This window comes from Sabulicella glaciei, assembly GCF_026183895.1.
Taxonomy (GTDB): domain Bacteria; phylum Pseudomonadota; class Alphaproteobacteria; order Acetobacterales; family Acetobacteraceae; genus Roseococcus; species Roseococcus glaciei.
The window spans coordinates 111,385-167,762 of record NZ_JAPFQI010000007.1 but is presented as its reverse complement, the minus strand read 5'-3'; the positions used below and the strand labels follow the sequence as shown (position 1 = coordinate 167,762).

Genomic DNA, 56,378 nt, shown 5'->3' with positions numbered 1-56,378 from the left:
ACGCTGGACGACGCGGTGGGCGAGGCCTTCGACAAGTCGGCCAAGCTGATGGGCCTGCCCTGGCCCGGCGGCCCGCACCTCGAACGCCTCGCCGCCGAGGGCGATGCCCGCGCCGTTTCCCTGCCGCGCCCCATGCTGGGGCGGGAAGGGTGCGACTTTTCCTTTTCCGGCCTGAAGACCGCGGTGGCGCAGGCCGTTTCCCGCGGGCACCGCCACGCCGACATCGCCGCCGCCTTCCAGGCCAGCGTGGCCGCGGTGCTGGCCGACCGCGCGCGGCGCGCCCATTCCATGCTGCCCGGCGCGACGGCGCTGGTGGTGGCGGGGGGCGTCGCCGCCAACCGGGCGGTGCGCGCGGCGCTGGAGGCGGCGACGCCCCTGAGGTTGCTGGCGCCGCCCGTGCGGCTCTGCACGGACAATGCGGTCATGGTGGCCTGGGCGGGGCTGGAGCGGTTTCGCGCCGGGCAGCGCGATGCCGTGGCGCTGGCGCCGCGCCCACGCTGGCCCATGGCGGAATTGCAACCTCCCGCCGGTTGATCGCGCGGCGGGGCGGCACCACCATGCCGCGCCATGCCCGACGCCACGCCTTCCGCCAAACGCGACTACCAGACCTGCGCCCTGATCGGCACGGGGCACTTCCTGTCCCATTTCTACATGCTCTGCCTGCCGCCGCTCTTTCTGGTGTGGCGGGCCGAGTTCGGGGTGTCCTTCGCCATGCTGGGCCTCGCCGTCGCGCTGATGAGCGGGACGACGGCGCTGCTGCAGACGCCGGTCGGATTCCTGGTGGACCGGCACGGGGCGCGGCCCTTCCTGGTCGGCGGGACGCTGCTGATGGCGCTGTCCATCTCCGCCATGGCTTTCGTGCAGGACTTCCGGATGATCCTCGTGCTCGCGGTGCTGTCGGGCGTGGGCAACAGCGTCATCCACCCGGCGGACTACGCCATCCTCGCCGGCTCCATCCGCAAGGAGTTCATGGGGCGCGCCTTCGCCCTGCACACATTCACCGGCAATCTCGGCTTCGCGCTCGGCCCACCGGTCATCGCGGGGCTGCTGCTGGTGATGGGCTGGCGCGACGCGCTGCTGCTGGTCGGCCTGCTGGGCGTGCCGGTGGTGGGCGCGATCCTGTGGCAGAGCCGCATCCTGCAGGAGCAGCCCAAGAAGCGTGGCGATGTGGCCAAGGGCGGGGCGCGGCTGCTCACCTCCAAGCCCATCCTAGCCTTCTTCGCCTTCTTCCTGCTTTCCGCCATGGCGGGATCCGGCGTGTCCGCCTTCCTCATCACCGTGCTGGGCAAGCTGTGGTCCACCCCGGTCGCCGTCGCCTCGCTGGCGCTCACCGGCTACATGGCCGGCGCGACGGCGGGGGTCCTGGTGGGCGGCTGGGTCGCCGACAAGCGCGGCGGCAACCTGCTGGGCATGGTGGTGGCGCTGACCCTGGTTTCCATGGCGCTGCTGCTGTCCCTGGGCCTCGTGCCCTGGCCCGAGTTCCTGTTGCCGTTCGTGGCGCTGGTGGCGGGCGCCTGCCTCGGCGCCTCGCGCACGCCGCGCGACGTGATGCTGAAGGACGCCTGCCCGCCCGGCGAGGTCGGCAAGGTGTTCGGCTTCGTCTCCGCCGGCCTGCCGCTCGGCTCCGCCATCACCCCCGTTCCGCTGGGCTTCCTGCTGGACATGGGGCACGAGGCGCTGGTGCTGCCGGTGGTGGCGCTGCTGCTGGGCCTGTCCTTGCTTTGCGCGGGCGGCGCGCGGGCGCTGTCCCTGCCGGCGCGGGCGCGGATGCAGCCCGCCGAGTAGGCTTCGTGCTGTTCGATGCCACGCTGCGCTGGCTCGACCTGGCGGGCATCGCGGTCTTCGCCGCTTCCGGCGCGCTGGTCGCCTCGCGCAAGCAGATGGACGTGGTGGGCTTCGTGGTGATCGCCTGCATCACCGGCATTGGCGGCGGGACGCTGCGCGACCTGCTGCTTGGCCGCACGCCGGTCTTCTGGCTGCGGGCGCCGGAACTCCTCGGCGTCGCGGCCGCCGTCGCGGTGCTGGTGTTCGTGGCGGCGCACCGGGTGGAGAACCGCTTCCGCGCGCTGCTCTGGGCCGATGCCGTGGGGCTGTCGCTCTATGCCGTGCTGGGGGCGGAGATCGCGCTGATGGCCGGCGCCGATCCCTGGGCCGCCGTGCTGCTGGGCGTCATGACGGCCAGCTTCGGCGGCATCCTGCGCGACGTGATCTGCAACGAGGTGCCGCTGCTGCTGCGGCGGGAAATCTATCTCACCGCCGCGGCGCTGGGCGCCGCCACCTTTGTCGCGCTGCGGCTGGAAGGCGTATGGCGGGAGCCCGCCTTCGTGGCGGGCGCCTTGGCCTGCTTCCTCCTCCGCGCCGCATCGCTGCTGCGCGGCTGGTCCCTGCCGGGCTACAAGCCGCGCCCGGGCAGGGACCACACGTCGTAGGCGTTCAGCCTTCCGCCGCGTCCAGTTCGATCACCGCGTCGGCGGCATAGGCGCCCTCCGGCAGGACCAGCACCGGGTTCACGTCCACGGACAGGAGGCGCGGCCCCGCGCCCGCGGCGAAGAGCGACAGGGCGGAGAGCGCCTGCGCGAGCGCCGGCACGTCGGCCTTGGGCCGCCCCCGCGCGCCGTCGAGCAACGGGAAGCCCTTCAGCGAGCGGATCAGCCGCTCGGCCTCGGCCGTGTCGAAGGGGCAGCGGCGGAAGGCCACGTCCTTCAGCACCTCGATGAACACGCCGCCAAGCCCGACCATGGCGACCGGCCCGAAGACCGGGTCGCGCAGGATGCCCATGGCCATCTCCACTGCGCCCTTGATCTGCTTGGCCACCAGCGCGCCCTCGATGCGCGCCCCCGGCGCGTGCTGCTTCGCGCGCGCCATCAGCGTGGCGAAGCCTTCCCGCACCGCGTCCTCGTCCGCCACGTCCAGCAACACGCCGCCGATTTCCGACTTGTGCAGAATGTCGGGGGACAGGATCTTCATCACCACGGGGAAGCCGAAGCGCCGCGCCGCCGCCACCGCGGCCTCGGCATCGGCGCAGGCTTCCTCCGGCACGGCGGGCACGCCCGCAGCGTCGAGGATCTGCTTCGCCTTGGCCTCGCTGGGCGCCGTGGCGGGCAGGGCGACCGGGGCGGGCTGCGGCGCGGCCTCGGCCCCGCGCGCGAAGGCCTCGCCGAAGCGGCCCATGGCGTGCAGCGCGACCACGGCGCGGGTCGGGTCCTCGAAGACCAGGAACCCGTCCTTCTCCCATTCCGTCGCCGTTTCCGGCGGGGCGATGATGGACACCGCCCAGAGCCGGTCCGGATGCGCCTCCACCACCGGCTTCATCTGCGCCCGCACCTTGGGCCCCACGGTGGGCGAGCCGCCGACCTGGGTGAAGAAGGCAAGCAGCGAGGAATACCCGCCCTCCGCCGCCGTGGCCCGCGCGAACTCGCCGACCAGCTCGATCTGGTTGAAGGCCTGGGCGGTGCAGTCCACCGGGTTGCGCGGCGCGCAGAAGGGCACGAAGCCGAGCAGCTTCCGCTGCGTCTCCTCCGGCATGGGCGGCATGGGGAAGTCGAGGGACTCCGCGACGTCGGAGATCAGCACACCGGCCCCGCCGGAGACGGTGACGACGCCCAGCGTGTTGCGCGCGGGATAGACGCGGCGCGTCGCGGCATAGGCGATGTCCAGCAGCTCCTCCGTGTTGCGGGCGCGGACCACGCCGTACTCCGCAAGCACCGCATCCGTCACCGCGTCGTCGCCGGCGATGGAGGCGGTGTGCGACTGCGCGGCGAGGCCACCCAGCGCGGAGCGGCCGACCTTCATCATCACGATGGGCTTGCGGTTGCGCCGCGCGAGGTCCAGCGCGGCGAGGAACTTCTCGCTCTCGCGGATCCCTTCCGCATAGGCGCAGATCACGTCCACTTCCGGCGCCTCGGCCATCCAGCCCAGTACGTCGCCCAGCGCCACCTCGGCCTCGTTGCCCGTGGTGACGCAGATCGGCGTGCCGATGTTGCGGTTGCGCGCCAGCGAGTACAGGTGCGTGCCATAGGCGCCGGATTGCGAGGCGATGCCGATGCGCCCCGGCACCGGCCAGCCCTGCTCGAAGGAGGAGGAGAAGATCGGGTAGAAGCCGATCGCGTCGTTGAACAGGCCGAGGCAGTTGGGGCCGAGCAGCCGCATGCCGTGGCGCCGCGCCGCCGCCACCAGCTTGTCCTGCATCAGCGCGCCCTCGTCGCCCGTCTCGGCGAAGCCGGCGGTGAACATGATGGCGGCCTTGCAGCCCTTCTCGCCCAGGGCTTCCACCGCATCGAGCGCAGCGCCGCCCGGCACCGCGATCAGCCCGACATCCGGCGCGGCCGGCAGCGCCTCCACCCCGCTGAAGCACTTGATGCCCTGCACGGTGTCGCGCTTCGGGTTGACCGGCCAAAGCTCGCCATGGAAGCCGCGCGTCTTCATGTAGGCGATGGGGCGGCCGCCGATGCGCGTCGCATCGTCGCTCGCGCCGACGACGGCGAGGGAGCGGGGGCGGATCAGGGGGTCGAGCGTGGAGAAATCCATGGGGTCAGGCCGTTTCCGTGTCGTTGTCGTTGAGGAGGCGCAGATACAGGTCCCGCGCCGCTTCCAGCGCGTCGAGCGCCACGTGCTCGCGCGGCGTGTGCGCCAGGGCGATGGAGCCCGGCCCCAGGATCACGCAGGGCGCGACATCCTGCAGGATGGAGGCGTCGGTGCCGAAGGGCACGGTGGAGGCCTCGCGGCCGGCGAGGCGCACGGCCTGCCGGATCAGCGGGTGGTCGGCCGGCAGCTCGGGCGGCAGGCCCTCGCGCGCCACCTCCAGCTCCACCCCGGCGCGCTGCGCCGCCGCTTCCATGCGGGCAAGCAGGGGCGAGGCGTCCAGCCGGCGGGAGTAGCGGAACTTCACCCGCGCCGTGGCCAGCGGCACGGAGACGTTCACCGCCGTGCCGTGATTGTCCAGGACGAGGTTGAAGTCGGAGAAGGGCGGGTCGTAGGCCGCGTCATGCCAGGCCGGGTCCTCGCGCAGCATAGCGTGGATCTCGCGCAGCTCCGCCAGAAAGGGGATCAGCGCCCAGTTGGCGTTCACCCCGCGTCCGGTCGAGGAATGCGCCTGCACCCCGCGCGACGTGGCGGTGAAGGCGATGTGCGAGCGGTGGCCGCGCACCGGCGCCAGCTCCGTTGGCTCCGCCACCACGATGCCGCGCAGCTTCGCGGCGCGCGCCAGCTCGGAGCGTTCGGCGATGACGCGCGCGCCGCCCTTGGTCGTTTCCTCGTCGGTCGTGATGAGCAGCGTGGCGCGGGGCGCTTCCTGGGCGGCCAGGATACAGGCCGCGACCGGCCCCTTCATGTCGCAGGAGCCGAGCCCGTGCAGCACGCCGTCCCGCACCGCGCCGGACCACGGGTCGTCGGCCCAGCCCGTTTCGGGCACCGTGTCCATGTGGCCCGACAGGGCGATGCCGCCCGGCCCGCCGCGATGCGCCACCAGCGCGCGCTTCGCGACACCCTGCGCGTCGGTGTAGTCGAGGCGCTCCACCTCGAACCCCCCCAGCTCTGCCTCGATGCGCTCGGCGACGGACAGGTTGGAGACGGAGGATCGGCTGTCGAGCCGCACGAGTTCCGCGGCAAGGCCGGCGAGGCTGTTTCGCATGGGGGCGGAGGCTTGCCCGAAGCGGGCGGAAGGGCAACCCTGCCCGGCGCATGGCTTCCTATCTCGACCCCCGCAGCGGCCGCACCTGGCCGCTGGATACGCCCCGCTGGTGCGGCGACGCGCGCGAGCCGCTCCTGCTGACTCCGCTTCCCGGCATCGGGCGCGATGACATCGCGCCGGTCCGCTCCATCTGGCGCTACGCCGCCGCGCTGCCCTTCCTGCCCGCCGCACCCATCACCATGGGGGAGGGCTGCACGCCACTGGTCGAGATGCGGCTGGGCGAGGGGACCGCGCTGGCGAAGTGCGAGTGGTTCATGCCCACCGGCTCCTTCAAGGATCGCGGCGCCTCCGTGATGCTGTCCCTGCTGCGCGAGCAGGGGGTGCGCGCGGTGCTGGAGGACTCCTCCGGCAATGGCGGCGCGGCGGTCAGCGCCTATGCGGCGGCGGGCGGGATGCAGGCGGAGATCTACGTGCCCGCCTCCACCTCCCCCGCCAAGACGGTGCAGAGCCGTGCGGCCGGCGCCGGCATCACCCTGGTACCCGGCAGCCGCCAGGCCTGTGCCGAGGCGGCGGAAGCGGCGGCGGAGCGCATCTTCTACGCCAGCCACAACTGGCACCCCTTCTTTCTGGAGGGGACCAAGAGCCTCGCCTACGAGCTCTGGGAGGATCTGGGCTTCCGCGCGCCGGACAACGTGGTCGTGCCCTGCGGCGCCGGCTCCAACGTGCTCGGGCTGTGGCTCGGCTTCGGGGAGTTGCTGCGCGCCGGGCAGGTGGCGAAGCTGCCGCGCATCTGGGCGGCGCAGCCGGCGAATTGCGGCCCCATCGCCCGCGCCGCGCTCGGCCTGCCCGAGCAGGAGGCGCAACCCACCATCGCCGAGGGTACGGCCATCGCCAAGCCGCTGCGTCTGCCCGAATGCCTGCGCGCCCTGCGCGAGTCCGAAGGCGGCGCCGTGCTTTCCGAGGAAAGGGAGATCGCCGAGGCCGCGCTGGCCCTGGCGCGGCGTGGCCTCTACGTCGAGCCCACCTGCGCCCAGGCCGCCGCCGCCTTCACGAAGCTGCTGGCGGAAGGGCGCATCGCCGCGCGCGAAACCACGGTGGTGCTGCTGACCGGCACCGGGCTGAAGGCGACGCCGCGCTTCGCCGAGATGCTGGGGGTGGAGATATGAGCGGCCCGCGTATCGCCCTGCTGGGCTTTTCCATCGAGTGCAACCGCTTCGCGCCCCCGGCCGGGCCGGAGGATTTTTCCACGCGCTGCTGGCTGCGTGGCGATGCCCTCCTGTCCGACGCGCGCTCCGACGCGCCGCAGGCCCTGGGCGAGATGCCGGGCTTCGTCGCCCGCATGGACGAGACGGGGCCGTGGCAGCCGCGCCCGCTCATGCTCGCCATGGCCGAGCCGAATGGCCCGGTGGACCACGCGCTGTTCCTGTCCATGATGGAGGAATGGCGCGAGCGGCTGCGCACCCTGCGCGGGCAGGTGGAGGGCGCCTATGCCGTGCTGCACGGCGCGGGCCTCACCACCGTGCTGGACGACCCCGAAGGCGCCCTGCAGGCCCTGGTGCGGAGCGAGCTGGGCGAGGTGCCGTTCATCTGCTCCTACGACCTTCATGCCAACGTGTCGGACAGCAATGTGGCGCTGAACGACGCTTTCGTGGGCTACCGCACCAACCCGCATCTCGACATGCGCGAACGCGGCGCGGAATCCGCCGATCTGCTGCGCCGGCTGCTGGCCGGCGAGCGCTTCCTGCGCGCGCATCGCCGCCTGCCCATCGTCGCGCCGACCGTGTCGCTGCTCACCGCGCAAGGCCCCTATGCCGAGGTGATCAATCTCGGCCAGGAACGCGCCGCGGCGGACCCGCGCATCGTCAACGTCTCGGTGATGGCGGGCTTCGCCTATGGCGACACGCCCTTCAACGGGCTGTGCGCCGTGGTGACGGCGACGCACCAGGGCGCGGCGGACGCGCTGGCCGACGAACTCGCCGCGGCTTCGTGGGAGCGGCGCCACCGCTTCGTCGCGGCGCTGACCTCGCTGGAGGAAGCGACGCGGCGCGCCCTGGCGAGCGACGTGCCCCTCGCCTTCGCCGACGTGGCCGACAACCCGGGCGGCGGCGGGCGCGGCAACACCATGTGGATCCTCGAAGCCTTCCACCGCGCGGGAGTCGAGGGCGCGGTGTTCGGCGTGATCCACGACCCCGCGCTGGCGATCGAGGCGCACCGCCTCGGCACCGGCGCGCGGTTCGAGGCGCGGTTCAACCGCGATTCCGGCCAGGATCCCTTCGCGCGCCCCTTTGCGGCCGAGGCGGAGGTGGTGGCGCTGTCCGATGGGCGCGTCGCCGGGCGGCGCGGCATCTTCAAGGGCACGACCATGCAGCTGGGCCGCACGGCGCGGCTGCGCCTGGGCGGCATCGAGGTGGTGGTGATCGAAGGCCGCACCCAATGCGCGGACCCCGCCTTCCTGGAGCATCTGGGCATCGACATCGGCGCCGCGCGCTGCGTGGTGGTGAAGTCGCGCGGACATTTCCGCGGCGGCTTCGACGAGTTCTTCGACCACGAACGCATCGTGGAGGTGGACGCGCCCGGCCTCACCTCGCCGATCCTGTCCCGCTTCCCCTGGCAGAAGCTGCCGCGCCCCGTGCTGCCCCTGGATTCCGAGACCACGCGATGACCCTCGACGACCTCCTGACCCCGGCCCTGGTGCTGGACCTCGGCGTGCTGAAGCGCAACCTGGCCATGATGCGGCGCGCTTTGGAGCGGCACCCGGGCGTCGCGCTGCGCCCGCACATGAAGACCGCCAAGAGCATCGAGGTGGCGAAGCTGGCCGCGCCGGATGGCGGGCCGATCACCGTGTCCACCCTGGCCGAGGCGCGGTATTTCGCGGAAGCCGGCTGGCGCGACCAGATCTATGCCGTGGGCATCACGCCGGGGAAGCTGGACGCGGTGGCGGCGATGAACGCCAATGGTGCGCAGGTGAAGATCATCACCGACGACGTGGAGGCGGCGCGCGCCGTCGCCGCCCATCCCGGTGCGCTGGAGGCGCTGGTGGAGGTGGATGTGGGCGAGGGGCGAGGCGGCGTCCCGCCCGGGCAGGCGGTGGAGGTCGCGGCGGCGCTCGGCTCGCGCCTCGCCGGCGTCTTCACCCATGCCGGGCATTCCTATGGCGGCCGCTCCCCCGAAGAGATGGCCCGCATCGCGGAGGAGGAGCGGCTGGGCGTCACGCGCGCCGCCGCGGCCTTGCGCGAGGCGGGGCACGCGCTGCGCATCGTCTCGCTCGGCTCCTCGCCCACCGCGCTGCACGCAAAGAGCCTGGAGGGCATCACCGAGGTGCGCGCCGGGGTCTACATGTTCGGCGACCTGTTCCAGGAGCAGCTGGGCACGCATCCGGAGGGCGAGATCGCCGTGACGGTGCTGGCCAGCGTCATCGGCCGCAAGCCGGCGCGGGAGGCGCTGCTGCTGGACAGCGGCGCCCTGGCGATGAGCAAGGACCGCTCCACCGAGAAGGCGCCGCGCGACGACGGGTTCGGCCTGGTGCTGGATCTGGACGGGCAGCGCGCCTTCGGCCACGCGGTCCTCGCCCGCGTCCACCAGGAACACGGCGAGGCGCATCCCATGCCCGACATGCCCGTGGGGACCAGGCTGCGCGTCGCCCCCAACCATACATGCCTGACAGCGGCCGCCTTTGACCGCTATCATGTGGTGGACGGATCGCGCGAGGTGATCGCCACATGGGACCGGGTGAACCACTGGTGAGCCTCTCGGCGCTGCGCGAGGCGGAGACTTCGCGCATCACCGCCGCCTGCCTGCGCTGCGGGGCCTGCTTCGCCGCCTGCCCCATGGTGCCATTCGCGCCGGGCGCCGAGGGCGCCGCCGGTGGCGCGGTGGTGGAAGGCGTGCTGGACCTGCTGAACGGTGGGCCGGGCGACGAGGCCTCGCGCGGCTGGGTCGCCGCCTGCACCCGCTCCGGCTCCTGCAACGCCGCCTGCCCGGAGGCGGTGAACCCGATGCTGATGCTGCGCCTCGCCAAGTGGCGCGCCAACGAGACGGGCGCCCTGCCCAAGCGCGACGCGCGCGACGCGATGGCCCGCGTCAAGGCCTTCGCGCGGCTGACCATGACGGAGGAGGAGCAGGCGCGATGGCTGTGAACCTGTTCTGGTACGGCTGCAACATGACCCGCCACGCGGAGATCATCCGCCTGTCGGAGCGGCTGCTTGAATGCGTCGGCACCCCGGCGCAGCCCGTGGGCGGCCCGGGCGCCTGCTGCGGCAGCCCGAAGGAAAGCGAGCCGCGCATCAACGAGGCGATGGCCGCGCGCACCATGGACGGCTTCGCCGCGCGCGAGGCGGAGCGGGTGGTGACCTGGTGTCCCTCCTGCCACATGAACCTCGAGGATTTCATGGCCCCGGTGAAGGGCCAGGGCTTCCGCCACGCCCATCTCTGCGAGGCGCTGCACGAGGGGCGCGACGCGCTGGCGAGGCTGATGACACAGCGCGTCCCGGCGCGGGCGATGCTGGACGCACATGTGGGCTTCAATGACCGCGTGGACGTCAACACGCTGATTCCGGATCTGCTGCGCCTCGTGCCGGGGGTGGAGATGCTGGACCACCCGTATCGCGGCGCATCCTACATGTGCTTCGGCCTGGCCAACGTGGCGGGAGCGCTGCCCGCCCACAAGGCGCGGCTGCTGGCGGCGGCGCGGGAGGCGGGCGCGGACACGATCGTCACGATTTTCCATTCTTGCCACCGCGAGATAGTGGCGCTGGAGCGCGACCACGGCATCCGCGTCGTGAACTGGGTCCATCTGCTGGCCGAGGGCGCGGGCTGGCCCTATCGCGACGACTACAAGGAATGGCGCAATGCCGAGGACCCGGCGGAGGCCATCGGCGAAGCGCGCATGGTGGCGGCGGGGGAGGAGGCGGTGAAGCGCCTCGCCCTGCCGGAACTCACCCGGCCGCGTTAGCCGTCGCGGACCAGCGCCACGCCTTCGGCGATGCGCGAGTGCAGCGCCATGATGTCGGAACACAGGCCCAGCGTGTCGTAGCCGCGCGCCGCCAGCGCCTTGGCTTCCCGCGCCGAGGTGGCGAGGCGGCCGAAGGCCTTGCCGTGCCGCTTCGCCGCCTCGCGCACCCGCGCCTCGGCCGCCAGGAAATCCGGGTGGTCGAACTGGCCGGGAATGCCGAGGGAGCAGGACAGGTCGTTGTGGCCGATCCAGAGGCAATCCACGCCTTCCACGGCCGCGATGGCATCCGCGTCCTCCGTGCCCGCGCACGTCTCGACCTGGATGATGATGGCCTTGCGCGCATCGGCTTCCGCCATCTTCGCAACGGCGGGGCCGGGGCGGTAGCCGTCATGCGCGCTGCCCATCGCCGCCCCGCGCGTGCCGCCCGAGGGCGGGTAGGTCGCCCAGGCGACGAAGTCCCGCGCCTCCGCGGCCGTGGAGACGAGGGGCGCCATCAGCCCGTCCGCCCCCATGTCGAGGGCGCGCGACACCTCGTTCGGGTGGCGATGCGCGACGCGGACGACGACGGGCAGGTCGGCCGCCCGTCCGCCCACGCAGACCGCCTTCACCGTCTCGAAGCCGAAGCCCGAATGCTCCATGTCGAGTACCAGGAAATCCGCCCCGGCCTCCCGCACGATCAGCGGCAAGCCGGGCGTCGCGAACTCCATGGCGAAGAGGCCGAGCTGCAGGCCGGGCGCGCGCAGGCGCCCGCGCCAGGTGGCGTGGGGCATTCCCCGCCCCCTTAGTTGATGCCGTCCAGCAGCGCGATGATCCGCTCGGGTACAGCGGCCTGGGCGTCGTGGGGCACGTCCATCTCGGTGAAGCGCCAGCCCTGTGCCTGCTTGGCCCGCGCCCGTTGGCGGCTCGGCTCGATCGAGGCGAGGGGCGGGTTGGTGTAGGACACATAGGTGACCGGCCGCCCGGCGCCCGGCGGCGCCTTCAGCCGCAGCGGCGTGTCGTAGGTGCCGAAGGGATGCGGCGCGAGCTGGCGGCCGAACCAGGCGCGCACCTCGTCGGGCAGCGGGAAGGCGGAAAGCGGCGGCACGGGCAGGGCGACGCCGCCGCCCTGCTCGGCGACGGTGCGGCGGCGCGCCTCCTCGATCCCCGGAGGCAGCACGGCGAAGGCGGTGTCGCCATTCTCCGGCAGCAGCGCGTCCAGGTAGACCAGGTGGCGGATGCGGTCGGGCATGCGGTCCGCCACCCCGGTGACGGCGAAGCCGCCAAAGGAATGGCCGACCAGGATCACGTCGCGCAGCTCCTCCGCCTGGAGGACGGCGGCGATGTCCTCCACGAAGGTATCGATGGTGATGGAGCGCGCCATGAGGTGCTTGCGCTCGCCCAGCCCGGTCTGGGTGGGGGTGAAGACGCGGTGGCCCTTGGCGCGCAGCCCTTCGGCCGTGTGCTTCCAGATCCAGCCGCCGCCCCAGGCGCCATGGACCAGCACATAGGTCTTGGGCGAGGCGGCGGGCTGCTGCGCGAGGGCAGGGGTGGCCGCGAGGGCGAGCGCCCCGGCGGCCAGCATCGTGCGACGTTCCATGACGTTTCCGTTCCTCCGATTGGCCCGGATTGGGCCATGGCCGGTGCGGAATGGCAACGCCCGCGTGGCCTCAGAAGACCGGCACCACCGCGCCCTGGAAGGTGGCGTTGACGAACTCCTTCACCTCCGGCGTGTGATAGGCGGCGACGAGGCGGCGCACCCATTCCGCCTCGCGATCCGCCTGCCGCACCGCAATCAGGTTGGCGTAGGGATTGTCCGCCCCTTCGATGGCGACGGCGTCGCGCACCGGGTTCAGCCCGGCCTGGAGGGCGAAGTTGCTGTTGATGGCCGCGGCCTCCACCTCGTCCAGCGCACGGGGCAGCTGCGCCGCCTCCAGCTCGACGATGCGGATGCGCTTCGGGTTCTCGGTGATGTCGGCCACGGTGGCGCGGAAATCGGCGCCGTCGCGCAGACGGAAGGCACCGTTGGAGGCGAGCAGCACCAGGGCGCGGCCGCCATTGGTCGGGTCGTTGGGGATGGCGACGCGGCCGCCCTGCGCGATGTCGGCCAGGCGGCGGTGGCGGCGCGAATACACGCCCATCGGGAAGATCACGGTGCGCGCCACGGCAACCAGCGGCAGTCGGCGGTCGCGCACCTGCTGATCCAGGAAGGGCTGGTGCTGATAGGAATTGGCGTCGAGGTCGCCCGCCGCCAGCGCCGCATTGGGCTGGATGTAGTCGCTGAACTCGGTGATGCGCAGCACGAGCCCGTCGCGCCCCGCGACCTCGCGCACCTTTTCCATGATCTGCGCGTGCGGCCCGGCGGTGACGCCGATGCGCATCGGGCGGCCCTGCGTGCCGATGGCGGGCGATTGCGCGGCGGCCGCGAAGGGCAGTGCGAGGCCCGCGAGCAGGAGGGGACGGCGTGCGGTCATGGGGGGTGTTCCTTGTTGATCAACGACGCGAAAGCCGGCGGACCAGCCAATCCCCCAGGGATTGCAGGCCCTGCACGAACAGGATCAGCACGAGCACGACGGTAAGCATCACCTCGGGCATGAAGCGCTGGTAGCCGAAGCGGATGCCGAGATCGCCCAGCCCGCCGCCGCCCACCGCCCCCGCCATGGCCGAGAATCCGACCAGCGAGACGAGGGCCACGGTGGTGGCGGCGATCAGCCCCGGCAGCGCCTCGGGCACCAGCACCTTGGTGACGATCTGCATCCGCGTGGCGCCCATGGCGCGCGCCGCCTCGATGACCCCGGGCTCCACCTCGCGCAGCGCATTCTCGAAGAGCCGCGCCAGGAAGGCGGTGGCGGCAAGCGCCAGCGGCACCACCGCCGCCCCCGTGCCGATGGAGGTGCCGGCGACGAGGCGCGTGAAGGGCACGATCGCCACCATCAGGATGATGAAGGGGGTGGAGCGCACCGCGTTCACCAGCAGGCCGAGCGGCCGGTTCATCCAGGGCCGCGGCGACAGCCCGCCCGGCCCGGTGGCATGCAGCAGCAGCGCCAGCGGCAGGCCGAGCGCGACGGCGATGGCGGCGGAGGCGCCGACCATCACCAGCGTTTCCGAGAACCCCTCGACGAGCAGGTCCACCATGGCGGGGGTCAGCCAGTTCATGCCGCCTCTCCCAGCTCGGTGACGTGGAGGCCGAGGGATCGCATCCAGCCCAGCGCGCCTTCCAACTTGTCCGGCGCGCCATAGGCGGCCAGCGCCATGACGCCGAAGGGCTCGCCCGCGATCTCGTCCACGCGGCCGCTCACGATGTTCATGTCCACGTCGAAATCGCGGCTCGCCTCGCTGACCACGGCGCGGGTGGAGTGGGGCCCGGCGAAGAGCACCTGCACGAGGCGCCGCGCCTCGCCGGGGCCGGGCTGCGGCAGGCGGGACAACGTGCCGGGCGGGACGGAATGGCCGATCACCTCGGCCACGAAGCGGCGCGTGGTGGGCTGGGTGGGACGGGTGAAGACGTCGAAGACCGGGCCTTCCTCGATCACGCGCCCGGCCTCCATCACCGCCACCCGGTCGCAGACCGACTTCACCACCGCCATCTCATGCGTGATGAGCAGCACGGTCAGGTCCAGCCGGGCGCGCAGGTCGCGGATCAGCGCCAGGATCTCCGCCGTCGTCTCGGGGTCGAGGGCGCTGGTCGCCTCGTCGCAAAGCAGGATGCGCGGGCCGCTGGCCAGGGCGCGCGCGATGCCGACGCGCTGCTTCTGCCCGCCGGAGAGTTGCGCGGGATAGGCGTCCCGCTTCGCCTCCAGCCCCACCAGCGGCAGGAGCTCGGCCACGCGGCGCTCGCGCTCCGCCCGCGCCATGCCGGCGACCTCCAGTGGGAAGGCCACGTTCTCCGCCACGGTGCGGCGGGCATGGAGGTTGAAGTGCTGGAACACCATCCCCATCCCGCGCCGCGCCGCCCGCAGCGCCGCCTCGTCCAGGGACATCAGGTCCTGGCCCAGCACCTCGACCCGGCCGGAGTCCGGCCGCTCCAGCAGGTTCACGCAGCGGATCAGGGTGGATTTCCCGGCGCCCGAGCGGCCGACGATGCCGAACACCTCGCCGGGTGCGATTTCGAGCGAAACCTCCTCCAGCGCGGGGGGCGCGCCGGGGGCGAAGCGCTTGGAAAGCCGGGACAGGGCGATGGCAGCCATGGCAAGGATATGCGGAAGCCTTGCCCTCAGCGGAAGTGACGGGACGGAATACCCGCCATCACCCGTTGATGACCGTGCCTCCGTTCGGATGCAGCACCTGGCCGTTGATGTAGGAGCTGTCCGCCTCGCTGGCCAGGAAGATGTAGGAGGGCGCGACCTCGTCCGGCTGGCCGGCGCGCTCCATGGGGGCGCTGCTGCCGTGGCTCGCCGTCCGCTGCTCGTCGAAGGAGGCGGGGATGAGCGGCGTCCAGATCGGGCCGGGGGCGACGCCGTTCACGCGGATCTTCCGGTCCTTCCACAGCTTCTGGGACAGGGAGCGGGTCAGGGCCACGATCGCGCCCTTGGTCGCCGCGTAGTCGGGCAGTTCCGGGCTGCCGCGATAGGCGGTGATGGAGGTGGTGTTGATGATGCTCCCCCCGGCCGGCATGTGCGGCAGCGCCGAGCGGATCATCCAGATGTAGCCGAAGATGTTGGTGCGGAAGGTGCGCTCCACCTGCTCGGTCGGGATCTCGGTGAAGTCTTCCGTTTCGTGCTGCTCGGCCGCGTTGTTCACCAGGATGTCGACGGAGCCGCCCAGGTGCGAGACGGCCTGGGCTACCGCGCGCTGGCAGAAATCCGGGTCGCCTACGTCACCGGCGATGGCCAGCGCCTTGCGCCCCTCCGCCTCGATGTGCCGCAGGGTTTCCCGCGCGTCCTCCTCCTCGTCCTTGTAGAGGATGACGACGTCGGCGCCTTCCTTGGCGAAGCCGATGGCGACCGCGCGCCCGATGCCGGAATCGCCGCCCGTCACGATCGCGCGCTTGCCCTGGAGCTTGCCCGCGGCGCGCCAGCCTTCCATGAAGGAAAGCGGCTGGGGCGTCATCTCCGCCTCGCTGCCGGGCTGGTGGTCCTGCTTCTGCGGAGGCTGGAGTTCTTTGGCCATGCGCCCCCAACGCGAAGCCGGGGGCAGCGGGTTTCGTGAAATCCACCACGCAGGGCCCGGAGGGTGCCCGGCCCGTCAGGACCAGGACTGGGTGCAGGTGATTGTCCCGGCACTCCCGCGCGCCGTGTGGTTCTGATTGCCGGAGAACTCCGTCCATTCACGGAGGCAGACCGGGCTCGCGCCGAGCAGACCGAGCCTCAGGGCGGTGAGCAAGATCGGAAGCTTATCCGGGGAAGTCCCGTTGCTTCCGGTAAGGGAATGCTTGTCGAGGCAGCGTTGCCGCCACCAACCCTAGGATCGGCAGGCTTGATCGGCGCCGCCGATGGGCCGGGTCAGCGACGGACCGGCGTCAGGTCGCCAAAGGTTCCGGTGGGCGCGCTGCCGGCGCGGCTGGGCCAGCCATAGGCGCCTCGCGTTCCCTGCGACGAGCCCCAGACACGAAAGGTGTTGCCGCGCACATGCTCGATCCGCTGGGAGGAATCCGGCAGGCGGGAAACGGGCGCAGGCTTCCAGCGCGGGTCGCCCGGGGGCGGCGAGGGAGCATAGGGCGGCTCGGCAGCGCAGCCTGCGGTCAGCAGGACAGCCAAAATGTGTGGACGCATCGCCTCGCCTTTCTCTCCCAATATTGGAGAGCAAGGCAGGGTGCTTGTCACCCCTTGCGCATGAACAGCACCGGCATGGACAGGCCGCCCGGCAATTCCATCGCGCCGGGCACGTCATCCATGTAGCCGAGGCGGCGATACAGCGGCACGGCGTCGAGATAGGCGCGCAGCACGAAGCGGTTCCGCTCCGAGCGCTGCTCCGCCGCCCTGACCAGCGCGGTCGCCACGCCCTGCCGCGCGGCATCGGGATGGACGAAAACCTTGCGGATCCGCGCCGTGCCGTCCGGCTGCGCCAGCCAACCGGCGCTGCCGAGCAGCCGCCCGTCCCGCTCCGCCACCCAAAGGTCGGAGCGCCGCACATCCGCCTCGTATTCCGGCTTCGCCACCAGCGCGGCGTGGGCGGCCGCCCGCGCGTCATAGGCGCGGGCGAGGCCGGCAAAGGAGGCGTCGTGCAGCGCCCGCAGCGCCGCCACCTCCCCATCGCCGAGGGGCCGCAGGATCAGGCGTTGCGGTCCATCGTGCCGGAGGAGAGCGCGGCCTGCGCCGCTGCCAGCCGCGCCACCGGCACGCGGTAGGGCGAGCAGGACACGTAGTCGAGCCCGACCGTCTCGCAGAACTGGACGGAGGCGGGGTCGCCGCCATGCTCGCCGCAGATGCCGAGCTTCAGCCCGTTCTTCACGCCGCGCCCCTTCTCGCAGGCGATCTCCACCAGCGCGCCCACTCCTTCCGGGTCGATGGACACGAAGGGGTCCTTCGGCAGGATGTTACGCTCGACGTAGTGGGGCAGGAACTTACCCGCGTCGTCGCGCGACAGGCCGAAGGTGGTCTGCGTCAGGTCGTTGGTGCCGAAGGAGAAGAAGTCGGCGCTCTCGGCGATCTTGTCGGCGGTCAGCGCGGCGCGCGGCAGCTCGATCATGGTGCCGACCATGTACTCGATCGTCGTGCCCGTCTCGCTGAACACCTCCTGCGCCACCTTCTCCACCTGGGCGCGGGTGATCTCCAGCTCCTTCTTCACCATGACCAGCGGGATCATGATCTCGGGCACCGGGGCCTTGCCGGTTTCCTTCGCCACGGCCACGGCCGCTTCGAAGATGGCGCGGGCCTGCATCTCGTAGATCTCGGGGAAGGTGATGCCCAGGCGGCAGCCGCGATGGCCGAGCATGGGGTTGGCTTCCGCGAGGTCGCTGGCGCGGCGCTGCATGGACAGCGCATCCACGCCCAGCGAGGCGGCGAGCTCCGCGATCTCCTCCTCGCCATGCGGCAGGAATTCGTGCAGCGGCGGGTCGAGCAGGCGGATCGTCACCGGCAGCCCGGCCATGATGCGGAACAGCGCGGTGAAGTCGTCGCGCTGGAAGGGCAGCAGCTTCGCCAGGGCGGTGCGGCGACCTTCCTCCGTCTCGCTCACGATCATCTGCCGCACGGCGCCGATGCGCTCGGGGTCGAAGAACATGTGCTCGGTGCGGCACAGCCCGATGCCCTCTGCGCCGAACTTGCGCGCCGTCTCGGCGTCCAGCGGCGTTTCGGCATTGGCGCGTACGCGCATGCGGCGCACCTTGTCGGCCCATTCCATCAGCGTGGCGAAGTCGCCGGAAAGCTGCGGCTCGATCATCGCCACCGGGCCGATGAACACCTCGCCCGTCGCGCCGTCGAGGGTGATCGTCTCGCCGGCGCGGATGATGTTGCCGCCTGCCATCAGCGCCTGGGCGGAATAGTCCACGGTGATGCTGCCAGCGCCGGCCACGCAGGGCCGGCCCATGCCGCGCGCCACCACGGCGGCGTGGCTGGTCATGCCGCCGCGCGTCGTCAGGATGCCGCGCGCCGCGTGCATCCCGTGGATGTCCTCCGGCGAGGTCTCGATGCGGACCAGGATCACGCTCTCGCCCTTCTGGGCGCGGGCCTCCGCCTCATCGGCGGAGAACACCACTGCGCCGCAGGCCGCGCCCGGCGAGGCGGGCAGGCCCTTCGAGAGCGTCTTGCGCGGCGCCTTCGGGTCCAGCGTCGGATGGAGCAGCTGGTCGAGCGAGGCGGGGTGCACGCGCGTCACCGCCTCGCGCTCGTCGATCAGCCCCTCGCGCGCCATGTCCACGGCGATCTTCAGCGAGGCGGCAGCGGTGCGCTTCCCGTTGCGCGTCTGCAGCATGTAGAGCTTGTTCTGCTGCACCGTGAACTCGATGTCCTGCATGTCCTTGTAGTGCTTCTCCAGCACCTCGCGGACGCGGACGAGCTCGGCATAGGCTTCCGGCATCACCTGTTCCATCGGCTTCTCGCCGGGCTTGGCGCGGGCTGCCGACATGGGCTGCGGCGTGCGGATGCCCGCCACGACGTCCTCGCCCTGCGCGTTCACCAGGTACTCGCCGTAGAAGATGTCCTCGCCGGTCGAGGGGTCACGGGTGAAGCACACGCCGGTGGCGCAATCCTCGCCCATGTTGCCGAACACCATGGCCTGCACGTTCACCGCCGTGCCCCACTCGGCCGGGATGTCGTTCAGGCGGCGATAGGTGATCGCGCGCTGGTTCATCCAGGATTCGAAGACGGCGCCGATCGCGCCCCAGAGCTGCGCTTCGGGATCCTGCGGGAAGGGGGCGCCCGTCACCTCGGCCACCATCTCCTGATAGCCCTGAGCCACCTCGCGCCAGTCGGTGGCGGAAAGGGCGGTGTCCTCGACGACGCCGCGCGACAGCTTCACCTCCTCGATGATCTCCTCGAAGCGGTGATGGTCCACGCCGAGCACGACGGAGCCGTACATCTGGATGAAGCGGCGATAGGAATCCCAGGCGAAGCGCGCATCGCCGGAAGCGGCGGACAGCCCCTCCACCGTCGTGTCGTTCAGGCCCAGGTTCAGCACCGTGTCCATCATGCCCGGCATGGAGACGCGGGCGCCGGAGCGGACCGAGACCAGCAGCGGCTTGGCAGCATCACCGAACCGGAGGCCGACCGCCTCCTCCACCCGCACCAGGGCGGCTTGCACGTCGGCCTTCAGCGCCGCGGGGTACTGCTTCCCGTTGGCGTAGAAATGCGTGCAGACCTCGGTGGTGATGGTGAAGCCGGGGGGCACGGGCAGGCCGATGCTCGCCATCTCCGCCAGGTTGGCACCCTTGCCGCCCAGGAGGTTGCGCATGTCCGCGCGGCCTTCGTTGTGGCCCGCGCCGAAGCTGTACACCCATTGCGTCATCAGGCTGTTCCTCAGGCTTCGATCTTGGAAAGCTCCGCCACCTGGTCGGCGGCAGCGCGGAGGCTGGAAAGCAGAAGCAGTCGATTGACCCGAAGCTGCGGGTCCTCGGCATTCACCACGACCTTGTCGAAAAACGCGTCCACGGGCGCGCGGAGCCGCGCGAGCGCGCCCGTGGCACCGGCGAAATCCTCGGCATCCAGGCGCTGGCGCGTCAGCGGCCAGATCTCCGCGATGGCGGAGTCGAGCGCGGCTTCCTCCGGCGCGGCGAGCAGCCCGGCGTTGACCGGGCCGGAATAGGCGCGCCCGTCCTTCTTCTCCTCAATGCGGAGGATGTTGGCGGCGCGCTTGTAGGCAGCGAGGAGGTTGGCGCCATCCTCGGTGTCCAGCAGCGCCTTAAGGGCCTCGCCGCGCGCGAGGATGCGGGTGAGGTCGTCATCGCTGCCGATGGAGGCGGCGACCACGTCGTGGCGCTGCCCCTCGGCACGAAGCTGGACGCGAAGGCGTTCCAGCAGGAAGTCCAGCAACTCGCCGACCGGCGCGTCTGGGCGCGCGGCGGCGAAGACCTGCCGCAGGGGCAGCCGCAGCTCGTTCTCCCGGATGATGCGGATCACCCCCAGCGCGGCGCGGCGCAGCGCGAAGGGGTCGCCCGATCCGGTCGGCTTCTCGCCCACCGCGAAGAAGCCGGCCAGCGTGTCCAGCTTGTCGGCCAGCGCCACCGCCACCGCCATCGGTTCGGAAGGCACGGCATCCGTCGGCCCAAGCGGGCGGTAATGCTGCGCGATGGCATCGGCGATGCGAGGGTCGAGCCCGGCCTCGCGGGCGTAGTAGCCGCCCATCACGCCCTGCAACTCGGGAAACTCGCCCACCATGCCGGAGGCGAGGTCGGCCTTGCACAGCTTCGCTGCGCGCGCCGCCAGTTCCGTGTCGGCGCCGACCAGCGGCGCGAGGTGCCGCGCCAGCGCCACGATCCGCTCGACGCGCTGTGCCTGGGTGCCGAGCTTGGCGTGGAAGGTCACGCCCTCCAGCTTCGGCAGGAAGCTTTCCAGCCCGGCCTTGCGGTCATTGTCCCAGAAGAAGCGCGCGTCGGAGAGGCGGGCGCGCAGCACGCGCTCATTGCCCGCGATGATCTTCGCGCCGCCATCCGTGGCCGGGATGTTGGCCACCAGGGCAAAGCGGTTGGCCGCCCGCCCGTCGCGGTGGCGCAGCGCGAAATAGCGCTGGTTCACCCGCATGGAGGTCCGCATCACCTCTGCCGGCAGGTCCATGAAGGCGTCGTCAATGCGGCCCAGCAGTGGGACCGGCCATTCCACCAACCCCGCCACCTCGGCCAGCAGGCCGCGATCGGGCACCACCTCCAGCCCCTCGGCAGTGGCAAGTTCGGCGACGCCGCGCTCGATCAGCGCCTCGCGCTCCGCGGCGTCGGCGACCACGTGGCGCTCGCGCAGCCCGGCTTCCCAGGACGCGGCGTCGCGCGCGGCGAAGGCGCCGGGCGACAGGATGCGATGTCCTTCCGTTTTCTCGCCCGTGCGCAGCCCGTGCCCGTCATCACCCTCGGCGGCGAGGGCGAAGGGCACGGCCGCGCCGTCGAAGACGCAGAGGATGCGCTGCAAGGGACGGACCCAGGTGAAGCCGGAGCCATCGCCCCAACGCATGGATTTCGGCCAGGGAAAGCGGCGCAGCAGGGCAGGCAGCGCCTCGGCCAGCAGCTCGGCCGTCGGTCGGCCGGGGCGGCGGATCACGGCGTAGAGGTACACGCCCTTGCCGGTGTCGCGCTCCTCTAGCCCTTCGCGCGGCAGGCCGGTGGCGCGCAGGAACCCCTCCAGGGCCGGGCCGGTGGCGTCGGCGCGGGGGCCGCGGCGCTCCTCCTCCACCGCCGCGGTCGCCGCGGGCAAAGTGCAGGACAGGGCGATGCGGCGTGGGCCGTGGAAGCTGCGGACGCCCTCAAGTACCAGCCCGGCGGGCTTCAGCGCATCGGCGAGAAGGCGTGCCAGATCCTCCGCCGCGCGGGCCTGCATGCGCGCGGGAATTTCCTCGGAGAACAGCTCAACCAGCAATTCGGGCATCAGGTCGCGGGCTTCACATCGCTGCGGGCGACGGCTTCGCCCAGGGAAAGAGGAGTGGCAGGCGTGACGGACCCCCGGGCCAGCGTCCTGCCCATGCTAAGGCTCGGCATGCGGGGAGTCACGCTGCGTCCTTGGCGAGCCAGGTTTCGCAGCAGCGCTTCGCCAGGTCGCGGACCCGCCCGATATAGGCGGCGCGCTCGGCGACGGAGATGGCGCCGCGCGCGTCCAGCAGGTTGAAGCGGTGGCTGGCCTTGATGCAGTGGTCGTAGGCCGGCATGGCGAGGCCCTGGGCGGCCAGCGCCCGGCATTCCAGCTCCGCTTCCTCGAACTGGCGCTTCAGGAGGTCGATGTTTGCGTGCTCGAAGTTATGGGCGCTGTATTCGCGCTCGGCCCGCAGGAAAACGTCGCCGTAGGAAACTCCCTGGCCGTTGAAGTCGAGGTCGTACACGTTCTCGACGCCCTGGATGTACATGGCCAGCCGTTCCAACCCGTAGGTCAGCTCGCAGCTCGGCACCTCGCAGGCGATGCCGCCGACCTGCTGGAAATAGGTGAACTGCGTCACCTCCATCCCGTCGCACCACACCTCCCAGCCCAGGCCCCAGGCGCCCAGGGTCGGGCTTTCCCAGTCATCCTCCACGAAGCGGATGTCGTGCAGCGCCGGGTCGATGCCGATGGCACGGTAGCTGTCGATCAGCAAGGATTGCGGGTCGGGCGGGCTCGGCTTCAGGATCACCTGGTACTGGTAGTAGTGCTGGAGGCGGTTCGGGTTCTCGCCATAGCGCCCGTCGGTGGGGCGGCGAGAGGGCTGCACATAGGCCGCGCTCCAGGGCTGCGGGCCCAGGGCGCGCAGCGTCGTCGCCGGGTGGAAGGTGCCGGCGCCCATCTCCATGTCGTAGGGCTGGAGGATCAGGCAGCCCCGCTCCGCCCAGAACGCGTGCAGGCGCAGGATCATCTCCTGGAAGGAGGGTGGGCGGTCGTTGCTCATCGGCTTCCGGGCTGGCGTCGTTGCGGCGCAGCATACCCAAGCCTGTCCAAGCCGGGAAGTTGCAGGCGCGTTGCGGCCCGCGACCAGGGCATGAAAGATTGCGCCAATGCCCGATTCGACGCCACAGCCGGTCGCCGCTTCCCGACTGGCGCTGCCGGGTTGGGCCGATCGCAGGCGGGACCATCGCGTCCGCCCGCCCGCCGACATCGCCCTTGACGTGGCCGATCCGGTTCCGCCGGGGGCGGCGCTGGGCTTCGCCCTGCAGCACCTTGCGGTCCAGGCGGTCTACCTGCTGCTGCCCCTCGTCCTGGCGCGGGCCCTCGCCCTCGGGCCCGGCGAGACGGTGGCGTTGCTGTCCCTCACCCTGGTGGGCATGGCGGTGACCGCGGCGCTGCACCTGCTGCCGCGCGGGCCCGTGGGGTCGGGCTATGCGCTGTCCTGCATCCCGTCGCCGGTCAGCCTGGGGGCGCATCTCACCGCCGCCGGGCTGGGGCTCGGCATGGCGCAGGCCGGGCCTGCCATCCTGGTCGCGGCGCTGATCGGGCTGGGCCTCGTGCTGCTCCTGCCCGGTCTCCTGCGCCTGATGCCGGTGGAGGTGGCGGGGGTCGTGTCCTTCTCGCTCGGCCTCAGCCTCCTGCCGCGCGTGGCCGAACTCGGCCTCGGGACGGAGGAAGGCATGGCGGAGGAGGGGTTCCTGCTGGCGGCGCTCGGGCTGATCGTGCTGCTTTCCGTGCTGCGCTGGCGGCTCGCCCCTTTCGCCCTGCTGCTGGGGGGCGGAATCGGGACCGTCCTGGGCCTCGTGCTCTGGCCGCCCGGCGAGGTGGCGCTGGCCGAGGTGGCCGCGCAGCCCCTCCTGGCCCTGCCCGTACCGCGCTTGCCGGATTTCGCCGCCTTCGACTGGGGCCTCGTCCTGCCCTTCCTGGTCGCGGGGCTGTGCCTGATTCCGGGCGTGCTGGGCAATGCGCTGGTCCTGCAGCGCGAGGGCAACGCGCTCTGGGTGAAGCCCGACCCGGGGCCGCTGCAGCGCTCCCTGATCGCGGCGATGCTGGGCATGGCCGCGACGGCGACGCTGGGCGCGATGACCGCGACGACCTCCTCCGGCGGGGTCGGGCTGGCGGTCGCGACGCGGGTGCTGGCGCGGGCGGTGATCTGGCTGAACTGCGCGCTCCTGCTGCTGCTGGCCTGCTCGCCCTGGCTGCTGGCGCAGATGCTCCTCCTGCCCGCGCCGGTCGCGGCGGCGCTGCTGCTGCACATCACCTGCTTCATCCTCGCTTCCGGCGCGCAGCAGATCGCCAGCCGGGTGCTGGACCGGCGCCGCACCGCCTGCGTCGGGCTGGGCCTTGCCGCCGCCCTGCTCGCCCTGCTGGCGCCCGATCGGCTGGCGACGGTGCTGCCCGAGGCGCTGCTGGGGCCGGTGACGCTGGGCTTCCTCGTCTCCATGGGGGTCCACCTGCTGACCCTGCCACTGGTGCAGCAGCGGGAGCGCGCCACGATCACTCTGGATGCCGAGGCGAACCGCGAGATCGAGCGGTTCGTCGAGCGCGCCTCGGGCGGGTTCGGGCTGCGCCGCGCCACGGCCGATGCCACCGCCCATGCCGCCATTGAGGTGGCGGAGATCCTGGCCGTGCGGGGCGTGACGCGCATCGAGGCGGAGATGCGCCACGCCGATGGGCGCCTCGTCCTCCTGCTGCGCTACCGGGGGGCGAAGCTGCCCCTGCCGGCCCGGACCCCGCGCGTGGAGGACCTGACCGGCGGCGCAATGGCGCAGGAAGGCTTCGCCATGTGGCTGGCGGCGCGGGAGGCCGATTCCTGCGCGGTCCGCGCCCAAGGCGAGGATGCTGTGCTGGAGCTCGTCTTCAGCGAGTAGGCCGGCTCAGGCCTTTGGTGTTCCCGCATCGGGCCAGAAGCGCACGCCCTGCCGGGCGGGGCCGCCGCCCAGGCCGAGCGGGGCGCCATCGGCCCGCCAGCACGCCGCTCCTTCCAGCATCCCGTCCCCCTCGAAGCGGATGCCGCACATCCCGCCCGCCACGTGCGGCACGGGCTGCACCTCGTGGCCTAGCGCGGCGAGGGCGGAGCGGGCAGCGGGGGCGATGCCGGCCTCCACCTCCACCTTGCCGCCATCGGTCCAGATGCGCGGGGCCTCCACCGCCTCTTGCAGGCTCATCTTGTGGTCCAGCAGGTTCATCACCGCCTGGAACACCGAGCCGAAGATCCGCAATCCCCCCGGCAGGCCGAGCGCGGCCCAGGGCGCGCCGTCGCGGCGGATCACCGTGGGCGCCATGGAGGTGGTGACGCGCTTGCAGGCATCGACAGACTGGGCGCGTCCGGGCACGGGGTCGAACAGCGCCATGTAGTTGTTGGGGATCAGCCCCGTTTCGGGGAGAAGGAGGCGGGCGCCGAACAGGCTGTTGATGGTGTGCGTGCAGCAGGCGATGCCACCCTCGCCATCCGCCACGGTGACGTGGGTCGTGTTCGCCCCTTCCCGCGAGGGCTCCACCCCTGCCGTCCAGCGCCGCGCGGCGGCCGGGTCGATCAGGGCGCGCCGCTCTGCCGCATAGCCGCGGTCCAAGAGCCGGGCGACGGGGACCGGGATGAAGTCCGGGTCGGCCGTGGCGGCGGCGCGGTCGGCGAAGGCGATCTTCAGGCATTCCGCGACGAGGTGCAGCGACGCCGCGGTGCCGAAGCCCAGCCGCGCCACGTCGAAGCCCTCCATCACCTTCAGCATCTGCAGCAGGTGGACGCCGCCAGCCGAGGGGGGCGGCGGGCCGATCACCTCGGCGCCGCGATAGGCGCCGCGCACCGGCTCTCGCCAGGTGGCGCGCACGGCGGCGAGGTCGTCGGTGGAAACGATGCCGCCGCGCCGCGCCAGCTGCAGCACGGCGGAGGAGCCGATATCGCCCCCATGCAGCGTGCCGGCCCCTTCCTTGGCGACGGTGCGCAGCGTCTCGCCCAGGGCGGGATTACGGAGCAGGCTGCCCGCAGGCAGCGGCGTGCCGCCCGGCATGAACAGGGCGGCAATGGCGCGGTCCCGCGCCAAGTCGGGCGCCGTCTCGGCGATGCATTCGGCCAGGTAGCCGCCGGTGCGGAAGCCGCGCTCGGCGAGGCGGATCGCCGGCTCGGCGCAATCGGCCAGGGAAAAGCGCCCGTATTGCTGCAGCGCCTCCTCCCAGGCCAGGAGGTTGCGCGGGACGCAGACCGACAGCGCCCCCACGGTGCGCCGCGTCGGCGGGTGGTCCTCGAACATCTCCGGCCGGGCGGAGAAGGGGGCGGAGGCCATGCCGTCCAGGATGGCATGTTCCCCGTCCGGCCCGGCGAGATGCATCATCCCGCCGCCGAACAGCCCCACCATCATCGGCTCGCAGACCGAAAGGGCGAGCAGGGCGGCGACGGCTGCGTCGGTTGCCGTGCCGCCCTCCGCCAGCATCTGCGCCCCGGCGGCGCTGGCGGCCGGATGGTTGGTGACCACCATCCCCCGCCGCCCGGTTGCCGGGTGTTTCTCGGGGGTGAAGGGGCTGCCTGCCCGGTCGCGCCAGTTTGCCATGCGCCCAGCTTGCCTCAGGCGCCCGCCAGCGTCATCCCTTCCACGCGCAGAGTCGGCGCGTCCGTCCCCCGCCGGAAGACGAGGTCGGAGGCGGCGGAAAGCGCCAGGAACATCTCGGGGAGGCGGCCGGCGATGGTGATCTCGCTCACCGGCTCGGCAAGGCGGCCGTCGCGAATCATGAAGCCGGCGGCGCCGCGCGAGTAGTCGCCCGTCACGCCGTTCACCCCCATGCCGATCAGCTCGGTCACGAAGAGCCCCTCGCGGATATCGGCCATCAGCGCGTCCGGCGTGGGGGCGCCCGCCTCGACCCAGAGATTGCTGGGGGAGGGGGTGGGCGGGCCGCCCGTTCCGCGCGCGGCATGGCCGGTGGAGGCGAGGCTCAGCTGGCGGGCAGACCGTGAATCGAGCAGCCAGGAGCGCAGCACCCCGCCTTCGACCAGGGCAAGGCGACGCCCCGGCACCCCTTCCCCGTCGAAGGGACGGGAACGGAGGCCGCGCGCGCGCAGCGGGTCGTCCCACACCGTCATCCCGGCGGGTAGGATCTGCTTGCCCATGGCATCGCGCAGGAAGGAGGTGCCGCGCGCGATGGAGGCCCCGTTGATGGCGTTTGCCAGGTGGGACAGCAGCGAGTTCGCCACGCGCGGGTGGTACACCACCGGCACCGTGCCGGAGCGGGGACGGGTCGGGTTCAGCCGCGCCACCGCCTGCTCCCCGGCCTTGCGGCCGATCACCTCCGGCGCGTCGAGGTCGGCGAGGTGGGTGGCGGCGCTGTAGTCGTAGTCGCGCTGCATCCCAGTTCCTTCGCCGGCCAGGGCGGTGGCGGAAAGCGAGTGGGAACCGCGGACATATTCGCCGAAGAAGCCGCGCGAGGTGGCGAGGGCGCGGGTGCCGCGCGTCCAGCCGGCCGAGGCGCCTTCGCTGTTGGACACGCCGGAAACGGCCAGGGCCGCTTCCTCGGCCGCTGCGGCGCGGTCCAGCAGCGCCTCGGCCGAGGGTTCCTGGTGGTCGTCGAGGTCGAGGCCGCTTGCATCCGCTGCGGCGGGCACGTCCGGGATCTCCGCATGCGGGTCCTCGGGCACCACGCGGGCCATGGCGACGGCGCGCTCGGCCAGGGCGGCGAAGCCCTCGGGCGAGGCGTCGGTGCCGCTCACCGTCGCGACGCGGCGGCCGAGGAAGACGCGCAGGCCGAAATCCACCGATTCCGACCGTTCCAGCTGCTCGATCTGCCCGAGGCGGCGCCCCACCGCCAAGGAGGCGGATTCGACCAACAGCGCATCGGCCCCATCCGCCCCGGCGCGGCGGGCGGCGTCCAGCAGGGCGCCCAGGCGGTCCTGCCGGTTCACGCCGCCAGGCTTTCGGCGATGCTGGCCAGGGAAGGCACGCGGGAGATCGGACCCAGCGTGGCGAGGGAGGGGGTGCTGCGGAACAGCTTGGCCGCGACGCGCTGCACGTCCTCCACGGAGACGGCGGCGATCTTGGCCTTGGTTTCCTCCACCGGGATCACCCGCCCATGCACCTGGATCTGCCGCGCGATCTGCTCGCAGCGCGAGCCGGTGCTTTCCAGCGACATGAGCAGGGAGGCGCGAAGCTGCGCCTTGGCGCGGTTCAGCTCGTCCGGCGTCACGTCGCGCTGGACGCGCTTCAGCTCCTCCACCGCCACGGGCACGAGCTCCGCCGCCTGATCCTCGCCCGTGCCTGCGTAGAAGGCGAAGACGCCGCTATCCTCGTAGGGGTGGGCGAAGGAATAGATGGAATAGACCAGCCCGCGCTTCTCCCGGATCTCCTGGAAGAGCCGCGAGGACATGCCGCCGCCGAGCAGGGTGGAAAGCAGCAGCGAGGCGTGGTGGTCCTCGTCGCCATAGCGCGTGCCGGGGAAGCCGAGCACGAGGTGGACCTGGTCCAGCTCCCGCTCCTCGCGGAACTCGCCGCCCCGGTAGCGGGCCGGCTCGGGCGCGGGGGGCGCGACGTCGGGCAGGTCCCCGAAATGGGTGCGGACCATCTCCAGCAGCGCCTCGTGCTCGATGGCGCCGGCGGCGGCGACCACCATGCGCGACTGGCCGTAGTGGCGGCGCATGTAGCCGGTCAGCGCCTCGCGCGGCATGCGCTCGATGATCTCGGCGCGGCCCAGCGTGGGGCGGCCCATGGGCTGGTCGGGGAAGCACGTCTCCTGGAAATGGTCGAAGACGATGTCGTCCGGCGTGTCGTTGGCCTGGCCGATCTCCTGCAGGATGACGCCGCGTTCGCGCTCCAGCTCATCCGGGACCAGGGTGGAGTGGCAGAGGATGTCGCCGATGATGTCGGCGGCCAGCCCTGCATCCTCCTTCAGCACCTTGCAGTAATAGGCGGTTTGCTCCCGCGCCGTGTAGGCGTTGATGTGGCCGCCCACATTCTCGATCTCCCGCGCGATGGCGGCGGCGTCGCGCTTGCCCGTGCCCTTGAAGGCCATGTGCTCCAGGAAGTGGGAGGCGCCGTTCTCCTCCGCGCTCTCGTTGCGCGTGCCGGCATGGACATAGGCGCCGATGGAGACCGTCTCGACCCGCGGCATGTGCTCGGAGGCGACGATCAGGCCGCTGGGCAGGGTGGTGATGTTCAGCATGTTCCGGATATGGGCCTTCACGCAGCGTTGCGGAGTGCATGGCTTCGCACGAAGCTCTGCGCCTCACGCAAATCGTTCGGCAGCACGGAGAAGCGCTCCTCCCGCTCGAACAGGTCGGCCAGGGCAGGGGGCAGGGCGGGGCGCAGCCCGGTGGCCTGCTCCACCGCGTCGGGGAACTTGGCAGGGTGGGCGGTGGCGGCGACGATCACTGGCATGCCCTTGTTCTCCGGCGCCAGGGCGCGGGCGGCGGCGGTGCCGACCGCCGTGTGCGGGTCCAGCAGGTAGCCGGAGGCGCGGTAGACGCGGCGGATCTCCTCCAGCGTGCCGGCATCGTCCAGGGTGAAGCCCTGGAACTCCGCGACCGCGGCGCGCCAGGCGACGTCGGGCACCGGCATCCGCCCGGTGGCGCGGAACTCGCGCATCACCCGCGCGGTCGCCGCCGGATCGTCGCCCAGAAGCCCGTAGAGCAACCGCTCGAAATTGGAGGAAACCTGGATGTCCATGGAGGGCGAGAGCGAGGGCTCCACCGGCTTCGCGCTCATGTCGTTGGAGGCGAGGAAGCGCGCGAGAATGTCGTTGCGGTTGGCGCCGACGATGAAGCGGCCGATGGGCAGCCCCATGCGCTTCGCCGCCCAGGCCGCCAGCACGTTGCCGAAATTCCCGGTGGGCACGCTGACCGCCACCTCGCGCTCCGGCACGCCCAGGGCCAGGGCGGCGGCGGCGTAGTAGGGGATCTGCGCCGCGATGCGCGCCCAGTTGATGCTGTTCACCGCGGCGAGGCGCATCTCCTCCCGGAAAGGCGCGTCCACGAACATCGCCTTCACCAGGTCCTGGCAGTCGTCGAAGCTGCCCTCGATGGCCAGGTTGGCGACGTTGGGCGACGGCACCGTGGTCATCTGCCGCCGCTGCACCTCGGAGGTGCGGCCCAGCGGATGCAGGATCACGATGTCCACCGAGGCGCGGTCCCGGCACGCCTCGATGGCGGCGGAGCCGGTGTCGCCCGAGGTGGCGCCGACAATGGTGATGCGCTCGCCCCGCTTCGCCAGCACGTGGTCGAAGAGCCGGCCCAGCAGCTGCAGCGCCATGTCCTTGAAGGCCAGGGTGGGGCCGTGGAACAGCTCCAGCGCGAAGGCGCGGGAGTCGAGCTGCACCAGCGGCGCCACGGCCGGGTGGCGGAACCCGGCATAGGAGTCCCGGCACAGGCCCAGCAGCGTCTCGAAGGGGATGGAGCCGCCCGTGAAGGGGTGGATCACCCGGGCGGCCAGTTCCGCATAGGGAAGGCCGCGCATGGCGCGCCATTCGGCAGGGCTGAAATGTGGCCAGGATTCGGGCAGGAACAGCCCGCCATCCTCCGCCAGCCCGGCAAGCAGGACATCCTCGAAGCCGCGGGGGGCGGCTTCGCCACGGGTGGACACATAGCGCATGGGGCGGAACGTAACGGGTTCCGCCCCTTCCGGCTACTCGGCGGCCTGAAGCTGGCGCTCGGCGTAGGCCTCCAGCGGCGCGCAGGTGCAGACCAGGTTGCGATCGCCATGGACATTGTCCACGCGCTTCACCGGCGGCCAGTACTTGGCGGCGCGGACCCAGGGCAGGGGGAAGGCGGCCTCCTCCCGGCTATAGGGGTGGGACCAGTCGCCCGACATCACCTCCGCCGCCGTGTGCGGGGCGTTCTTCAGGGGATTGTCCTTGCGGTCGGCCCGTCCCTGCTCGACGGCGCGGATCTCGGCCCGAATGCTCACCATCGCCTCAATGAAGCGATCCATCTCCGCCTTGGGCTCGCTTTCCGTCGGCTCCACCATCAGCGTGCCGTTGACCGGCCAGGACATGGTGGGGGCGTGGAACCCGTAATCCTGCAGGCGCTTGGCGATGTCCTCCACCAGCACCCCGCCGCCCTGGCCGAAGCCGCGGCAATCCAGGATGCACTCATGCGCCACCATGCCCTTGGCGCCGCGGTACAGCACCGGGAAATGGTCGCGCAGACGCGCCGCCATGTAGTTGGCGTTGAGGATGGCGACCCCCGTCGCGCGCCGCATCCCCTCCGCTCCCATCATGCGGATATAGGCGTAGGAGATGGGCAGGATCGCGGCCGAGCCGAAGGGCGCGGCGCTGACCGGCCCGACGCCGGTCTCCGGCCCCGCCTCGGCCAGAAGCGGGTGGTTGGGCAGGAAGGGCGCGAGATGCGCCGCCACCCCCACCGGGCCGACGCCCGGCCCGCCGCCGCCATGCGGGATGCAGAAGGTCTTGTGCAGGTTCAGGTGGCACACGTCGGCGCCGATCGCGGCGGGCGAGGTGAGGCCGACCTGCGCGTTCATGTTGGCGCCGTCCATGTAGACCTGCCCGCCCCGCTCGTGGATCACGGCGCAGATCTCGCGGATCGCCTCCTCGAACACGCCATGGGTGGAGGGGTAGGTGACCATGAGGGCCGCGAGGCGGTCCTTGTGCGCCTCCGCCTTCGCGCGCAAGTCGGACAGGTCCACGTTGCCGTCGCGGTCGCAGGCCACGACCACCACCTTCATCCCGGCCATGACGGCCGAGGCAGGGTTGGTGCCGTGCGCGCTGGACGGGATGAGGCACACGTCGCGCTGCGCCTCGCCGCGCGAATGGTGCCAGGCGCGGATGGCGAGCAGCCCGGCATACTCCCCCTGCGACCCGGCATTGGGCTGCAGGGACACGGCGGCGAAGCCGGTCACGGCGCAGAGCCACGCCTCAAGCTGGCGGATCAGGGCGATGTAGCCCTCGGCCTGGTCCGCGGGCGCGAAGGGATGCAGCTCGCTGAAGCCCGGCCAGGTGATCGGGATCATCTCCGCCGTGGCATTCAGCTTCATGGTGCAGGAGCCGAGCGGGATCATGGAGCGATTGAGCGCCACGTCCTTGTCCTCGAGCCGCTTCAGGTAGCGCAGCATCGCGTGCTCGGCGTGGTGGGTGTTGAACACCTCCGCCCGGAGGAAGGGGGAGCGCCGTTCAAGCGCTGCCGGGATGCCGCCCTTTGCAGAACCCGGTGCGCTGCCCAGAACGCGGCAAAGCGCATCCAGCTCCTCGCGCGTCACCGTCTCGTCCAGCGCGACGGCGACGGCGCCGTCCAGGCGGCGCAGGTTGAACCCGGCCTCCAGCGCCGCCGCCAGGACCGCGTCGGTCTCGGCGCCCGTCTCGAAGGCGACGGTGTCGAAGAAGGCCTCGTGGCGCAGCGGAAAACGGGAGGCGCCGGCCAGCAGCTGCGCCAGCAGGCTCACCCGGCGTGCGATGCGCGTCAGCCCTTCCGGCCCGTGCCACACCGCGTACATGGAGGCGATGACGGCCAGCAGCACCTGCGCGGTGCAGATGTTGCTCGTCGCCTTCTCGCGGCGGATGTGCTGTTCGCGCGTCTGCAGTGCGAGGCGCATGGCCGGCGCGCCCATCGCGTCCACCGACACGCCGACGAGGCGTCCGGGCAGGGAGCGCTTCAGCGCGTCCTTCACCGCCATGAAGGCGGCGTGGGGCCCGCCATAGCCCATCGGCACGCCGAAGCGCTGCGAGGAGCCGACGACGATGTCCGCCCCCATCTCGCCGGGCGGGGTGAGCAGCGTCAGGGCCAGCAGGTCCGTGGCGACGATCGAAAGCGCGCCTGCTTCCTGCGCCGCCGCGATCTCGGGCGCGATGTCGCGCAGCGCGCCTTCCGTGCCCGGATACTGGGTCAGAACGGCGAAGGGCTTCTCTGCCGCGACCGAAGCCGCGAGGCCGGCGGCGGGCGCCACCACGATGCGGATTCCCACCGGCTCGGCGCGCACGCGCACCACGGCAAGGGTCTGGGGATGGAGGTCATCGGCCACCACCAGCACGTCGGAGCGGCCCTTGTGCTGCCCGTGCGCCAACGTCACCGCCTCCGCCGCCGCCGTGCCCTCGTCGAGCAGCGAGGCATTGGCGACCGGCAGGCCCGTGAGGTCCGTCACCATGGTCTGGAAGTTGACCAGCGCCTCCAGCCGGCCCTGGGCGATCTCCGCCTGATAGGGGGTGTAGGCGGTGTACCAGCCGGGGTTTTCCAGCACATTGCGCAGGATGACCGGCGGGGTGCGCGTGCCGTGATACCCCATGCCGAGGAGCGAGCGCTTCACTTGGTTGCGCGCGGCGATGGCGCGAAGCTCGGCCAGGGCGCCCGCCTCGTTCACCGGGGCGGGCAGGGCGGACAGGTCGGCGCCGCGGATCGGGCCGGGCACGGTGCGGGAGACCAGCTCCTCCAGGCTCGCCGCGCCGACGACGCGCAGCATCTCTGCGATCTCGGCCTCAGAGGGGCCGATGTGGCGCCGGATGAATTCACCCTGGTCTTCGAGTTCCGCCAGCGTGGCGAGGTCGCTCATGCGAGGCTCTCCACGTGCGAGGCATAGGCGTCAGCGTCCATGAGGCCGTCCGGCAGCTCGCCCTCGGGGGCGATGCGGAAGAACCACCCCTCGCCGGTCGGCGCCTGGTTCACCAGGCCGGGGTTGTCCACCAGCGCGGCGTTCACCTCGACGATCTTGCCGGTGACCGGGGCGTAGACGTCGCTCGCCGCCTTCACGCTCTCCACCACCGCGATGGCCTCGCCGGCCTGGACCTCGCGGCCCGGCTCCGGCAGGTCGACGAAGACCACGTCGCCCAGCGCGTTCTGCGCATGGTCGGTGATGCCCACCGTCGCCGCCTCGCCCTCGAAGCGGAGCCACTCATGGTCCTTGGTGAACTTCATGGTCATGGCGCTGGGTCCTTTCAGCGGGCGTAGCGATGGGGTTGGAAGGGCGTGGGAGCGACGCGGGCCGGCAGGGCCTTGTCGCGCACGCGAAGCTCGAGGGAGGTGCCGTCGGCGGCGAGGTCGCGGCGGACATAGCCCATGGCGACCGGCGCCCCGACCGAGGGGCCGAAGCCACCGGAGGTGATCTCGCCCACCGTCGCGCCGCCGCTCTCGACCGCGGTGTGGGCACGGGCGGGCTGGCGGCCTTCGGGACGGATGCCGACGCGCAGCCGCTTCGGGCCGTTGTCCAGCGCCTCGCGCACCGGCTCGGCGCCGACGAAGTCCCATGCCATGCGGCGGCGCTTGCCCATGGACCAGACCAGCGCGGCCTCGACCGGGTTGGTGTCCTCGTCGAGGTCGTTGCCGTAGAGGCAGAGCCCGGCTTCCAGCCGCAGCGAGTCGCGCGCGCCGAGGCCGGCGGGCATGACGCCCGGCAGGGACAGCAGGTGCCGCGCCAGCGCCTCGGCCTGCTCTGCCGCCACGCTGATCTCCAGCCCATCCTCGCCCGTGTAGCCGGAGCGGGAGGCGATGACCGGGATGCCGGCGATCTCCAGCGCGCCGATGCCCATGAAGCTCATCCCGGTGGGGATCAGCCCTGCCACCTCCGGCCCCTGCAGCGCCAGCAGGGCGCGGTCGGGCAGGGGGCGCAGCCGCACCCCGGCGGGCAGCACGGATTCGATCAGCGGGAAATCCACGTGCTTGCGCGACGCGTTGACGACCAGCATCAGCCGGCCGCCCAGGTTCGCGACCATGAAGTCGTCCACGATGCCGCCGCGCTCATTGAGTAGCAGGCCGTAGCGCTGGCGGCCGGGCTTCAGCGCCTGCACGTCGGCGGGGGTCAGCCGCTCCAGCGCCGCCGCGGCGCCTTCGCCCACCAGTTCCGCCTGGCCCATGTGGGACACGTCGAACAGGGCGGCGCGGGCGCGGCAATGCAGGTGCTCGGCCATGATGCCGGCCGGATACTGCACGGGCATGGCGTACCCCGCGAAGGGCACCATGCGCCCGCCCAGTTCACGGTGCAGACCCGCCAGCGGGGTTTCGAGCAGGACTTCGTCGGCCACGCATTCTCCCTGCCGCGCACGCGGCGGTTCGAGGTCGTGGCCCCCCTCTGTCCATGGACCTGAGAGATTCAGGAAGCCGGGCTTCCCTTACTCCGTCGGTGCCGGCGCCATCGCTGGCTCCGGGCTTTCCAGAGTGTCCCTGTGTCCGCGCGCGGCCCTTTTGCCTGAGCGTTTCCGGGGGCCGGTTGCGCCTTCGGCGACCCTCCGCCCGGGGGCTTCAGGTTCTCTCCCGCGCGCGGAGCGCGGACCGCGTGGTTGTGCCTGCTATGGGAAGTGGATGCAAGGCGGAAACGCGGAGCTCAGCCCCGCCGGCGCAGCACCAGCGTCGCCCAGGGCGCGAGGTCCAGCCGCCGTTCCAGCACCAACCCCTGCCGCCGGTGGGCCGCCAGCACCATCGGCACCTGCTTCCCCAGCAGCCCGGCCAGGATCGCCGTCCCGCCCGGCGCCAAGTGATCCGCGAGGTCCTTCGCCATGGCGCAAAGCGGCCGCGCCAGGATGTTGGCGAAGACCAGGTCATAGGGCGCCGGCTTGCGCACCGCCGCCGCGCGCCAGCCATCGGCCAGGATCGCCCGCACCCGGCCGCGCAGCCCGTTCATCACCGCATTGTCCTGCGCGACGCGCACCGACCATGGCTCGATATCCGTGGCCAGCACCCGGCAGCCCCACAGCTTCGCCGCCGCCATGGCCAGGATGCCGCTGCCGGAGCCGAGGTCGAGCACCCGTGCCTCCTGCCGCCCGTGCCGGGGCAGTCCTTCCAGCGCCATGAGGCAGCCGCGCGTCGAGTTGTGCTCGCCCGAGCCGAAGGCGAGCCCGGCATCCAGCGTCAGGGCAATTCGCCCATAGACCGTGTCTTGCGGCACATGCGTCGGGCGCAGCAGGAAGCGCTGCCCCACGGGCATGACCGGGAAAGCCTCCACCGTGCGGGCCAGCCAGCCATCCGCCTCGGTGTCGTGCCGCTCCAGCGCCGCCTCGTGCCCCGTCAGCCCGGAGGCGAGGGCCAGCGCCGTCTGCAGCGCCACAGGGTCGGCCGTCGCCTCGCGCACGGCCTCGATGCGCCAGGTGTCCGTCGGCTCGTCGCGGAACAGCGCCACCGTGGCGCTGACGGAAAGCAGCGCCGCCTCGAAGGCCGGCACCGCCTCCTCCGGCAGCCCGTCCAGCACGAGGGTCTCCAGCGGCTGCGGGTGGCGCTTCAATGCACGAGCTCCACGAAGCCGGCCATAACGCGCTTGGTGCCCGCCTTCTCGAACTCGATGTCCAGCCGACCCTCCTCGGATGCCGTCACGGTGCCGTAGCCGAATTTCTGGTGGAAGACGCGGCTGCCCACGGCAATCTCCGGCGTGGGCCGCGACTCCACCTCCCAGGCGCCGGCCTCGATCAGCCGTGGCCGCCGCGTTCCCAGCAGGGGCCCGCCGCCGAAGACGGAGGAGGGGACCGGGATGGGCCGGCGCTCCGCTCCTTCCCGCGTCACCTCGCCCTCCGGCAACTCGTCCAGGAAGCGCGAAGGGATGGAGGAGGTCCAGTTGCCGTAGATGCGGCGGTTGGCGGCATGCGAGATCACGCAGCATTTCCGCGCCCGCGTGATGCCTACGTAGGCCAGGCGCCGCTCCTCCTCCAGGCTCTTCGCGCCGCCCTCGTCGAGCGAGCGCTGCGAGGGGAAAAGCCCTTCCTCCCAGCCCGGCAGGAACACCATGTCGAATTCCAGCCCCTTGGCGGCGTGCAGCGTCATCAGCGACACCTTCTCGCCCTCCGCCTTGTCGTCATTCTCCATCACGAGGGCGATGTGCTCCAGGAAGGCGGCCATGTCCGGGAAGTCGGCCATGGCGCGCAGCAATTCCTTGAGGTTGTCCAGCCGTCCCGGCGCCTCGGCGGAGCGGTCGTTCTTCCACATCTCGGTGTAGCCGCTTTCCTCCAGCAGCCGCGCCGCGACGACCACGTGGCCCTCGCGCTCCATCGCCTCGCGCCAGCGGGCCATGCCCTCCAGCAGCTCGCGCAGCGCGGCGCGCGGCTTGGGGCGCAGCGCGCCGCCCTCCACCATCCGCTCCGCCGCGATACGCAGCGGCACCCCCTGCTCCCGCGCCGCGACGTGCAGCGAGGTCAGCGCCGTGTCGCCCAGCCCGCGTTTCGGCACGTTGACGATGCGCTCGAAGGCCAGGTCGTCGCTCGCGCTCACCGTCGCGCGAAAATAGGCGATGGCGTCACGGATTTCCTGCCGCTCGTAGAACTTGGCGCCGCCGAAGACGCGATACGGGATGCCAAGGGTGATCAGCCTTTCCTCGAAGGAGCGGGTCTGGAATCCGGCCCGCACCAGGATGGCGATCTCGGACAGCGAGGTGCCCTTGCGCTGCGCCTGCTCGATGCGCTCCCCCACGCTGCGCGCCTCCTCCTCGCTGTCCCACAGCGAGACGATGCACACCTGCTCGCCATCCGCGTCGCGGCGCCCGGCGCGCAGCGTCTTGCCCAGTCGCCCCTGGTTGCGGGAGATGAGGTGGGAGGCGGCGGCCAGGATGGGCCGCGTCGAGCGGTAATTGGACTCCAACCGCACGATGACGGCGCCGGGAAAGTCCTTCTCGAAGCGCAGGATGTTCTCGATCTCCGCGCCGCGCCACGAATAGATGGACTGGTCGTCGTCGCCCACGCAGCAGATGTTCCGGTGCCCCTGCGCCAGCAGGCGCAGCCACATGTACTGCACGAGGTTCGTGTCCTGGTACTCGTCCACCAGGATGTAGCGGAACAGCCGGTGGTAGCGCTCCAGCACCTCCGGGTGGTTGCGCAGGATCTCCGTCACGTGCAGCAAGAGGTCGCCGAAGTCGCAGGCATTCAGCGCCGCCAGCCGCGCCTGGTAGGAGGCGTACAGCGCCTCCGCCCGGTTGTTCGCGTAGTCGCTGGACTCCGCTACGGGGATCTTGCCGGGCGCGAGGCCTCGATCCTTCCAGCGCTGGATCACTCCCATCAGCCCGGCGGGCGGCCAGCGCTTGAGGTCCACCCCCGCGGCGTCCATCACCTGCTTCAGCAGGCGCGTCTGGTCATCCGTGTCCAGGATGGTGAAGTCCGGCCGCAGCCCGACCAACTCGGCATGGCGCCGCAGCATCCGTGCCGCCAGCGCGTGGAAGGTGCCGAGCCACAGCCCCTCCACCGGGCGCTGCAGGATGGCGCCCACGCGCTCCCGCATCTCGCGCGCCGCCTTGTTGGTGAAGGTCACGGCCAGCACCTGGTGCGGCTGGGCGCGGCCGGTCATCAGCAGGTGGGCGAAGCGCGTGGTCAGCACGCGCGTCTTGCCGGTGCCGGCGCCCGCCAGCACCAGCAGCGGGCCGTCCAGCGTCTCGACCGCCGCGCGCTGCTCAGGGTTCAGCCGCGACAGGTATTCGGGGAGGGGAGGGGTTGCCGTCACCGCCGAGGCTATAGAACATCCGGCCAACACCACCAATGGCGAAGCGCGTTGCAGGCAATCCGGCACTTCCTTGAATGGTCGGCCCGCAAGGGCGCTGCGCTTCTGGCCGTGGGAATCTTCGTCGGACTCTTCACCCCGCCCCTCGCGGCCCTGCTGCGCGACGTGGTCACGCCGGTGGTCTTTTCCCTGATGACCCTTGTCCTGCTCCGCGTGGACCCGGTTCAGGTGCTGGGCTATCTGCGCCGGCCCCTGCTGGTGCTGGCCCTGCTGATCTGGCTGCTGGTCGCCTCGCCCGTCATCGCCTGGGCCGTCTGCGCCGCGCTGGGCTTCGAGGGGCCGCTCGCCGCCGCGCTGGTCATCATGGCGACCGGCTGCGCCGCCACCTCCTCCCCCGCCTTCGCCCGCCTCGTCGGGCTGGATGGCGAGATCTCGCTGGTCGCCGCCGTGCTTTCCACCCTGCTGGTGCCCTTCACCGCGCCGCCCCTGGCGCTGGGGCTGATGGGAATCGACCTCGCCATCTCGCTGGAGGGGCTGATGCTGCGCCTCGCCCTGGTGGTCGGGCTGCCGCTCCTGCTCTCCATCGCCATCCGCCGCGTGCTCGGCCCCCGGCGCCTCGCCGAATGGGGCCGCGCGGTGGACGGCGCCTCCGTCCTGCTCGTGGTGCTCTACGGCTTCGGCGTGATGGACGGCATCCTCGCCCGCCTGCTGGCGGAGCCGCGCTTCGTCCTGGCCGGCATCGCCCTCGCCTTTGCCGGCGCCTTCGCCCTCAACCTCGCCACGGCGCTCGCCTTCTTCCCCTTCGGCAAGCGGGTGGCCCTTTCGGCCGGGCTGCTCTCGGGCAACCGCAACATGGCGCTCTACCTTGCCGTGCTGCCCGCCGCGACGGATGCGCGAATCCTGATGTTCTTCGCGCTCTGCCAGTTTCCCCTGTTTCTCAGCCCATTCTTGCTGCGCGCAGTCTATGCGCGGCTGGTGCCGGAGCCTCAGCCCGCCTCCTGAGGCGCCGCATCCTGGGAAACCATGCCCTTCTGCGGCCGCGCTCCCAGGATATGCGCGATGGCATAGGTCAGGTCCGCCCGGTTCAGCGTGTAGAAGTGGAACTCGTCCACCCCGTTCGCCTGCAGGATCCGCACCTGCTCCGCCGCCACCGTGGCCGCGATCAGGTGCCGCGTCCCGGTATCCTCCTCCAGCCCCTCGAACAGCGCCTCCAGCCAGGCCGGCACGGAGGTGCCGCACATGGCGGAGAAGCGCTTCACCTGGGTGAAGTTCGCCACCGGCAGGATGCCCGGCACGATCGGCAGGGTGATCCCCGCCGCGTGGCACCGGTCCAGGAAACGCAGGTACACGTCGGTGTCGAAGAAGTACTGCGTGATCGCCCGGTTCGCCCCGGCATCGATCTTGCGCTTCAGGAAGTCCAGGTCGGTGCTGGCGCAGACCGCCGCCGGATGCGTCTCCGGATAGGCGCCGACGCTGATGTCGAAATCGCCGATCCGCCGCAGCCCCCGCACCAGATCCTCGGCCTGGGCATAGCCGCCCGGATGCGGCTCGTACCCCGCCGCCCCGGCCGGCGGGTCGCCGCGCAGCGCGACGATGTGCCGCACCCCGGCGTCCCAATAGGCGCGCGCCACCTCGTCCACCTCCTCGCGAGTCGCGCCGACGCAGGTCAGGTGCGCGGCCGGCGTCAGGCTGGTTTCCCGCACCAGCCGTGCCACGGTGTCATGCGTGCGCGACCGGGTGGAGCCGCCGGCGCCGTAGGTGACGGACACGAAGCGCGGCCCCAGCGGCTCCAGCCGCCGGATCGCCGCCCACAGATCGGCCTCCATCTTGTCGTTCTTCGGCGGAAAGAACTCGAAGGACAGCTTCGGCACCGGGAGGGCGGCCGGCGAAGGGAGGGTGCCGATTCGCGGGCCGGTCAGCCAGCGCTCGAGCGTGTTGGGGGCGGTATCCATGGCATGGCAGGAATGGCGTCCGCCGCGCCCTGACGCAAGAGGGTTTGCACGGAACCGAGCCGCGGCGGTAAACCTGCCGTGTTCGGCCAAGTTAATCACGCGAAGCCTCCGCCCAACCGGGCGCCAGCCCTGAAGGACAGCCAGCCCCCATGCGCCTCCGGTCCGCCCTCCTTTCGGCAGCCCTTCTTCTGGGCCTGGCCGGATGCGCCACGCCCCCGCCCGCCACGGACCGCGAGGCGCTGCAGGAATTCCGCGCGAACAACGATCCGCTGGAGCCGTTTAACCGCGCCATGTTCCAGGTGAACGACGCCATCGACATGGTGGCGCTGCGCCCCGCCGCGGTGGTGTACCGCACCGTGGTGCCGCCGCCGCTGCGCACCGGCATCCGCAACGCGCTGGCCAATCTCCGCGCGCCGACCGTCCTCGCCAACGACATCCTGCAGGCCCAGCCGGAGCGCGCCTTCCGCACCGCCGCCCGCTTCGCCATCAACTCCACCCTCGGCCTCGGCGGGCTGATCGACGTGGCGGAATGGCAGTTCGGCCTCCCCGGCCACCGCGAGGATTTCGGCCAGACCCTGGCGGTCTGGGGCCTCGGCGAGGGCCCGTACCTCTTCCTGCCCGTCATCGGCCCCTCCAACCCGCGCGACCTCGTCGGGCTGACCGTGGACGCCGTCGCCTCCCCCTGGAACTGGATCGGCCAGGGCGAGGTGGTCGAGGCGCTGCGCTGGGCGCGCTTCGGCCTCACCATCCTCGACACGCGCGAGGAGGTGCTGGACACGCTGGACGAGGTGCGCCGCACCTCGCTCGACCCCTACAGCACCATCCGCTCGGGCTACCGCCAGCGCCGCCGCGCGGAAATCTCCAACCAGGCCGGTCCCGAGCTGCCTTCCCCCAGCACCGGCTTCGGCTCCGTCATCCCCCAGACTCCTGCCGACCCCGGCCCGCGCTGAGGCCCTCCCCAACGGGACCCTCAGCGCCGCGTTTCGAGGAACATGCCAGTGACCCCCCCCCGCCTTTCCCGCCGGACCCTGTTCGGCGCCGCCCTGCTGTCGCTCCCCGCCCTGCCCGCCCTGGCGCAGATGGACCCCAACCGCGCCGCCGCCTTCATCCAGGCGACGGGACAGGAGCTGGTGGGCGTGCTGAACGCCAACGCGCCGGTCGAGCGCCGCCGCGCCGCCGTGGCCGAAATCCTCCGCCGCTCCGTGGACATCGAGGGCACGGGCCGCTTCATCCTCGGCCGCTGGTGGCGCGCCGCCTCCCCGGCCGAGCAGGCGGAGTTCCTGCGCCTCTTCGAGGAGGTGCTGATCCGCAACCTCGCCTCCCGCTTCGGCGAGTACCAGGGCGTGCAATTCGCCCTCGGCCGCGCGCAGCAGCGCACGGAGGACGACGCGCTCGTCACCACGGTCGTGCAGCGCCCCGGCAGCGCCGCCTTCACCCTGGACTGGCGCGTGGCCGAGGTGAACGGCCAGCCCCGCATCGTGGACCTGGTGGCCGAGGGAGCCTCGCTCCGCCTCACCCAGCGCTCCGAGTATTCCGCCGTGATCCAGCGCGGCGGCAACCAGGTGGGCGCGCTGCTGAACGCCATGCGGCAGCAGATCGCGCAGCTTTCCCGCTAGCGGCGGCACCTAGGCCGGCTCCCAGGCGCGGCGGATGCGCCGCGTCCCGCTGAACAGGCGGAACAAGGCCCGGCACAGCCGGAAGAACCGGGTGGCGACCGCGTCCGGCCAGTCCGGCACGCGGCGCATTCCGGGCAGGATGACGCGGCGGTGGCAGCGTGCGGACAAATCCGGATCCGGGAAGCGCGACATCGGCGCCCGCAGCGCCGAGGCCAGCCCCGTCGCCCGCGCCACCAGCACCCCGCGCAGCCCCTGTCCGCGCCACGCCCGCCGATAAGCGCGGCAAACGAAGTATTCGAGCGCCGGCAGATCCGGCTTCTCCTCCGCCAGCTTGATCAGCAGCAGCATCCACAGCTTGCGCGCGGTCCAGCGGCGAAACGTCCGGTGCAGCGTGTCGCCCTTCACCCCCGGCGCCGCCTCCGCCGCGACCTCCCGCCAGGGCCGGCGCTGCATCGCCCCTTCCAGCACCGCCTCGAACCGCACCAGCAGCGGCAGCGCCGAAGGCCGCCCCACCTCATGCGCGCACACCATCTCCAGCACCGGCCACACGAAGCGCAGCTCCGCCTCCGTCAGCGGCCGCCAGTCCTGCGGGGCGGACAGGCGCGGCGCATGGCGGTGCCGTGGGCGGAGGCGCGCCAGGACGCGATGGAGGCGCGCGAGACGTCCGGCTGAACTTTCCCGCTCCGTCTTGCATCGCCCTGCCATCCCTGCCTCCGCAGCAACGTTCGAACAAAGCAAGAACAAGGCTGCGAAGTCAAGAAATCGGCGCCTTCAGGCGCTCTCCCTTTTGATGCTGCCAGCGCGCGGGAAATCATGACAGGCTGGTGCCCGGTCCTTGCTCGACGAACCTGCGAAGGATGACGCGGATGAGAAGCCACGAACCCGCAGGGGGCATGGCCATGCGGAAACGTTCCGCGTTCACCGTCATCCTCCGCGCGGCCCTCGCCCTGGCATTTTCTGTCGCGGTTCAGGCCGCTGTCGCGGCGCCGGTCGATGTCCAGGTCTGGGGTCGCAGCTTCCGCATCGACCCAAGCCCCGATGCCGAGGACAGGGACAGCCGGCCGTTCTCGGCGCTGGTCGGGGCGCTCCCGTCCGACCTCGCTCCGGCGCCCGGCTTCCGCCCGACGGACGAGCAGGTCCTGGCCGAGGTCGAGGAAAGGACCTGGATCGCGCAGTTTCGGGGAGAGGACGCGTTCAACGCGCTGCTGGCCGCCCGGAGGCGAAGGAACCCCCGCATCGACGAGTTCGACCTTGCGATGTCCTTCCACGAAGGAAGCGGCGGCGCGGCCTCGCCGGAGGTGCAGCGACTTTTCGACACCCACGCGGCGCTGAAGCTCCTGACACGAGGCCTCAGGCGGTCCATGGGCAAGCCGGAGGAGGCAAATTCCGGCTTCCATTTCACCCTGCCGCCATTGCCGGCGGAGGTTTCCGCAAGCTACCGCCAGCAAGGCTTCAACCCGGCCGCGGCCTATGCCGGCTTCCGAACGGTCAGGGCCGCCTATCGCTCCGGCGACATGGCGCTGATCGCCCGGGTTGTGGACTTTCCTCTCACCCTCGGGGGAGCACGCAGGCGCACCATCCGCATTGCCGCCGAGCTCGCGGCCGCACGCGACGCCATCCTCCATCCAGCCATCAGGGAGGTCGTGTCCAGGCAGGCCTTCAACGACCTGTTCGTCCGGGACCAGGGCGCGATGTTCGGCAACGGAGAAGTCTGGATCGGACCGGGCCGGATCGGCAACGTGGTCTTCAAGGTGCGGACGATCAACGCGCCCTAGTCACCCGCGCCGCAGCCACTCGCGCAACCGCCCCGGCGCCTCACGCATCGCCCCCTCATCCCCGCAATACGAGAACCGCAGGAACCGGTGCCCCCTCGCGCGGTCGAAATCCACCCCTGGCGTCGCCGCGATCCCGGCGCCCTCCAGCATCCGCGCGGCGAAATCCAGGCTGTCATTGCTCATCCCATGCAGGTCGCACCACAGGTAGAAGGCGCCATCCGCCGCCGCGATCCGCCCGAACCCCGCCTCCGGCAACCCCGCCAGCAGCGCCGCGCGTGACCGCGCATACGAAGCCTTGCGCGCCTCCAGCTCCTCCGTGCAGTCCATCGCCGCCTCGGCCGCCACCTGCGCCACGTGCGGCGCCGAGATGAACATGTTCTGCGCCAGGCACTCCACCGGCCGCACCAGGTCGTCGGGCAGCACCAGCCAGCCGATGCGCCACCCCGTCATGCACCAGTATTTCGAGAAGCTGTTCACCACCACCGCGCTCGGGCTGAACGCGGCCGCCGTGCTTTCCGCGACCGTCCCCCAGGACAGCCCGTGATAGATCTCGTCCGACACCAGCCGGACGCCCTTGTCGTGGCACCAGCGCGCGATGGCGCGCAGCTCGTCGGGCGCCAGCATGGTCCCAGCCGGGTTGCACGGGCTGGCGACGATCAGCCCGTCGGGCAGGGGGTCCAGCTTCTCCAGCATCGCCAGGGTCGGCTGGAACCGCGACCCCGCGTCGCATTCCAGCAGCACCGGCTCCATCCCCAGCGCCGCGAGGATGTTGGCATAGGGCGGGTAGAAGGGCGCCGCCATCGCCACCCGGTCCCCCCGGTCGAACGCCGCCAGGAAGGCGAGGGGAAACGCCCCCGAGGCGCCCACCGTCACCGCGATGCGCCGCTCCGGCACCGCCACCCCGTAATGCTCGCGATAGTGGCGCGCGATGCGCGCCCGCAGCGAAGGCATCCCGAAGGCCTCGGTGTAGCCCAGGGTGCTGCCCGAGCGCAGCGCCCGCTCCGCCGCCGCGACGGCGCCTTCCGGCGCGCCGAATCCCGGCTGCCCCACCTCCATGCGGAGGATGCGCGGCGCGTCCGGCGGCAGCGCGGCCTCGCGCGCATTGGCGGCCGCGATCACGTCCATGACCAGGAAGGGCGGCGCCTCCGCCCCCCGTCCGGTCTTGATCACCGGTCGGTGGCGCCCAGCGCCACCCCCGCGCCGCGCGGGTCGCTCACCGTGGCGCAAAGCTGCTCCCAGCCCGGCAGGTAGCGCGGGCACTGGCCGAACTGCGCCCGCCCGCCCGGCGGCACCTGCGCGATGGCGGACGCGGCGTCGGCGTCGCGCCCCATCCCGGCCGCCAGCGGCGCCGCCACGGCCAGCGGGGCCCATTCCTGGCCCGACCCGGCGGCGGCGGCACGGAAGGCGCGCAGGTTCGGATTCCAGCCGATCGCGGCGGAAAGCGGCGCGGCGGTGATCCGCCCGCGCCCCGGCGCGGCCGCCGCCAGGAACCCCATGCCCGGCACGGTGCGCCCGGTGCCGAACAGGTTGTTCAGGCTGAAGGCGCAGCTGACCGCCAGGCCGTTGCGGTCATAGACGATCAGCCCGGCGCTGGCCGGCAGCGGACCGGCGAGGGGGCCGGGCTCCTGCCCCGCCATCAGCGCCTGGAAGGCCTGGGCGGCCGGCAGCCCCGACTCGGGCAGGAAGGAGGCGCGGTCGCCGCCGCGCGCCGCCAGCGTCACCGCCGGCACCACGCGCGGCAGCGCCGCCCGCAGCTCGCCCTGGGCATAGGTGCCGCCGCCGGCCAGGGGCATCGCCTCCTCCAGCCGCCGCGCCAGCGTGCCCTGGTGCAGGTCGCCCACGCCGGAAACGCGCAGCGCCGTCAGCGTCGCGCCCAGGGCCGGGTTCGCGAACCGGTCCCCCACCGCGACCGGCACGCCGTTGCGGCTGAACACCGCCCGCGAATCCGGATCGGCGAAGAGCGGCCCCTGCACGGCGGACAGGTCGGCGTGGAGCGCGCGGGTCATCGGCGCGCCGAACCGCGCCAGCTGCTCCGCCGGGGCGATCAGCTCCTCGAAGGGGCGGCCGGTGCGCTGGCGCGTGTGCAGCGCGAAGAGGCCGCGCGCCAGCATGGGCACCGCCGCCGGGCGGTCCGCGTCGGACAGGCCGCCGGAGCGCGCCCCGGCCTCGAACATCACCGCCTCGGCGTCGTTGCGGCGCGGGTCGAACACCACGCAGGCCCCGCCGCCGCCCAGCCCGACGCGCGAGGGCAGGGTGACCGCCATCACGAACCCCGCCGCCACCGCCGCGTCCACGGCCGAGCCGCCGGCGGCCAGCACCTCGCGCCCCGCCGCGGCGGCCATCGGGTCCTCGGCCGCGATGCCGCCCAGGAAGCCCCGCACGAAGCCGGGCTGCCCCGCCTGGGCCGAGGGGCCGCCGAGCAAGCCGGAGGTGACCGACCGCGCCGTCTCGCACCCCGCGAGGGCGAGGCCGGAGGAAAGGAGGATGGCGAGTCGCGGGAGGCGGGAGATCATGGCCCGTGGTTCTTGCCCCGAAGCGCCCCTCCCGGCAACCGCGTCCCTCCCTTGCCCGGACGGCGCGGCCTGGGCCATAGGCGCCGCATGAACCGCCGCGCCCTTCTCGCCCTTGCCGCCCTTGCCCCCACGGGCGCCCTGGCCCAGGCCCTTTCCCCCGCCCAGCGGGAGGAGGTGCTGCAGATCCTGCGCGAGGCGCTGCGCACCGACCCTTCCATCCTGCGCGACGCGCTGTCCGGGCTGGAACAGGCGGAAATCCGCGACCGCGAAACCGCCCAGCGCCGCGCCATCGCCGAGAACGCCGACGCGCTGTTCCGCGACCCCAGCCTGCCGGTGAAGGGCAACCCGCAGGGCCGCGTGGTCATCGCCGAGTTCTTCGATGCGCGCTGCGGCTACTGCAAGCAGCTGCATCCGGTGATGGAGCAGCTCCTCGCCAGCGAGCGCGACGTGAAGGTGGTCATGATCGACCTGCCCATCCTCGGCCCCAACTCGGTGCTGGCCTCCCGCGCCCTGCTCGCCGCGCAGAAGCAGGACCGCTACGCGCCGCTGCAGGACGCGCTGCTGCGCCTGCGCGAGGAGCCGACGGAACCCGCCATTCGCCGCGAGGCGGAGCGGCTGCGCCTCGACTGGACGCGCCTGCGCCGCGACATGGACGACCCCGCCATCGCCCGCCGCATCGAGCGCAACATCGCCCTGGCCCGCGCCCTGCAAATCCAGGGCACGCCCGCCCTCGTGATCGGCGAGGCGCTGATCCCCGGTGCGGTGGACCTTCCGACCCTGCAATCCCTGGTCAGCCGCGCGCGAGGCTGAACGGGCCGCGCTGCGCGGCCTAAGGGGCCGACGCCGCGCCGAACTCCCGCGCCAGCCCCGCCCAGCGCTCCCGCTGCTCCGCGAGGAGGGCGGCGAAGGCCGCGGGCGTGCCGCCGGACCGGAGCTGCAGCCCCACCCCGCGCAACCGCTCCGCCAGGAGGTGGTCGGCCAGGATGGCGGCGGCCTCGCCGGCGATGCGCTCCCGCAGGGCGTCCGGCATGTCCTTCCAGCCGAACAGCCCGTGGATTCCCTCCTGGCGGAAGCCGGGAAAGCCCTGCTCGGCGCTGGTGGGCACTCCGGGCAAGGCGGGGGCGCGCTCCGCCCCCGTGACGGCGATCACGCGCAGCCGCTCCTCGCGCGCCGCTCCCACGAGGGGCGCCAGGGGCGCCAGCGCGACATGGAGCCGCCCGGCCAGCATCTCCGCCACCGTGACCGCGCCGATGCCGCGGAATCCCACATGCACCATGTCGAGGCCCGCGTCGCGCAGGAAGGCCCGCATCGCGAGATAGGGCGGCCCGGGCGCGGCCGTGTAGTTGAGCAGCCCGGGATTCTCGCGGGCGTGGCCGACGAGCCCTGCCAGGTCCCGCACGGGGAGCGCCGCCGGCACGGCGACGCCGAACAGGTCGGTGCTGAGATCCAGGACGGGCGAGAGCGCGGCCATGGGATCAAAGCCGAGGCGCGGGTTGAGGAGGGGGGTCACCGTGATGGCGCCGTGATTGGCGAGGAACAGCGCGTCCCTCGGTGCGGCCGCGATCATCGCCTCGAGGGCCGGGATGCCGTCGGCACCCGGCCGCCCCTCCACGGTCACCGGTTGGCCCCAGCGCGCGCCCAGCCTCTCGGCCATCAGCCGCGCGACGAGGTCCAGGGACGAGCCAGGCGGGGCGGGCGTGATGACCCGCACGCGACGCTGCGGCCAGGCGGAAGCGCCCTCCGCCTGCGCCGCGCCGCGGGACGACGCCGCGCCGAGCCCGGGCAGCAGGGCCAGGACTGTGCGGCGGCCGGGCGCCGCCATGCTCCGATGGTTGGGCATATCGTCCTCCGCTGGTGGGCGCCGCGCTTTCGCAGGAAGCGGCCCAGGAAGCAGACGGCGCCCACGGCCATGAACGGAAGTGGTATCTGGTCATAACGGGATGACCATCGGGAATAGGCGCCGATGCAGGCAGATGAGGGCGTCGCGCGGCGCCTCCGGATCCGCGACCTCCACACGCTGCGCGTGGTGGCCGAACTCGGCAGCATGGCTCAGGCCGCGGAACGGCTTGCCCTTTCCCAATCGGCCATCTCGAAGGCCATCGCAGGGATGGAGCGCACCCTCGGCGTCCCGTTGCTCGACCGGTCCTCGCGCGGCGTCGTGGCGACCGGCTACGGCCGCATCCTGCTCGCGCGCAGCACCGCGATGCTCGACGAGCTGCGGCAGGGAATGGAGGAACTCCGCTTCCTGGCCGACCCGACGCAAGGCGAGGTGCGCGTCGGGGCGACGGAACCGATGACCGCCGTGGTGTCCGCCGTCATCGACCACCTGTCCCGCCGCCACGCCCGGCTGCACTTCCGCGTCGAGGTCGCCCACACGACCGAATTGCTGCAGAGGCTTCGCGACCGCGACCTCGACCTCGCCATCACGCGGGTCGCGGATGCGCGCGCGGAGCCGGACCTGCAGGCCGAGATCCTGTTCGACGACGCGCTGACGGTGGTGGCCGACCGGAGCAACCCGCTGATCCACCGGCAGGGCGCCACGCTTGCCGAGCTGCTGAAGGAACCCTGGGCGCTGCCGCCTTACGACAGCTTCCTCGGCCGCTTCATCCTGAAGGCCTTCCAGGACCGGGGGCTGGAGCCGCCGCTCGCCACCGTCTCCACCCGATCCGTGCAGATGTGGGTGGCGATGCTGCGGACGGGGCGTTTCCTGGGCATCGGCCCCTCCGCGATGCTGCGCTTCCCCGTGCACTACCCGTCCCTCGCGGCCGTGCCGGTGGAACTCCCCGAAACCCGGCGGCCCATCGCGCTGGTGACGCTCGGCGACCGCAGCCTGACGCCCGCGTCCCGCCTGTTCGCGGAAACGGCCCGCCTCGTCTCGCGGGAGGCCACGGAGGGGGCGTAGCGCACCCTTGGCCGGCAACGCCTCAGCCCACGGAGAACGACGCCTCCGCGTCCAGCGGATAGCTCGGGCGCGGCAGCCGCCGCCAGGTGAAGTTGGACAGCACCGGCGAGGTCAGCCCCTTGCTGTCCACCTCGAAGATGCGGTCGGGCGGAAAGAACTCGTCGAACCCCGCGCGGAAATGCCCGCGCGACTTCACCACCACCGTGCGCGCCTCCGCGATGTCGATGCCGTGCATCTCCAGCGTGCGCGGCTCGTGGCATTGCCGCCGCAAGGAGATCACCACGACCCGCATCCCCGAGCCGTCCAGCTCCAGCAGCGCCGTCCGCCCCAGCTCGAAGTCGCGCCCCGCCATGGTGCCGCGCCGGCCGGTGCCCCTGCCGTCCGTCAGCTTCACCACCCGCGCCCCGCTTTCGAAGCGGCGGGAGAACTCGCTTTCCACCCGGTTGAACACGGCATGGAACTGCGCGCCCTCGCCCAGCGCATGCGCCTCCTCGGCCAGGGCCGGGTCCACGAACAGCCCCAGCACCACGCCTTTCGCCCCCGCCTCGTGCAGCGCCCGCAGCGTGTAGGTGGTCGAGCCGCGCCCGCCGCCGCCCGGATTGTCGCCCGCGTCGGAGAAGATCACCGGCGTCTCGCGCCCCTCGCCGGCAGCGACGGCCAATGCCGCCGCCTCCTCCAGGCTCAGCAGCCGCCGCGTGTGCCGGTGCCGCTCCGCCCAGGCCCGTTCCGCGAGCGCCCGCGCCGCCGCGTCCGCCGCCGCCTGGTCGCGGTCGCGCGCGGTGACCGTCACGGTGATCCCGCATTTCGGCAGGTCGCTGAACACGAAGCCGCCGGCCACCGAGACATTCAGCAAGCGCCGGTCGCGTGCGGTCATCGCCTCCGCCTCGCGGATCAGGTCGGCATAGGGGCCGTTGTCGGTCAGCAGCGTCACCGTGGGCGGGATCAGCGGCAGGCGGATGAAGGATTTCGCCGTGCGCATCCCCGCCAGCATCTCGCGCAGCGCATCCGCCGCCTCCGCCGCCCGCGCCGCCATGTCCACGTGCGGGTTGGTGCGGTAGACGATCAGCGCGTCGGACAGCGCGACCAGCCTTTCGCTCACGTTGCAGTGCAGGTCGTGCGTGACGACCACCGGCACGGCGGGCCCCACCACCTCGCGGATCATCGCCAGCATGGTGCCGTCGCTGTCCTCGTCGCCCGTCGCGCTGCTCGCGCCATGGTTGGCGACATAGACTCCGTCCAGCGGCAGCGTCGCCACCAGGCCGCGCCGCATCTCGTCCAGGAAGTCGAGGAACACCGCCTGCTCGATCGGCCCGCCCGGCGGCGAGTTCGCCACCAGCACCGGGCAGGGCACCCAAGGGCCCGTCTCGTCCATGCGGCGATAGAAGCCCGGCAGCTCCGCCGGCAGGGCGGAGGAGGGCGCGCGCGCCTGCGCCGAGATCTCCTCCCCGCGCGACAGGCATTGCGCGGCGAAGTCCGCCAGCGTGGTGGGCGGGGCGAAGGCGTTGGCCTCCAGGTGCAGGCCCAGGACGGCGATGCGGGGTGGTGACATGGACTCCCTCCGGCGCGGCGATATGCTCCTCACCATGGAGGGGATCCGACGCGACGTGGAGAGGGGCGCGCGCCGCGCCGGAGGGTGCGCCGCGTGATGCGGGACGTCGCCACGCTGCTGGAAAGCGTCGGCGCACCGCCGCGCCGCCCCGCCCTCGCGGCGCCGGAGATCGGGCCCTGGCGCGAGGGCAATGTCATCCCTGGCGTGTGGAGCTTCGAGGGCGTGGAGCCCGGCCTGCATGTCTGCGTCGTCGCCCTCACCCATGGCAACGAGATCGCGGGCGCCGTGCTGCTCGACCGCTGGCTGCGCTCGGGGCTGCGGCCCCTGGCCGGGCGGCTCACCCTCGTCTTTGCCAATCTCGACGCCTTCAGCCGCTTCAACCCGGAAGACCCCACCGCCTCCCGCTTCCTGGAGGAGGATCTCAACCGCGTCTGGAACCGGGAGGTGCTGGAAGGACCGCGCCGCACCTCGGAGCTTCGCCGCGCCCGCGCCCTGCGCCCGGTGCTGGACGCGGCCGACGTGGTGCTCGACCTCCATTCCATGCTCTGGCCGGGCGACCCGCTCTTCCTGGTCGGCGCCTCGCCCGAGGCCGCGGACCTCGCCATGCAGCTCGGCGCCCCGCCGCTCACCGTCGCCGATGACGGGCACGAGGAGGGGCTGCGCCTGATCGACTACCTCCCGCCCGGCGCCACCTCCCGGCGCGGCATCCTGCTGGAGGCGGGATGGCACTGGGAGGAGGAAACGGCGCAGCGCATGGACCGCGTGGCGCGGCGCCTCCTCGCCCTCACCGGCCTCCTGCCCGGCGCGCCGGAGGAGGCGCGGCCCGAAACGCCGCGACTCGCCCGCGTGGTCCGCACCATCACCGCGCGCAGCCCCGGCTTCCGCTTCACCCGCCCCTGGTGCAGCGGCGAGGCGGTGCCCGGCGGCACGCTGCTGGCCCGCGACGGCGCCCTGGAAATCCGCGCGCCGGAGGAAGGCTGCCTGCTGGTGATCCCGAACCTGCTGCCGCGCCCCGGCCAGACCGCGCTGCGCATCGCGAAGCTGGAGGGAGGGAGCTAGCGCTCCCCTTCCTCCCCCGCGATGGCGCGCAGCGCCGCCTCGCGCCGCTCCGCATAGGCTGCCTGGGCGGAAGGATCCTCCGTCGCCGCGCAGGCCGCGCGGTGCGCGAGGTCCAGGTGGCGCCGCAGCACCTCCAGCCGCCCGGGATCCCGCTCCACCTCCGCCACCGCGCCCAGCACCTCCAGGAGCCGGATCATGACCGCGGGCACCCCCGCGCCGCATTGGCGGATCAGGTGGAACATCGCATCGGCGATCCCGGCATAGTCGGAGGCGGAGCGCCACAGCCGCGGCACCTCGCCCCGCCAGGTCACCCCATCCGGCAGGCGGCGCCCTTCCAGCTCGCACAGCACGGCCCCCAGCTGGTCGAGCACCACGATGGCGGTGAAGGGATCGTTCACGCCCGGCGACAGCGCGCGGGCCGCGATCTCCACCATCTGGTTCACCGCGAATTCCAGGTCCTGGGCCACCACGCGCGTCCGCCCGACGGTGACCGCCTCGGCCAGCGCCGCCTCCGCCGCGTCCCGGAGCTCCGGCGGATGCACCTCCCCCACCAACCTGCCGGGAAACAGGTAGTCGCCCGGCCGGATCAGGAGGCTCAGCCGCGCGTCCCGCTCCTCCGCCCAGTCGGCCAGGGCGTCGTCATCCAGCAGGCGCAGGTAGCCGCTTTCCCCCAATCGAAGCTTGCCGCCCGCCGCGCCCGCCTCCGGCTGCGGCCGCCGCGCCGGGTCGTCGCTGCGTTCCGGCAGGGCGCGCACCACCTGCGTCAGGTCCTCGCGCACCAGCGCCACCACGTGGTCCACGTTGATGGTGGAGGCGACGTGGTGGATGAACCAGATCACCACCCCCACGCAGATCCCGGCCAGCAGCAGCGCGACGGACACCGCCACCTGCGGCACGAACACCACGTCGTCCGTCTCGTGCACCGCGCGCAGCGTGACCAGCGAGAAGGCGAAGGTGCCCAGCAGCGCCCCCAGCGCGTACTGGTTGCCCGGGTCGCGGGTGAAGTTGCCCAGCAGCCGCGGCCCCATCTGGCTGGAAGCGAGGCTGAGCGCCGCGACGGTGATGGAGAAGGTGGTGCCCGCCACGCCGATCATCGCGCCCGCCACGGCGGCCAGTACGCCCCGCGCGCCGGACAGCCCGCCGGCATAGACCCAGCTTTCCATCCAGCCGGGCAGAGCGATCGCGCCGTCGAAGCGCACCAGCACCTCCGCCAGCACCGCCGCGCCCACCGTCATCGCCGCCGGCCGCAGCCAGAAGCTGGAGGCGACCTCCAGCGTCCATTGCCGCAGCCATGCGACGCCGGGGATCGTCACCCGGGCGGCTCCCCCTCCACCGGCTCGGCGCCCATCCCGCGCAGCATGGCGGTGATCGCCTCCGCCGCCGCATCCACCGCCTCCGGCTCCGTCCCCTTCGCCACCAGCGCGACGCCGCCGCCGGAGAAGCCGCCCGCCCCATGGTTGCGGTAGAAGGGGTAGGAGCCGATGTCGAGCGCCGGGAAGCGCTTTTGCACCGCCTCCAGCGCCTCGGCGATGTTGCCCTCGAAGACGCCCACCGCGTGGACGGTGCGCGACACCACCGGCACGCCGCCCGCCAGCCCGGGCGCGATCACCTCGAACATCGCCTGCATGATGCGCGGCACGCCCGCCATCACGTGCACGTTGCCCATGGTGAATCCCGGCGCCGAGGTGATGGAGCAGCGGATCGGCACCGCCCCCTCGGGCAGCGTCGCCATGCGCAGCCGCGCCGCGTTCATCTCCACCGGCGGGTCGCGGCGGGCGTAGTCCTCCGCCATCAGGGCGCGGCTTTCCTCGTGCACCACCCAGGGCACGCCGAAGGCGGCGGCGATGCATTCGCTGGTGATGTCGTCATGCGTCGGGCCGATGCCGCCCGTGGTGAAGACGTGGTCGAACTTCGCCCGGACCTCGTTCACCGTCGCGATGATGGTCTCCGGCACGTCGGGGATCACCCGCACCTCGCGCAAGGGAATGCCGAGCTCGCCCAGGCGCGTCGCCAGGAATTGCAGGTTGGCGTCGCGGGTGCGGCCCGACAGCACCTCGTTGCCGATGATCAGCAGGCAGGCGATGGGGTTGGTCATGCTCGTGTCCTCACAGGAAGTCGCGCAGCAGCGCGACCAGCGGGATGTCGGCGGGCGGCATCGGGTAGTCGCCCATGCGGGCGGGGCGCACCCAGGCCAGTTCCTGCCCCTCGCGCGCCTCGGCCCGCCCTTCCCAACGCCGGCAGACATAGAGCGGCATCAGCAGGTGGAAACGCTCATAGCCGTGCGAGGCGAAGAAGAGCGGCGACAAGCAGGCCTCGCGCGTCTCGATGCCCAGCTCCTCGCGCAGCTCGCGGATCAGCGCGGCCTCAGGCGTTTCGCCGGGGGCGATCTTGCCGCCGGGGAACTCCCACAGCCCGGCCATGGGCTTGCCGGGCGGCCGGCGGGCCAGCAGCACGCGCCCTTCGCTGTCCACCAGCGCGCAGGCCGCGACCAGCAGGATGGGCCGCTCGACGGGCGGGCGTGGCCCCGCGCGGCGGAAATAGGTGACCGGCATGGCGCGGTTGCGCGACAGGTAGGGCTCGTGCCCCGTCCCCGCCTCCTCGAAGCCCAGGGCGCGCAGGACGGCGTGGCTCGCCGGGTTGTCCGTCAGCGCGGAGGCGCGGAACGCCGTCGCGCCCAGCTCCCGCTCCGCCCAGTCCAGCAGCGCCCCCGCCGCCTCGCGCGCCAGCCCCTCGCCCCAGAAGCGCCGCCCGATCCAGTAGCCGAGCTCCGGCGGGTCCTTTCCGTGCACGGAAAGCCCGGCGCAGCCCACCAGCGCGCCCTCGCGCGTGACGGCCAGGTGATACCCCTCGCCCCGCGCGCGCTGCGCTTCGGTGGAGGCGACCCATTCCTCCGCCAGATCCTCGCGATAAGGGAAGGGGACGCGGGCCAGCTTGCCCGCGACGGAGTAGTCGTTGACCAGCCGCGTCAGCGCCGGCACGTCGCCCCGCTCCAGCGGGCGAAGCACGAGGCGCTCCGTCCGCAAGAGCGGCCCATCAGCTCCGGTAGGAACCATTGATGTCGATGTAGCCGTGCGTCAGGTCGCAGGTCCAAACGGTCGCCGCCCCGCGCCCCAACCCCAGGTCCACGGTGATCTCCACCTCGCGCCCCTTCATGTGCGCGACCACGGGCGTCTCGTCGTAGCCGGGCACCACCTCGCCCTCGCGCGCCATCCAGGTGCCGCCCACGGCGACGGACAGCAGGTCGCGATCCGCCGGCTCGCCCGCCTTGCCGACCGCCATGACGATGCGGCCCCAGTTCGCGTCCTCGCCCGCGATGGCCGTCTTCACCAGCGGCGAGTTGGCGATGCACATGGCGACCCGATGCGCCGAGCGCGCGGAAACGGCGCCGGTCACGTTGACGGTGATCAGCTTCTGCGCCCCCTCGCCATCGCGCGCGACCATCAGCGCCAGCTCGTGCAGCACCTCGTCCAGCGCGCGGGCAAAATCCTTGAGGGAAGACGGCTTCGCATCCGCCGCGACGCGCGGGTGCCTGGCCTGCCCGGTGGCGAACAGCATCACCGTGTCGGAGGTGGAGGTGTCGCTGTCCACCGTCACGCAGTTGAAGCTCTTGTCCACGCCGCGCTTCAGCAGCGCCTGGAGGACGGGCGCCGGGATCTTCGCGTCCGTGGCCAGGAAGGACAGCATCGTCGCCATGTCGGGCGCGATCATGCCGCTGCCCTTGGCGATGCCGCAGATCGTCACCTCCCCATCGCCGATCCGCGCCTTGCGCACCGCGCCCTTGGCGAAGGTGTCGGTGGTCATGATGGCGCGCGCCGCGCCGTCCCACCCATCCGTTTCCAGCTTCTCGACCGCGCCGGGCAGGGCGGCCAGCAGCACCTCGGTCGGCAGCTTCTCCCCGATCACGCCGGTGGAGGCCAGGAACACCTCCTTCGGCCGGCAGCCCAGCAGCCCCGCCATCTCCCGCGCCGTGCGCTCGCAGGTTTCGCGCCCCGCCTTGCCGGTGAAGACGTTGCTGTTGCCCGCCGTCACCACCAGCGCCCGCGCCTTGCCGCCGGGCAGGGCGGCGCGGCACCAATCCACCGGCGCGCCGGGGCAAAGGTTGCGGGTGAACACCCCCGCCGCCGTCGTGCCCGGCGCGAAGCGGAACACCGTCACGTCCTCGCGCGTCTTGTAGCGGATGCCGGCCGCCACGGAGGCGATCTCGACCCCCGCGATCGCGGGCATCTCCGGCAGGGGCAGGGCGAGGGGGGAGGGGGGAAGCGCCATTCTCAGCCTTTCATCCGCGCGATCCACTGGCCGAAGGCGGCCATCAGCTTCTCCACCGCCGCGCGCGTCGGCGCGTCGGTCAGGTTTCCGTCCGCGTCGAAGCGCCCATTGGCCTGCGTCACGAACACCTCCGGCCCCGGCATGGTGAGCGCGCCGAGGAGCTGGAGGGACTGGCGAAGCTGGAGCTGGGCGCGGATCGTCCCGCCCATGCCGCCCGAGGCGCCCATCATCGCACAGGGCTTGCCGGCGAAGGGCTGCTTGCCTTCCACCCGGCGAGACAGCCAGTCCACCGCGTTCTTCAGCCCGCCGGGGACGCCGTAATTGTATTCCGGCGTGACGAAGAGCAGCGCGTCCGCCGCGAAGCAGCGCTCGCGCAGCCCGGCCACGGAGTCGGGCAGCCCCTTCGCCTCGATGTCCTCGTCGAAGATGGGGATGCCGCCGATCGGGGCCTCCTCCACCGCCATGCCCTCGGGCGCGACCTCGGCCGCCACGCGCAGCAGCTTCCGGTTCAGGCTGGCGGCGCGCAGGCTGCCGCAGATGGCCAGGACCCGCATGGCGCTCACCGCCGCTGCGCGGGGGCGGGCGTTGCCGGCGCGGGGGGCGTCGGCGCCGGCCGCGCGGAAGGCGTGCCCGGGCGCGCCGGCGGGTCGGCCTGCACCCCGGCGGGGGCCGGCGGCTCCACGATCTCGACCCGCGCCGACTGGCGCAGCCGCCCGATCATCGCCTGCACCTCCTCCTCGATCATCGCCTGGCGCAGCGCCTCGCGGCTTTCGTCGAAGCCCGGCCCCTGGCCGGTGCGCCGCTCCTCCACGCGGATGACGTGCCAGCCGAATTGCGAGCGCACCGGGTTGGGCGTCATCTGCCCGGGCTGGAGGTTGAAGGCGGCGGTGGCGAATTCCGGCACCATGTCGTTGCGCCGGAAGAAGCCCAGGTCGCCGCCA

General features: G+C 72.2%; 50 protein-coding genes and 2 riboswitches (2 of these 52 only partly in view). Of the genes, 16 read left to right on the top strand and 34 right to left on the bottom strand.

Translation table 11 applies throughout. The features are described from left to right. The 3 genes in view from tsaD to OF850_RS11495 are tightly spaced (at most 33 nt apart) and all read left to right on the top strand, a layout consistent with a single transcriptional unit that may run on beyond the window. Window positions 1-534, top strand: partial view of a tRNA (adenosine(37)-N6)-threonylcarbamoyltransferase complex transferase subunit TsaD gene (tsaD, locus tag OF850_RS11505; RefSeq protein ID WP_301590243.1) — the 3' portion only. Its footprint begins 507 nt before the window's first position; the window shows 534 of its 1,041 coding nt (coding positions 508-1,041); its start codon lies off the left edge, out of view; it ends in the stop codon at window positions 532-534. 33 nt (window positions 535-567) lie between these two features. Then, the gene (locus OF850_RS11500) at window positions 568-1,785 is read left to right on the top strand and encodes an MFS transporter (protein ID WP_301590242.1); all 1,218 of its coding nucleotides are present in this window, start codon (window positions 568-570) and stop codon (window positions 1,783-1,785) included. A gap of 5 nt (window positions 1,786-1,790) precedes the next feature. Next, complete coding sequence (locus OF850_RS11495) at window positions 1,791-2,429, top strand: trimeric intracellular cation channel family protein (RefSeq protein WP_301590241.1); 639 nt, start codon at window positions 1,791-1,793, stop codon at window positions 2,427-2,429. Window positions 2,430-2,433: 4 nt separating this feature from the next. Here the strand turns inward: OF850_RS11495 and OF850_RS11490 are convergent, their stop codons facing one another. Then, complete coding sequence (locus OF850_RS11490) at window positions 2,434-4,527, bottom strand: acetate--CoA ligase family protein (protein ID WP_301590240.1); 2,094 nt, start codon at window positions 4,525-4,527, stop codon at window positions 2,434-2,436. A 4-nt stretch (window positions 4,528-4,531) separates the two neighbouring features. Beyond that, window positions 4,532-5,629 carry a M20/M25/M40 family metallo-hydrolase gene (locus tag OF850_RS11485; RefSeq protein WP_301590239.1) on the bottom strand — a complete coding sequence of 366 codons (1,098 nt, stop codon included), beginning with the start codon at window positions 5,627-5,629 and terminating at the stop codon, window positions 4,532-4,534. A 50-nt stretch (window positions 5,630-5,679) separates the two neighbouring features. Between OF850_RS11485 and OF850_RS11480 the strand changes: the two genes are divergently transcribed. From OF850_RS11480 to OF850_RS11460, 5 genes are read left to right on the top strand one after another with little or no spacing between them, the layout of a single operon-like run. Continuing rightward, window positions 5,680-6,795 carry a pyridoxal-phosphate dependent enzyme gene (locus OF850_RS11480; protein ID WP_301590237.1) on the top strand — a complete coding sequence of 372 codons (1,116 nt, stop codon included), beginning with the start codon at window positions 5,680-5,682 and terminating at the stop codon, window positions 6,793-6,795. Next, a complete protein-coding gene (locus OF850_RS11475) occupies window positions 6,792-8,291 on the top strand; it encodes a M81 family metallopeptidase (RefSeq protein ID WP_301590236.1) in 1,500 nt (499 codons plus the stop codon). The genes OF850_RS11480 and OF850_RS11475 overlap by 4 nt, the downstream gene beginning before the upstream one ends. Continuing rightward, window positions 8,288-9,373: an alanine racemase gene (locus OF850_RS11470; RefSeq protein ID WP_301590235.1), complete on the top strand. Its 1,086-nt coding sequence runs from the start codon at window positions 8,288-8,290 to the stop codon at window positions 9,371-9,373. The genes OF850_RS11475 and OF850_RS11470 overlap by 4 nt, the downstream gene beginning before the upstream one ends. After that, complete coding sequence (locus OF850_RS11465) at window positions 9,370-9,765, top strand: 4Fe-4S dicluster domain-containing protein (RefSeq protein WP_301590234.1); 396 nt, start codon at window positions 9,370-9,372, stop codon at window positions 9,763-9,765. The genes OF850_RS11470 and OF850_RS11465 overlap by 4 nt, the downstream gene beginning before the upstream one ends. Continuing rightward, window positions 9,756-10,580, top strand: a complete 825-nt coding sequence (locus OF850_RS11460) for a heterodisulfide reductase-related iron-sulfur binding cluster (RefSeq protein WP_301590233.1) — start codon at window positions 9,756-9,758, stop codon at window positions 10,578-10,580. The genes OF850_RS11465 and OF850_RS11460 overlap by 10 nt, the downstream gene beginning before the upstream one ends. Here the strand turns inward: OF850_RS11460 and OF850_RS11455 are convergent. From OF850_RS11455 to OF850_RS11405, 11 genes are all read right to left on the bottom strand, one after another. Continuing rightward, complete coding sequence (locus OF850_RS11455) at window positions 10,577-11,350, bottom strand: HpcH/HpaI aldolase family protein (RefSeq protein ID WP_301590232.1); 774 nt, start codon at window positions 11,348-11,350, stop codon at window positions 10,577-10,579. The genes OF850_RS11460 and OF850_RS11455 overlap by 4 nt on opposite strands. A gap of 11 nt (window positions 11,351-11,361) precedes the next feature. Beyond that, a complete protein-coding gene (locus OF850_RS11450; protein WP_301590231.1) occupies window positions 11,362-12,156 on the bottom strand; it encodes an alpha/beta hydrolase in 795 nt (264 codons plus the stop codon). 70 nt (window positions 12,157-12,226) lie between these two features. After that, entirely contained in the window at window positions 12,227-13,030 is an 804-nt protein-coding gene (locus tag OF850_RS11445; RefSeq protein ID WP_301590229.1) for a MetQ/NlpA family ABC transporter substrate-binding protein, read from the bottom strand. A 19-nt stretch (window positions 13,031-13,049) separates the two neighbouring features. Further along, a complete protein-coding gene (locus OF850_RS11440; protein ID WP_456314071.1) occupies window positions 13,050-13,703 on the bottom strand; it encodes a methionine ABC transporter permease in 654 nt (217 codons plus the stop codon). Between the two features lie 5 nt (window positions 13,704-13,708). Further along, entirely contained in the window at window positions 13,709-14,743 is a 1,035-nt protein-coding gene (locus OF850_RS11435) for a methionine ABC transporter ATP-binding protein (RefSeq protein ID WP_301590227.1), read from the bottom strand. 58 nt (window positions 14,744-14,801) lie between these two features. Next, a complete protein-coding gene (locus OF850_RS11430; protein ID WP_301590226.1) occupies window positions 14,802-15,665 on the bottom strand; it encodes an SDR family oxidoreductase in 864 nt (287 codons plus the stop codon). Between the two features lie 332 nt (window positions 15,666-15,997). Continuing rightward, complete coding sequence (locus OF850_RS11425; protein WP_301590225.1) at window positions 15,998-16,267, bottom strand: hypothetical protein; 270 nt, start codon at window positions 16,265-16,267, stop codon at window positions 15,998-16,000. A 47-nt stretch (window positions 16,268-16,314) separates the two neighbouring features. Beyond that, the gene (locus tag OF850_RS11420; protein ID WP_301590224.1) at window positions 16,315-16,740 is read right to left on the bottom strand and encodes a GNAT family N-acetyltransferase; all 426 of its coding nucleotides are present in this window, start codon (window positions 16,738-16,740) and stop codon (window positions 16,315-16,317) included. Between the two features lie 26 nt (window positions 16,741-16,766). After that, window positions 16,767-19,439 (bottom strand): pyruvate, phosphate dikinase, encoded by a 2,673-nt coding sequence (gene ppdK, locus OF850_RS11415; RefSeq protein ID WP_301590223.1) that lies wholly within the window; start codon window positions 19,437-19,439, stop codon window positions 16,767-16,769. A gap of 11 nt (window positions 19,440-19,450) precedes the next feature. Next, complete coding sequence (glyS, locus tag OF850_RS11410) at window positions 19,451-21,502, bottom strand: glycine--tRNA ligase subunit beta (protein ID WP_301590222.1); 2,052 nt, start codon at window positions 21,500-21,502, stop codon at window positions 19,451-19,453. A 118-nt stretch (window positions 21,503-21,620) separates the two neighbouring features. Then, window positions 21,621-22,487, bottom strand: a complete 867-nt coding sequence (locus OF850_RS11405) for a glycine--tRNA ligase subunit alpha (protein WP_301590221.1) — start codon at window positions 22,485-22,487, stop codon at window positions 21,621-21,623. 106 nt (window positions 22,488-22,593) lie between these two features. On the opposite strand from OF850_RS11405, the gene OF850_RS11400 reads away from it, so the two are divergent. After that, complete coding sequence (locus OF850_RS11400) at window positions 22,594-24,354, top strand: solute carrier family 23 protein (RefSeq protein ID WP_301590220.1); 1,761 nt, start codon at window positions 22,594-22,596, stop codon at window positions 24,352-24,354. Window positions 24,355-24,360: 6 nt separating this feature from the next. Here the strand turns inward: OF850_RS11400 and ggt are convergent, their stop codons facing one another. From ggt to OF850_RS11355, 9 genes are all read right to left on the bottom strand, one after another. Continuing rightward, window positions 24,361-26,028 (bottom strand): gamma-glutamyltransferase, encoded by a 1,668-nt coding sequence (gene ggt / locus OF850_RS11395; protein ID WP_301590219.1) that lies wholly within the window; start codon window positions 26,026-26,028, stop codon window positions 24,361-24,363. Between the two features lie 14 nt (window positions 26,029-26,042). Next, window positions 26,043-27,371: a TldD/PmbA family protein gene (locus OF850_RS11390; RefSeq protein WP_301590218.1), complete on the bottom strand. Its 1,329-nt coding sequence runs from the start codon at window positions 27,369-27,371 to the stop codon at window positions 26,043-26,045. Continuing rightward, on the bottom strand, window positions 27,368-28,633 hold the full coding sequence (locus OF850_RS11385) for a M16 family metallopeptidase (RefSeq protein WP_301590255.1): 1,266 nt from the start codon (window positions 28,631-28,633) through the stop codon (window positions 27,368-27,370). The genes OF850_RS11390 and OF850_RS11385 overlap by 4 nt, the downstream gene beginning before the upstream one ends. 8 nt (window positions 28,634-28,641) lie before the next feature. Then, entirely contained in the window at window positions 28,642-30,048 is a 1,407-nt protein-coding gene (thrC, locus tag OF850_RS11380; RefSeq protein ID WP_301590217.1) for a threonine synthase, read from the bottom strand. 33 nt (window positions 30,049-30,081) lie between these two features. Beyond that, window positions 30,082-32,955 (bottom strand): aminomethyl-transferring glycine dehydrogenase, encoded by a 2,874-nt coding sequence (gene gcvP, locus OF850_RS11375; protein ID WP_301590216.1) that lies wholly within the window; start codon window positions 32,953-32,955, stop codon window positions 30,082-30,084. After that, window positions 32,952-33,323: a glycine cleavage system protein GcvH gene (gene gcvH / locus OF850_RS11370; protein ID WP_301590215.1), complete on the bottom strand. Its 372-nt coding sequence runs from the start codon at window positions 33,321-33,323 to the stop codon at window positions 32,952-32,954. The genes gcvP and gcvH overlap by 4 nt, the downstream gene beginning before the upstream one ends. Before the next feature lie 14 nt (window positions 33,324-33,337). Next, a complete protein-coding gene (gene gcvT, locus OF850_RS11365) occupies window positions 33,338-34,420 on the bottom strand; it encodes a glycine cleavage system aminomethyltransferase GcvT (protein ID WP_301590214.1) in 1,083 nt (360 codons plus the stop codon). Window positions 34,421-34,457: 37 nt separating this feature from the next. Then, window positions 34,458-34,562, bottom strand: a riboswitch (glycine riboswitch). Beyond that, a riboswitch (glycine riboswitch) is annotated at window positions 34,563-34,662 on the bottom strand. A gap of 57 nt (window positions 34,663-34,719) precedes the next feature. Next, window positions 34,720-35,613: a 50S ribosomal protein L11 methyltransferase gene (locus tag OF850_RS11360; protein WP_301590213.1), complete on the bottom strand. Its 894-nt coding sequence runs from the start codon at window positions 35,611-35,613 to the stop codon at window positions 34,720-34,722. After that, the gene (locus tag OF850_RS11355) at window positions 35,610-37,808 is read right to left on the bottom strand and encodes an ATP-dependent helicase (protein WP_301590212.1); all 2,199 of its coding nucleotides are present in this window, start codon (window positions 37,806-37,808) and stop codon (window positions 35,610-35,612) included. The genes OF850_RS11360 and OF850_RS11355 overlap by 4 nt, the downstream gene beginning before the upstream one ends. A gap of 48 nt (window positions 37,809-37,856) precedes the next feature. Here OF850_RS11355 and OF850_RS11350 point away from each other — a divergent pair, with 48 nt between their 5' ends. Beyond that, window positions 37,857-38,807 (top strand): hypothetical protein, encoded by a 951-nt coding sequence (locus OF850_RS11350; RefSeq protein WP_301590211.1) that lies wholly within the window; start codon window positions 37,857-37,859, stop codon window positions 38,805-38,807. Here OF850_RS11350 and metF read toward each other — a convergent pair. Then, a complete protein-coding gene (gene metF / locus OF850_RS11345; protein ID WP_301590209.1) occupies window positions 38,792-39,757 on the bottom strand; it encodes a methylenetetrahydrofolate reductase [NAD(P)H] in 966 nt (321 codons plus the stop codon). The two genes, OF850_RS11350 and metF, sit on opposite strands and share 16 nt — an antisense overlap. 149 nt (window positions 39,758-39,906) lie before the next feature. Here metF and OF850_RS11340 point away from each other — a divergent pair, with 149 nt between their 5' ends. Continuing rightward, window positions 39,907-40,707, top strand: a complete 801-nt coding sequence (locus OF850_RS11340; protein ID WP_301590208.1) for an MlaA family lipoprotein — start codon at window positions 39,907-39,909, stop codon at window positions 40,705-40,707. Window positions 40,708-40,755: 48 nt separating this feature from the next. After that, window positions 40,756-41,373, top strand: coding sequence for an MlaC/ttg2D family ABC transporter substrate-binding protein (locus OF850_RS11335; RefSeq protein WP_301590207.1), 618 nt, complete (start codon window positions 40,756-40,758; stop codon window positions 41,371-41,373). A 9-nt stretch (window positions 41,374-41,382) separates the two neighbouring features. Here OF850_RS11335 and OF850_RS11330 read toward each other — a convergent pair whose 3' ends face one another. Continuing rightward, the gene (locus OF850_RS11330; protein ID WP_301590206.1) at window positions 41,383-42,078 is read right to left on the bottom strand and encodes a hypothetical protein; all 696 of its coding nucleotides are present in this window, start codon (window positions 42,076-42,078) and stop codon (window positions 41,383-41,385) included. A gap of 194 nt (window positions 42,079-42,272) precedes the next feature. On the opposite strand from OF850_RS11330, the gene OF850_RS11325 reads away from it, so the two are divergent. Further along, window positions 42,273-43,148: a hypothetical protein gene (locus OF850_RS11325; RefSeq protein ID WP_301590205.1), complete on the top strand. Its 876-nt coding sequence runs from the start codon at window positions 42,273-42,275 to the stop codon at window positions 43,146-43,148. Here OF850_RS11325 and OF850_RS11320 read toward each other — a convergent pair whose 3' ends face one another. Both OF850_RS11320 and OF850_RS11315 read right to left on the bottom strand, forming a co-directional pair. Further along, window positions 43,149-44,318: a pyridoxal phosphate-dependent aminotransferase gene (locus OF850_RS11320; RefSeq protein ID WP_456314059.1), complete on the bottom strand. Its 1,170-nt coding sequence runs from the start codon at window positions 44,316-44,318 to the stop codon at window positions 43,149-43,151. Further along, entirely contained in the window at window positions 44,315-45,661 is a 1,347-nt protein-coding gene (locus tag OF850_RS11315) for a gamma-glutamyltransferase (RefSeq protein ID WP_301590204.1), read from the bottom strand. The genes OF850_RS11320 and OF850_RS11315 overlap by 4 nt, the downstream gene beginning before the upstream one ends. Window positions 45,662-45,748: 87 nt before the next feature. Between OF850_RS11315 and OF850_RS11310 the strand changes: the two genes are divergently transcribed. Further along, window positions 45,749-46,471 (top strand): DsbA family protein, encoded by a 723-nt coding sequence (locus tag OF850_RS11310; protein WP_301590203.1) that lies wholly within the window; start codon window positions 45,749-45,751, stop codon window positions 46,469-46,471. 19 nt (window positions 46,472-46,490) lie between these two features. On the opposite strand, the gene OF850_RS11305 is transcribed toward OF850_RS11310, so the two are convergent. After that, window positions 46,491-47,501, bottom strand: a complete 1,011-nt coding sequence (locus tag OF850_RS11305; protein ID WP_301590202.1) for a Bug family tripartite tricarboxylate transporter substrate binding protein — start codon at window positions 47,499-47,501, stop codon at window positions 46,491-46,493. 123 nt (window positions 47,502-47,624) lie between these two features. Between OF850_RS11305 and OF850_RS11300 the strand changes: the two genes are divergently transcribed. Beyond that, window positions 47,625-48,563 carry a LysR family transcriptional regulator gene (locus tag OF850_RS11300; RefSeq protein WP_301590201.1) on the top strand — a complete coding sequence of 313 codons (939 nt, stop codon included), beginning with the start codon at window positions 47,625-47,627 and terminating at the stop codon, window positions 48,561-48,563. 22 nt (window positions 48,564-48,585) lie between these two features. Here OF850_RS11300 and OF850_RS11295 read toward each other — a convergent pair whose 3' ends face one another. Then, a complete protein-coding gene (locus OF850_RS11295; RefSeq protein WP_301590200.1) occupies window positions 48,586-50,112 on the bottom strand; it encodes a M81 family metallopeptidase in 1,527 nt (508 codons plus the stop codon). A gap of 96 nt (window positions 50,113-50,208) precedes the next feature. Here OF850_RS11295 and OF850_RS11290 point away from each other — a divergent pair, with 96 nt between their 5' ends. Beyond that, window positions 50,209-51,171: a M14 family metallopeptidase gene (locus OF850_RS11290; RefSeq protein ID WP_301590252.1), complete on the top strand. Its 963-nt coding sequence runs from the start codon at window positions 50,209-50,211 to the stop codon at window positions 51,169-51,171. Here OF850_RS11290 and OF850_RS11285 read toward each other — a convergent pair. The 6 genes in view from OF850_RS11285 to OF850_RS11255 are tightly spaced (at most 28 nt apart) and all read right to left on the bottom strand, a layout consistent with a single transcriptional unit that may run on beyond the window. After that, complete coding sequence (locus OF850_RS11285; protein ID WP_301590199.1) at window positions 51,168-52,484, bottom strand: DUF2254 domain-containing protein; 1,317 nt, start codon at window positions 52,482-52,484, stop codon at window positions 51,168-51,170. The two genes, OF850_RS11290 and OF850_RS11285, sit on opposite strands and share 4 nt — an antisense overlap. After that, window positions 52,481-53,266 (bottom strand): competence/damage-inducible protein A, encoded by a 786-nt coding sequence (locus OF850_RS11280; protein ID WP_301590198.1) that lies wholly within the window; start codon window positions 53,264-53,266, stop codon window positions 52,481-52,483. The genes OF850_RS11285 and OF850_RS11280 overlap by 4 nt, the downstream gene beginning before the upstream one ends. A 10-nt stretch (window positions 53,267-53,276) precedes the next feature. Then, window positions 53,277-54,176 (bottom strand): bifunctional GNAT family N-acetyltransferase/(deoxy)nucleoside triphosphate pyrophosphohydrolase, encoded by a 900-nt coding sequence (locus OF850_RS23455; RefSeq protein WP_368044688.1) that lies wholly within the window; start codon window positions 54,174-54,176, stop codon window positions 53,277-53,279. A gap of 28 nt (window positions 54,177-54,204) precedes the next feature. Further along, window positions 54,205-55,443 carry a bifunctional glutamate N-acetyltransferase/amino-acid acetyltransferase ArgJ gene (gene argJ, locus OF850_RS11265; RefSeq protein ID WP_301590250.1) on the bottom strand — a complete coding sequence of 413 codons (1,239 nt, stop codon included), beginning with the start codon at window positions 55,441-55,443 and terminating at the stop codon, window positions 54,205-54,207. Beyond that, a complete protein-coding gene (locus OF850_RS11260; protein ID WP_301590197.1) occupies window positions 55,440-55,991 on the bottom strand; it encodes an NADPH-dependent FMN reductase in 552 nt (183 codons plus the stop codon). Before OF850_RS11260 ends, argJ begins: the two co-directional genes overlap by 4 nt. A gap of 5 nt (window positions 55,992-55,996) precedes the next feature. Then, on the bottom strand, window positions 55,997-56,378 hold the 3' portion of the coding sequence (locus OF850_RS11255) for a peptidylprolyl isomerase (protein WP_301590196.1). Its footprint extends 671 nt past the window's final position; only the last 382 of its 1,053 coding nucleotides appear in the window; its start codon lies off the right edge, out of view; its stop codon occupies window positions 55,997-55,999.

What these genes read in the sequence shown, in the direction of transcription:
- OF850_RS11445 (WP_301590229.1), bottom strand. Translation starts at nt 13,030, where the DNA reads ATGACCGCACGCCGTCCCCTCCTGCTCGCGGGCCTCGCACTGCCCTTC.
- gcvH (WP_301590215.1), bottom strand. Translation starts at nt 33,323, where the DNA reads ATGACCATGAAGTTCACCAAGGACCATGAGTGGCTCCGCTTCGAGGGC.
- OF850_RS11455 (WP_301590232.1), bottom strand. Translation starts at nt 11,350, where the DNA reads ATGCCCCACGCCACCTGGCGCGGGCGCCTGCGCGCGCCCGGCCTGCAG.
- gcvP (WP_301590216.1), bottom strand. Translation starts at nt 32,955, where the DNA reads ATGAGCGACCTCGCCACGCTGGCGGAACTCGAAGACCAGGGTGAATTC.
- OF850_RS11450 (WP_301590231.1), bottom strand. Translation starts at nt 12,156, where the DNA reads ATGGAACGTCGCACGATGCTGGCCGCCGGGGCGCTCGCCCTCGCGGCC.
- OF850_RS11325 (WP_301590205.1), top strand. Translation starts at nt 42,273, where the DNA reads ATGCGGAAACGTTCCGCGTTCACCGTCATCCTCCGCGCGGCCCTCGCC.
- OF850_RS11500 (WP_301590242.1), top strand. Translation starts at nt 568, where the DNA reads ATGCCCGACGCCACGCCTTCCGCCAAACGCGACTACCAGACCTGCGCC.
- metF (WP_301590209.1), bottom strand. Translation starts at nt 39,757, where the DNA reads ATGGATACCGCCCCCAACACGCTCGAGCGCTGGCTGACCGGCCCGCGA.
- OF850_RS11305 (WP_301590202.1), bottom strand. Translation starts at nt 47,501, where the DNA reads ATGCCCAACCATCGGAGCATGGCGGCGCCCGGCCGCCGCACAGTCCTG.
- OF850_RS11300 (WP_301590201.1), top strand. Translation starts at nt 47,625, where the DNA reads ATGCAGGCAGATGAGGGCGTCGCGCGGCGCCTCCGGATCCGCGACCTC.
- thrC (WP_301590217.1), bottom strand. Translation starts at nt 30,048, where the DNA reads ATGCGCTATGTGTCCACCCGTGGCGAAGCCGCCCCCCGCGGCTTCGAG.
- OF850_RS11310 (WP_301590203.1), top strand. Translation starts at nt 45,749, where the DNA reads ATGAACCGCCGCGCCCTTCTCGCCCTTGCCGCCCTTGCCCCCACGGGC.
- OF850_RS11340 (WP_301590208.1), top strand. Translation starts at nt 39,907, where the DNA reads ATGCGCCTCCGGTCCGCCCTCCTTTCGGCAGCCCTTCTTCTGGGCCTG.
- OF850_RS11435 (WP_301590227.1), bottom strand. Translation starts at nt 14,743, where the DNA reads ATGGCTGCCATCGCCCTGTCCCGGCTTTCCAAGCGCTTCGCCCCCGGC.
- OF850_RS11315 (WP_301590204.1), bottom strand. Translation starts at nt 45,661, where the DNA reads ATGATCTCCCGCCTCCCGCGACTCGCCATCCTCCTTTCCTCCGGCCTC.
- OF850_RS11330 (WP_301590206.1), bottom strand. Translation starts at nt 42,078, where the DNA reads ATGGCAGGGCGATGCAAGACGGAGCGGGAAAGTTCAGCCGGACGTCTC.
- OF850_RS11290 (WP_301590252.1), top strand. Translation starts at nt 50,209, where the DNA reads ATGCGGGACGTCGCCACGCTGCTGGAAAGCGTCGGCGCACCGCCGCGC.
- OF850_RS11405 (WP_301590221.1), bottom strand. Translation starts at nt 22,487, where the DNA reads ATGAGCAACGACCGCCCACCCTCCTTCCAGGAGATGATCCTGCGCCTG.
- OF850_RS11490 (WP_301590240.1), bottom strand. Translation starts at nt 4,527, where the DNA reads ATGGATTTCTCCACGCTCGACCCCCTGATCCGCCCCCGCTCCCTCGCC.
- OF850_RS11430 (WP_301590226.1), bottom strand. Translation starts at nt 15,665, where the DNA reads ATGGCCAAAGAACTCCAGCCTCCGCAGAAGCAGGACCACCAGCCCGGC.
- glyS (WP_301590222.1), bottom strand. Translation starts at nt 21,502, where the DNA reads ATGCCCGAATTGCTGGTTGAGCTGTTCTCCGAGGAAATTCCCGCGCGC.
- OF850_RS11280 (WP_301590198.1), bottom strand. Translation starts at nt 53,266, where the DNA reads ATGACCAACCCCATCGCCTGCCTGCTGATCATCGGCAACGAGGTGCTG.
- OF850_RS11425 (WP_301590225.1), bottom strand. Translation starts at nt 16,267, where the DNA reads ATGCGTCCACACATTTTGGCTGTCCTGCTGACCGCAGGCTGCGCTGCC.
- OF850_RS11295 (WP_301590200.1), bottom strand. Translation starts at nt 50,112, where the DNA reads ATGTCACCACCCCGCATCGCCGTCCTGGGCCTGCACCTGGAGGCCAAC.
- OF850_RS11260 (WP_301590197.1), bottom strand. Translation starts at nt 55,991, where the DNA reads ATGCGGGTCCTGGCCATCTGCGGCAGCCTGCGCGCCGCCAGCCTGAAC.
- OF850_RS11460 (WP_301590233.1), top strand. Translation starts at nt 9,756, where the DNA reads ATGGCTGTGAACCTGTTCTGGTACGGCTGCAACATGACCCGCCACGCG.
- OF850_RS11470 (WP_301590235.1), top strand. Translation starts at nt 8,288, where the DNA reads ATGACCCTCGACGACCTCCTGACCCCGGCCCTGGTGCTGGACCTCGGC.
- ggt (WP_301590219.1), bottom strand. Translation starts at nt 26,028, where the DNA reads ATGGCAAACTGGCGCGACCGGGCAGGCAGCCCCTTCACCCCCGAGAAA.
- ppdK (WP_301590223.1), bottom strand. Translation starts at nt 19,439, where the DNA reads ATGACGCAATGGGTGTACAGCTTCGGCGCGGGCCACAACGAAGGCCGC.
- OF850_RS11485 (WP_301590239.1), bottom strand. Translation starts at nt 5,629, where the DNA reads ATGCGAAACAGCCTCGCCGGCCTTGCCGCGGAACTCGTGCGGCTCGAC.
- OF850_RS11480 (WP_301590237.1), top strand. Translation starts at nt 5,680, where the DNA reads ATGGCTTCCTATCTCGACCCCCGCAGCGGCCGCACCTGGCCGCTGGAT.
- OF850_RS11400 (WP_301590220.1), top strand. Translation starts at nt 22,594, where the DNA reads ATGCCCGATTCGACGCCACAGCCGGTCGCCGCTTCCCGACTGGCGCTG.
- OF850_RS11475 (WP_301590236.1), top strand. Translation starts at nt 6,792, where the DNA reads ATGAGCGGCCCGCGTATCGCCCTGCTGGGCTTTTCCATCGAGTGCAAC.